The 57,129-nt window shown below is 57.8% G+C and carries 56 protein-coding genes, 1 pseudogene and 1 riboswitch (2 of these 58 running past the window's edge); of the genes and pseudogenes, 34 read left to right on the top strand and 23 right to left on the bottom strand.

The genetic code is table 11. The features are described 5' to 3' along the window. The 4 genes in view from mnmG to GOW48_RS17815 are tightly spaced (at most 19 nt apart) and all read left to right on the top strand, a layout consistent with a single transcriptional unit that may run on beyond the window. On the top strand, positions 1-841 hold the end of the coding sequence (mnmG, locus tag GOW48_RS17830) for a tRNA uridine-5-carboxymethylaminomethyl(34) synthesis enzyme MnmG (protein WP_170755513.1). It extends 1,028 nt beyond the left edge of the window; the window shows 841 of its 1,869 coding nt (coding positions 1,029-1,869); the start codon falls outside the window, past its left edge; its stop codon occupies positions 839-841. Further along, the gene (gene rsmG / locus GOW48_RS17825) at positions 838-1,452 is read left to right on the top strand and encodes a 16S rRNA (guanine(527)-N(7))-methyltransferase RsmG (RefSeq protein WP_170755512.1); all 615 of its coding nucleotides are present in this window, start codon (positions 838-840) and stop codon (positions 1,450-1,452) included. Before mnmG ends, rsmG begins: the two co-directional genes overlap by 4 nt. Then, positions 1,445-2,248, top strand: a complete 804-nt coding sequence (locus GOW48_RS17820) for a ParA family protein (protein ID WP_170355617.1) — start codon at positions 1,445-1,447, stop codon at positions 2,246-2,248. Before rsmG ends, GOW48_RS17820 begins: the two co-directional genes overlap by 8 nt. A gap of 19 nt (positions 2,249-2,267) precedes the next feature. Next, a complete protein-coding gene (locus tag GOW48_RS17815) occupies positions 2,268-3,164 on the top strand; it encodes a ParB/RepB/Spo0J family partition protein (protein ID WP_170355618.1) in 897 nt (298 codons plus the stop codon). Here GOW48_RS17815 and GOW48_RS17810 read toward each other — a convergent pair. From GOW48_RS17810 to rph, 4 genes are read right to left on the bottom strand one after another with little or no spacing between them, the layout of a single operon-like run. Beyond that, positions 3,154-3,507 (bottom strand): YbaN family protein, encoded by a 354-nt coding sequence (locus GOW48_RS17810; protein ID WP_170755511.1) that lies wholly within the window; start codon positions 3,505-3,507, stop codon positions 3,154-3,156. The two genes, GOW48_RS17815 and GOW48_RS17810, sit on opposite strands and share 11 nt — an antisense overlap. Before the next feature lies 1 nt (position 3,508). Continuing rightward, on the bottom strand, positions 3,509-4,663 hold the full coding sequence (gene hemW, locus GOW48_RS17805) for a radical SAM family heme chaperone HemW (protein WP_170755510.1): 1,155 nt from the start codon (positions 4,661-4,663) through the stop codon (positions 3,509-3,511). Next, a complete protein-coding gene (rdgB, locus tag GOW48_RS17800) occupies positions 4,653-5,267 on the bottom strand; it encodes an RdgB/HAM1 family non-canonical purine NTP pyrophosphatase (protein WP_170755509.1) in 615 nt (204 codons plus the stop codon). Before rdgB ends, hemW begins: the two co-directional genes overlap by 11 nt. Next, positions 5,264-5,977 carry a ribonuclease PH gene (rph, locus tag GOW48_RS17795; RefSeq protein WP_170755508.1) on the bottom strand — a complete coding sequence of 238 codons (714 nt, stop codon included), beginning with the start codon at positions 5,975-5,977 and terminating at the stop codon, positions 5,264-5,266. The genes rdgB and rph overlap by 4 nt, the downstream gene beginning before the upstream one ends. 112 nt (positions 5,978-6,089) lie before the next feature. Here rph and hrcA point away from each other — a divergent pair, with 112 nt between their 5' ends. Both hrcA and GOW48_RS17785 read left to right on the top strand, forming a co-directional pair. Then, positions 6,090-7,154 (top strand): heat-inducible transcriptional repressor HrcA, encoded by a 1,065-nt coding sequence (hrcA, locus tag GOW48_RS17790; RefSeq protein ID WP_170755507.1) that lies wholly within the window; start codon positions 6,090-6,092, stop codon positions 7,152-7,154. A 10-nt stretch (positions 7,155-7,164) separates the two neighbouring features. Continuing rightward, the gene (locus tag GOW48_RS17785) at positions 7,165-7,728 is read left to right on the top strand and encodes a nucleotide exchange factor GrpE (RefSeq protein ID WP_170355624.1); all 564 of its coding nucleotides are present in this window, start codon (positions 7,165-7,167) and stop codon (positions 7,726-7,728) included. Between the two features lie 28 nt (positions 7,729-7,756). On the opposite strand, the gene mutS is transcribed toward GOW48_RS17785, so the two are convergent. Further along, positions 7,757-10,372: a DNA mismatch repair protein MutS gene (mutS, locus tag GOW48_RS17780; RefSeq protein ID WP_170755570.1), complete on the bottom strand. Its 2,616-nt coding sequence runs from the start codon at positions 10,370-10,372 to the stop codon at positions 7,757-7,759. Between the two features lie 161 nt (positions 10,373-10,533). Between mutS and GOW48_RS17775 the strand changes: the two genes are divergently transcribed. Both GOW48_RS17775 and GOW48_RS17770 read left to right on the top strand, forming a co-directional pair. Beyond that, positions 10,534-12,798 carry an NADP-dependent malic enzyme gene (locus GOW48_RS17775; protein ID WP_170755569.1) on the top strand — a complete coding sequence of 755 codons (2,265 nt, stop codon included), beginning with the start codon at positions 10,534-10,536 and terminating at the stop codon, positions 12,796-12,798. Beyond that, entirely contained in the window at positions 12,795-13,664 is an 870-nt protein-coding gene (locus GOW48_RS17770) for a ribokinase (protein ID WP_170755506.1), read from the top strand. The genes GOW48_RS17775 and GOW48_RS17770 overlap by 4 nt, the downstream gene beginning before the upstream one ends. Here the strand turns inward: GOW48_RS17770 and msrA are convergent. From msrA to GOW48_RS17740, 5 genes and pseudogenes are all read right to left on the bottom strand, one after another. Next, positions 13,661-14,332: a peptide-methionine (S)-S-oxide reductase MsrA gene (msrA, locus tag GOW48_RS17765; protein ID WP_170755505.1), complete on the bottom strand. Its 672-nt coding sequence runs from the start codon at positions 14,330-14,332 to the stop codon at positions 13,661-13,663. The two genes, GOW48_RS17770 and msrA, sit on opposite strands and share 4 nt — an antisense overlap. Positions 14,333-14,420: 88 nt before the next feature. Further along, on the bottom strand, positions 14,421-14,702 hold the full coding sequence (locus GOW48_RS17760; protein ID WP_170355627.1) for an SCP2 sterol-binding domain-containing protein: 282 nt from the start codon (positions 14,700-14,702) through the stop codon (positions 14,421-14,423). 114 nt (positions 14,703-14,816) lie between these two features. Continuing rightward, positions 14,817-15,851, bottom strand: a complete 1,035-nt coding sequence (locus GOW48_RS22740; protein ID WP_170755504.1) for a M48 family metallopeptidase — start codon at positions 15,849-15,851, stop codon at positions 14,817-14,819. A gap of 12 nt (positions 15,852-15,863) precedes the next feature. Then, a pseudogene (locus GOW48_RS22480) lies at positions 15,864-16,931 on the bottom strand (YjgN family protein). A 141-nt stretch (positions 16,932-17,072) separates the two neighbouring features. Continuing rightward, positions 17,073-18,296, bottom strand: a complete 1,224-nt coding sequence (locus GOW48_RS17740) for an argininosuccinate synthase (RefSeq protein ID WP_170755501.1) — start codon at positions 18,294-18,296, stop codon at positions 17,073-17,075. A 141-nt stretch (positions 18,297-18,437) separates the two neighbouring features. Here GOW48_RS17740 and GOW48_RS17735 point away from each other — a divergent pair, with 141 nt between their 5' ends. The 3 genes from GOW48_RS17735 to GOW48_RS17725 all read left to right on the top strand — a co-directional run bounded on the left by GOW48_RS17735 (position 18,438) and on the right by GOW48_RS17725 (position 21,444). After that, positions 18,438-19,199 (top strand): hypothetical protein, encoded by a 762-nt coding sequence (locus tag GOW48_RS17735; RefSeq protein WP_170755500.1) that lies wholly within the window; start codon positions 18,438-18,440, stop codon positions 19,197-19,199. A 58-nt stretch (positions 19,200-19,257) separates the two neighbouring features. Continuing rightward, positions 19,258-20,484: a threonine ammonia-lyase IlvA gene (gene ilvA, locus GOW48_RS17730; RefSeq protein WP_170755499.1), complete on the top strand. Its 1,227-nt coding sequence runs from the start codon at positions 19,258-19,260 to the stop codon at positions 20,482-20,484. Positions 20,485-20,565: 81 nt separating this feature from the next. Then, positions 20,566-21,444: a hypothetical protein gene (locus GOW48_RS17725; RefSeq protein ID WP_170755498.1), complete on the top strand. Its 879-nt coding sequence runs from the start codon at positions 20,566-20,568 to the stop codon at positions 21,442-21,444. A 2-nt stretch (positions 21,445-21,446) separates the two neighbouring features. Here GOW48_RS17725 and GOW48_RS17720 read toward each other — a convergent pair whose 3' ends face one another. Further along, a complete protein-coding gene (locus tag GOW48_RS17720; protein WP_170755497.1) occupies positions 21,447-21,773 on the bottom strand; it encodes an Hpt domain-containing protein in 327 nt (108 codons plus the stop codon). Positions 21,774-21,927: 154 nt separating this feature from the next. Between GOW48_RS17720 and GOW48_RS17715 the strand changes: the two genes are divergently transcribed. Beyond that, entirely contained in the window at positions 21,928-23,199 is a 1,272-nt protein-coding gene (locus GOW48_RS17715; RefSeq protein WP_170755496.1) for a PP2C family protein-serine/threonine phosphatase, read from the top strand. Here GOW48_RS17715 and GOW48_RS17710 read toward each other — a convergent pair. Next, positions 23,196-23,639 carry an NUDIX hydrolase gene (locus GOW48_RS17710; RefSeq protein WP_170755495.1) on the bottom strand — a complete coding sequence of 148 codons (444 nt, stop codon included), beginning with the start codon at positions 23,637-23,639 and terminating at the stop codon, positions 23,196-23,198. The two genes, GOW48_RS17715 and GOW48_RS17710, sit on opposite strands and share 4 nt — an antisense overlap. 76 nt (positions 23,640-23,715) lie before the next feature. Between GOW48_RS17710 and hslO the strand changes: the two genes are divergently transcribed. The 8 genes from hslO to GOW48_RS17670 all read left to right on the top strand — a co-directional run bounded on the left by hslO (position 23,716) and on the right by GOW48_RS17670 (position 32,950). Then, a complete protein-coding gene (hslO, locus tag GOW48_RS17705) occupies positions 23,716-24,693 on the top strand; it encodes an Hsp33 family molecular chaperone HslO (RefSeq protein ID WP_170355637.1) in 978 nt (325 codons plus the stop codon). Next, positions 24,683-25,282: a CoA pyrophosphatase gene (locus GOW48_RS17700; RefSeq protein ID WP_170755494.1), complete on the top strand. Its 600-nt coding sequence runs from the start codon at positions 24,683-24,685 to the stop codon at positions 25,280-25,282. The genes hslO and GOW48_RS17700 overlap by 11 nt, the downstream gene beginning before the upstream one ends. After that, entirely contained in the window at positions 25,279-26,433 is a 1,155-nt protein-coding gene (locus GOW48_RS17695; protein ID WP_170755493.1) for a CCA tRNA nucleotidyltransferase, read from the top strand. Before GOW48_RS17700 ends, GOW48_RS17695 begins: the two co-directional genes overlap by 4 nt. Before the next feature lie 191 nt (positions 26,434-26,624). Beyond that, positions 26,625-28,463, top strand: coding sequence for an ABC transporter ATP-binding protein (locus GOW48_RS17690; protein ID WP_170755492.1), 1,839 nt, complete (start codon positions 26,625-26,627; stop codon positions 28,461-28,463). Next, on the top strand, positions 28,460-30,292 hold the full coding sequence (locus GOW48_RS17685; protein WP_170755491.1) for an ABC transporter ATP-binding protein: 1,833 nt from the start codon (positions 28,460-28,462) through the stop codon (positions 30,290-30,292). The genes GOW48_RS17690 and GOW48_RS17685 overlap by 4 nt, the downstream gene beginning before the upstream one ends. A 48-nt stretch (positions 30,293-30,340) precedes the next feature. Continuing rightward, positions 30,341-31,564 (top strand): class I SAM-dependent RNA methyltransferase, encoded by a 1,224-nt coding sequence (locus GOW48_RS17680; RefSeq protein ID WP_170755490.1) that lies wholly within the window; start codon positions 30,341-30,343, stop codon positions 31,562-31,564. A gap of 20 nt (positions 31,565-31,584) precedes the next feature. Continuing rightward, positions 31,585-32,370 carry an ion transporter gene (locus tag GOW48_RS17675; RefSeq protein WP_170355643.1) on the top strand — a complete coding sequence of 262 codons (786 nt, stop codon included), beginning with the start codon at positions 31,585-31,587 and terminating at the stop codon, positions 32,368-32,370. 61 nt (positions 32,371-32,431) lie between these two features. Further along, positions 32,432-32,950: a L,D-transpeptidase family protein gene (locus GOW48_RS17670; RefSeq protein ID WP_170755489.1), complete on the top strand. Its 519-nt coding sequence runs from the start codon at positions 32,432-32,434 to the stop codon at positions 32,948-32,950. On the opposite strand, the gene GOW48_RS17665 is transcribed toward GOW48_RS17670, so the two are convergent. The 7 genes from GOW48_RS17665 to cysQ form a co-directional block, all read right to left on the bottom strand. Then, the gene (locus GOW48_RS17665; protein WP_170755488.1) at positions 32,934-34,379 is read right to left on the bottom strand and encodes a nodulation protein NodH; all 1,446 of its coding nucleotides are present in this window, start codon (positions 34,377-34,379) and stop codon (positions 32,934-32,936) included. The two genes, GOW48_RS17670 and GOW48_RS17665, sit on opposite strands and share 17 nt — an antisense overlap. A gap of 6 nt (positions 34,380-34,385) precedes the next feature. Beyond that, entirely contained in the window at positions 34,386-36,086 is a 1,701-nt protein-coding gene (locus GOW48_RS17660) for a DUF5927 domain-containing protein (RefSeq protein WP_170755487.1), read from the bottom strand. Then, entirely contained in the window at positions 36,083-37,069 is a 987-nt protein-coding gene (locus GOW48_RS17655) for a glycosyltransferase family 2 protein (protein ID WP_170755486.1), read from the bottom strand. The genes GOW48_RS17660 and GOW48_RS17655 overlap by 4 nt, the downstream gene beginning before the upstream one ends. Positions 37,070-37,205: 136 nt before the next feature. Further along, positions 37,206-38,273 (bottom strand): glycosyltransferase family 2 protein, encoded by a 1,068-nt coding sequence (locus GOW48_RS17650; RefSeq protein ID WP_170755485.1) that lies wholly within the window; start codon positions 38,271-38,273, stop codon positions 37,206-37,208. A 7-nt stretch (positions 38,274-38,280) separates the two neighbouring features. Then, the gene (gene galE, locus GOW48_RS17645; RefSeq protein ID WP_170755484.1) at positions 38,281-39,264 is read right to left on the bottom strand and encodes a UDP-glucose 4-epimerase GalE; all 984 of its coding nucleotides are present in this window, start codon (positions 39,262-39,264) and stop codon (positions 38,281-38,283) included. 70 nt (positions 39,265-39,334) lie between these two features. Continuing rightward, entirely contained in the window at positions 39,335-40,135 is an 801-nt protein-coding gene (locus GOW48_RS17640) for a 3-deoxy-manno-octulosonate cytidylyltransferase (protein ID WP_170755483.1), read from the bottom strand. Further along, complete coding sequence (gene cysQ, locus GOW48_RS17635) at positions 40,135-40,932, bottom strand: 3'(2'),5'-bisphosphate nucleotidase CysQ (protein ID WP_170755482.1); 798 nt, start codon at positions 40,930-40,932, stop codon at positions 40,135-40,137. Before cysQ ends, GOW48_RS17640 begins: the two co-directional genes overlap by 1 nt. Before the next feature lie 122 nt (positions 40,933-41,054). Between cysQ and GOW48_RS17630 the strand changes: the two genes are divergently transcribed. Then, on the top strand, positions 41,055-41,882 hold the full coding sequence (locus tag GOW48_RS17630) for an ABC transporter permease (RefSeq protein ID WP_170755481.1): 828 nt from the start codon (positions 41,055-41,057) through the stop codon (positions 41,880-41,882). Here the strand turns inward: GOW48_RS17630 and GOW48_RS17625 are convergent. Then, positions 41,879-42,481: an alpha-ketoglutarate-dependent dioxygenase AlkB family protein gene (locus GOW48_RS17625; RefSeq protein WP_170755480.1), complete on the bottom strand. Its 603-nt coding sequence runs from the start codon at positions 42,479-42,481 to the stop codon at positions 41,879-41,881. The genes GOW48_RS17630 and GOW48_RS17625 overlap by 4 nt on opposite strands. Before the next feature lie 213 nt (positions 42,482-42,694). Here GOW48_RS17625 and dnaK point away from each other — a divergent pair, with 213 nt between their 5' ends. From dnaK to radC, 13 genes are all read left to right on the top strand, one after another. Then, a complete protein-coding gene (dnaK, locus tag GOW48_RS17620; RefSeq protein ID WP_170755479.1) occupies positions 42,695-44,602 on the top strand; it encodes a molecular chaperone DnaK in 1,908 nt (635 codons plus the stop codon). Positions 44,603-44,676: 74 nt separating this feature from the next. Continuing rightward, complete coding sequence (gene dnaJ, locus GOW48_RS17615; RefSeq protein ID WP_170355653.1) at positions 44,677-45,822, top strand: molecular chaperone DnaJ; 1,146 nt, start codon at positions 44,677-44,679, stop codon at positions 45,820-45,822. A 173-nt stretch (positions 45,823-45,995) separates the two neighbouring features. After that, positions 45,996-46,102, top strand: a riboswitch (TPP riboswitch). 46 nt (positions 46,103-46,148) lie between these two features. Continuing rightward, positions 46,149-46,952, top strand: coding sequence for a bifunctional hydroxymethylpyrimidine kinase/phosphomethylpyrimidine kinase (gene thiD, locus GOW48_RS17610; RefSeq protein WP_170755478.1), 804 nt, complete (start codon positions 46,149-46,151; stop codon positions 46,950-46,952). Beyond that, a complete protein-coding gene (locus GOW48_RS17605; RefSeq protein WP_170755477.1) occupies positions 46,949-47,926 on the top strand; it encodes an FAD-dependent oxidoreductase in 978 nt (325 codons plus the stop codon). Before thiD ends, GOW48_RS17605 begins: the two co-directional genes overlap by 4 nt. Beyond that, positions 47,910-48,104, top strand: coding sequence for a sulfur carrier protein ThiS (gene thiS / locus GOW48_RS17600; RefSeq protein WP_170755476.1), 195 nt, complete (start codon positions 47,910-47,912; stop codon positions 48,102-48,104). Before GOW48_RS17605 ends, thiS begins: the two co-directional genes overlap by 17 nt. 2 nt (positions 48,105-48,106) lie before the next feature. Then, positions 48,107-48,871: a thiazole synthase gene (locus GOW48_RS17595; protein WP_170755475.1), complete on the top strand. Its 765-nt coding sequence runs from the start codon at positions 48,107-48,109 to the stop codon at positions 48,869-48,871. Then, on the top strand, positions 48,868-49,464 hold the full coding sequence (locus GOW48_RS17590; protein ID WP_170755474.1) for a thiamine phosphate synthase: 597 nt from the start codon (positions 48,868-48,870) through the stop codon (positions 49,462-49,464). Before GOW48_RS17595 ends, GOW48_RS17590 begins: the two co-directional genes overlap by 4 nt. Next, a complete protein-coding gene (locus tag GOW48_RS17585) occupies positions 49,461-50,426 on the top strand; it encodes a HesA/MoeB/ThiF family protein (RefSeq protein WP_170755473.1) in 966 nt (321 codons plus the stop codon). The genes GOW48_RS17590 and GOW48_RS17585 overlap by 4 nt, the downstream gene beginning before the upstream one ends. 20 nt (positions 50,427-50,446) lie before the next feature. Continuing rightward, entirely contained in the window at positions 50,447-51,382 is a 936-nt protein-coding gene (locus GOW48_RS17580) for an ABC transporter substrate-binding protein (protein WP_170724647.1), read from the top strand. Next, positions 51,379-52,053, top strand: a complete 675-nt coding sequence (gene tenA, locus GOW48_RS17575) for a thiaminase II (RefSeq protein WP_170755472.1) — start codon at positions 51,379-51,381, stop codon at positions 52,051-52,053. Before GOW48_RS17580 ends, tenA begins: the two co-directional genes overlap by 4 nt. After that, the gene (locus GOW48_RS17570) at positions 52,050-52,775 is read left to right on the top strand and encodes an ABC transporter ATP-binding protein (protein WP_170755471.1); all 726 of its coding nucleotides are present in this window, start codon (positions 52,050-52,052) and stop codon (positions 52,773-52,775) included. Before tenA ends, GOW48_RS17570 begins: the two co-directional genes overlap by 4 nt. Further along, complete coding sequence (locus GOW48_RS17565; RefSeq protein WP_170755470.1) at positions 52,772-53,506, top strand: ABC transporter permease; 735 nt, start codon at positions 52,772-52,774, stop codon at positions 53,504-53,506. The genes GOW48_RS17570 and GOW48_RS17565 overlap by 4 nt, the downstream gene beginning before the upstream one ends. A gap of 35 nt (positions 53,507-53,541) precedes the next feature. After that, positions 53,542-54,297: a RadC family protein gene (radC, locus tag GOW48_RS17560; protein ID WP_170755469.1), complete on the top strand. Its 756-nt coding sequence runs from the start codon at positions 53,542-53,544 to the stop codon at positions 54,295-54,297. Positions 54,298-54,300: 3 nt separating this feature from the next. Here the strand turns inward: radC and GOW48_RS17555 are convergent, their stop codons facing one another. From GOW48_RS17555 to secA, 3 genes are all read right to left on the bottom strand, one after another. Continuing rightward, complete coding sequence (locus GOW48_RS17555) at positions 54,301-55,857, bottom strand: substrate-binding domain-containing protein (RefSeq protein ID WP_170755468.1); 1,557 nt, start codon at positions 55,855-55,857, stop codon at positions 54,301-54,303. 24 nt (positions 55,858-55,881) lie between these two features. Continuing rightward, a complete protein-coding gene (locus GOW48_RS17550) occupies positions 55,882-56,802 on the bottom strand; it encodes a hypothetical protein (protein ID WP_174821936.1) in 921 nt (306 codons plus the stop codon). A gap of 99 nt (positions 56,803-56,901) precedes the next feature. Continuing rightward, positions 56,902-57,129, bottom strand: the final stretch of a protein-coding gene (secA, locus tag GOW48_RS17545; RefSeq protein WP_170755467.1) for a preprotein translocase subunit SecA. 2,490 nt of this gene lie beyond the right edge of the window; 228 of the gene's 2,718 nt are visible here — the last part of the coding sequence; the start codon falls outside the window, past its right edge; it ends in the stop codon at positions 56,902-56,904.

The raw sequence follows: 57,129 nt of genomic DNA, 5'->3' as shown, positions 1-57,129 counted from the left end.
TGACTACGTCGATCCGCGTGTACTGACGTCATCATTGGCACTTCCAAAGGTGCCTGGACTTTTCCTTGCCGGGCAAATCAATGGAACAACAGGTTACGAAGAAGCCGCGGCCCAAGGATTGGTTGCAGGTTTAAATGCTGCTTTGTCGGCATTTGATAAAGGACCCGTCCATTTCACACGTTCAGACAGTTATATCGGCGTTATGATAGATGACCTGACAACTCGTGGCGTTGCTGAACCGTATCGAATGTTTACTTCTCGGGCCGAATTCCGCTTGTCTTTGCGTGCTGACAATGCCGATCAACGTTTGACACCGATTGGTTTGGATTTAGGCTGTGTGAAATCTGTTCGCAGAACCTCATTTAATGAAAAGATGGAAAAGCTTAGCGCTGCAAAGGCTAAGTTGATTGAACGCAGTTTTACGCCAAAGGAAATCCGATCTGCTGGTATCAATGTAAACCAAGACGGTAACCGCAGGGATGGTATGGCCGTTCTGGCATTCCCAGATGTGTCGTTCGAAGACTTACTTCCCTTAATTCCTGCTTTGAAGGCCGTCGATCAAGACATACGCCTTCAGGTAGAGCGCGACGCCTTGTATGCGAATTATATCGAACGTCAGAAAAAAGATGTTGAGGCGATGAAGCGGGATGAGTCTTACGAAATTCCGCAGGATTTTGACTTTTTTGCTTTGGAAGGGTTGTCTTCTGAGATGAAGCAGAAACTGTCCATTGCCAGACCTGAAAATATCGCTCAGGCCGGACGCGTAGAAGGCGTAACACCAGCAGCTTTGACTTTGGTCTTAGCGAAACTTCGGCGGGACCAAAAGGTGCGAAAAGCATGATCGGGGCGATTTTCGAAGGTCTGGATGTTTCACGTGAAACATTGGAACGGCTGACGACATACGTTGACTTGGTAAATCGCTGGAATCCCAAAATAAATCTTGTCTCTCGCAACAGTCTTAATGAAATTTGGGTTCGGCACATCAAGGACTCGGTTCAGGTTTATCGGTGTGCAGATACATTCGACAACTGGGCTGACTTGGGTAGCGGAGGAGGTTTTCCAGGTATGGTCTGCGCTTTGATGGCGGCAGAAGAGAACCCAAATGCAGAGTTTACTTTTGTCGAAAGCGATCAAAGGAAATCGGCGTTTCTAAGGAATGTTGCGCGCGAATGTGGTGCCAATTGTAAGATCATATCTAAGCGAATTGAAACAGTTGGCCCATTGAATGCGCAAGTCTTGTCAGCCCGTGCACTAGCGGATCTGAAGACGCTTTTATCCTATTGTGACAGGCATTTAAGCGAGTCCGGTGTGGCGTTGTTGCCGAAAGGCGCAAACTGGAAAAAAGAATTGGACGACGCTCGGGAAGAATGGAATTTCCAAGCCGACCCGATTACAAGTTTAACAGAACCCCAAGCCGTTATCCTTAAGTTCAAAGGAGTTTCACGTGGTTGACCTGTCTCGCCCCACCGGCCCCAGAATTATTGCGGTTGCCAATCAAAAAGGTGGGGTAGGGAAGACAACAACTGCGATCAACCTCGCAGCGGGACTAGCCGAAGCTGGGTGTAATGTCCTGGTTGTCGATCTGGATCCCCAAGGCAACGCCTCAACCGGGCTTGGTGTTGAAGACCGGGATTGGACAACTTACGACCTTATTCTGGACGACGCTCCGCTAGAGGCAGTTATCCAAGAGACAGAAATTGGCGGACTCTACGTCATTCCGGCCACAGTGGATCTGAGTTCGGCGGATATTGAGCTTATTTCAAACGAGAAGCGCAGCTATCTGTTGCACGACGCGTTGCGACAAACGGCGATCGACAAGTTTGAATTTGATTTTGTGCTGATCGACTGCCCACCGTCACTGAACTTGCTGACTGTGAATGCTATGGTGGCTTCGCATTCTGTCCTTGTTCCTTTGCAAAGCGAGTTCTTTGCCTTGGAAGGTTTATCACAACTGATGTTGACGATCCGAGAGGTACGACAAACGGCGAATCCCGACCTCAGAATCGAAGGTGTTGTGTTGACCATGTATGACAACCGCAACAACTTGTCCCGGCAGGTCGAAAAGGACGCGCGTGACAATCTGGGTGAGATGGTATTTAAAACCAAGATACCTAGAAATGTTCGGGTGAGTGAGGCTCCGTCTTATGCGTTGCCTGTATTGCAATATGACTCCGGCTCTTTAGGGGCGATGGCATACCGTCATTTGGCACGGGAAGTCATTCATAAAAACAAAAAAGCCGCTGCATAAGCGGTAAAAGGAGGGTCACGTGGCCGCAAAGAAAGCAAAACCCCGAGGTTTGGGCCGCGGATTGTCCGCTTTGATGGCTGATGTGACGCAAGAACCCGAAGGTCGCTCTGTATCCGAACCGCGTCGTCCGGACATGACGGTACCAATCGAAAAACTGCACGCGAATCCTAATCAGCCACGCAGAACATTCTCGCGCGAGCAACTGGATGAACTTGCGGCTTCTGTCAAAGAAAAGGGCATCATTCAGCCGCTGATCGTACGCGAGATCTCTGAAGGGGACTATGAAATCGTCGCGGGCGAACGGCGATGGCGCGCTGCTCAGATGGCGCAATTGCACAATATACCGGTGATCGTCCGGGATTTCGACGACACTGAGGTCCTGGAAGTCGCTATTATCGAAAACATCCAGCGCGCCGACTTAAACGCAGTAGAAGAGGCGGCGGGCTACAAACAGCTTATGGATCGCTTTGGTCATACACAGGAGAAACTCGCCGAAGCACTGGGTAAAAGCCGCAGTCATATAGCGAATCTTTTGAGACTTTTGTCTTTGCCAATGGACGTTCAGCATTTCGTCGTTGAGGGGAAGCTTTCTGGCGGACATGCGCGGGCTTTGGTGACGGCTGAAAACCCGACCGATCTGGCCAAAACCGTCATTCGAGATGGTCTTTCGGTGCGTGCGACTGAGGCTTTGGTGAAAAAGCAGCACCAACCCGAGGCTGAAAAATCTGCACCTCGATCACGGAATTTGGACGCGGGCAAAGACGCCGATACGCGCGCGCTTGAAAAAGACCTGTCTGCAATTCTCGCAATGAAGGTTGTCATCAATCATAAAGCCGGAACCGAGACGGGACAGGTTGTCTTGACATATGAGAATCTGGATCAGTTGGACGATCTGTGTGCCAAACTTAGCCGTTAGGCCGGGTCCAGATAAAAGTTAGCACACCGCCAAGAACGACGGCTTGAATTGCCAAGACGTAGATAGGCACCGCGATCAGAACAGAAATTCCAAATACGGCAGCGATCGACACGGTGGCCGCTTTTTTTGCTGCGGGTCGAATGGAACCAGAGCTCTGCCAATCCTGGATCAATGGCCCAAACGTACGATGCGCGATTAGCCAGTGGTGCAGGCGTGAAGAAGAACGCGCGAAGAAGAACGCCGCCAATAATAGGAACGGCACCGTGGGCAGAAGGGGCAGCACAATGCCGATCACGGCAAGCGCAACGCAAATCAAACCCAAAGCTGCCCAGAGATACTGCATGTTACCCCAACAATTCTCGAATGACGGCGTCTAGAACTGCGCGTCCATCTTTGGTTGCGCGAAGCCGGTTATCATGCAGTTCGATCATCCCAAGTTCGCAGAGATGTTGCAGTTTTTCTTGTGGCAGAGGTTGCTTGGACAGGGCACCAAATCGATCAATATCTAGCCCTTCGTAAATCCTAATACCCATCATAAGGTATTCACTTGCCTGATCTTGTAAAGTTAAGGCAGCTCGTTCCTTCTCACCCGATCCCGCAGATGCAGCTTTCAGCCAAGCATTCGGGGATAGGTATGTTTCGGTGGCCCATTTTGTTCCGTTTGCGGTTACTCGTCCGTGTGCTCCGGGGCCGATGCCGACATAATCGCCATAACGCCAGTAAATCAGATTGTGTTGCGACTCTGACCCCGGTCGGGCATGGTTCGAGACCTCATAGGCGGGCAGGCTGTGGGCCTCACAAATCTCCTGCGTGGCGAGGTACATGTCAGCGGCGTGGTCATCCTCGGGCAGGCCGCGCAGTTTGCCCACCGCGTAACGGTCGCCAAAAGCGGTGCCTTCCTCGATCGTCAGTTGGTACAGTGACAGATGATCAACGGCCATCGACAGGGCTTCGGTTAGTTCCGCGCGCCAATCGTCCAACGTTTGATGCTGGCGGGCATAGATCAGGTCGAAACTGACGCGGTCAAAGCAATTCCGGGCGATATCAAAGGCGGCGCGTGCTTCGGCCACTGTGTGGATACGGCCCAGACGACGCAGATCTTCATCGTTCAGCGCTTGTACCCCCATCGAGATCCGGTTCACGCCGGCATCACGATAGGCAGCGAAGCGCCCAGCCTCGACCGAGCCGGGATTGGCCTCAAGCGTGATTTCCATGTCATTGGCGGGGCGCCACAGGGAGCGGGCCTCGTCAATCACGGCGGCGACAGTATCGGGGTCCATCAGGGACGGGGTACCACCGCCGAAGAAGATCGTGTTCAACACGCGATCAGGCGTTTCGATGGCCGAGCGGCGCAGTTCAGCTAAATATGCCTCAAGCCATTGTTTTTGATCAATATTACGGGAAACATGGCTGTTGAAATCACAATAGGGGCATTTGGCCTCGCAAAAGGGCCAATGCACATACAGGCCAAAGCCCCCGTTGCGCCAATCATCCGCCAAAGCAGCCCTTCACGAACATCTCCACCGCGTGGCCGCGATGGCTGATCTTGTTCTTTTCCCAGCGATCCATTTCGGCAAAAGTAATGTCATAGCCGTCGGGGACAAACATCGGGTCATATCCGAACCCGCCTTCGCCACGAATGGGCCAGACCAGATGGCCGGGGGCGATGCCCTCGAACACTTCGTCATGACCGTCGGGCCAGGCCAGAACCAGCGTGCTGCGGAACTGCGCGGTACGCGGGTGGGGGGCGTTTTTGGCTTCCAACTCATTATGCGCGCGGGTCATCGCCATCAGGAAATCCCGGCCATTGCCGGTTTCGGCCCAATCGGCAGTGTAGACGCCGGGTGCGCCGTTCAGCGCGTCGATGGTGATCCCAGAATCGTCCGACAGGGCAGGCAGGCCGGTTGCTTGCGCGGCGGCATGCGCCTTGATCCGGGCGTTTCCGACGAAGGTATCCTCGGTCTCTTCCGGTTCGGGCAGGTTCATGTCGCCCGCACCGATCACGGTCACACCAAAGGGCTCAAGCAGATGCGCCATCTCCTCAAGCTTGCCTTTGTTATGCGTGGCAAACAGCAGCCTGTCGCTGTCGAACTTGCGGGTCATGCGGTGGCGGCTTTCTGTGCGGCTGCCAATTCGCCGACGCCTTTTTCGGCCAGATCCATCAGCTGGTCCATCTGCGCGCGGCTGAAGACCGAGCCTTCGGCGCTCATCTGCACTTCGATCAGTTTGCCCGAACCGGTCATGATAAAGTTGCCGTCAACACCAGCCTCGCTGTCTTCGGGGTAGTCCAGATCCAGAACCGGCTGACCGGCATAGATGCCACAAGACACAGCAGCCACCGGATCGACCAGCGGATCGCTGATCACATCGCCCGCCTTCATCAGCTTGTTCACCGCCAGACGCAGCGCCACCCAACCGCCGGTGATTGAGGAACAGCGGGTGCCGCCATCGGCTTGGATCACATCGCAGTCGACTGTGATCTGACGTTCTCCCAAGGCAACCCGGTCCACACCGGCGCGCAGGGCGCGGCCGATCAGGCGCTGGATTTCCACGGTGCGACCGCCTTGCTTGCCTGAGGCCGCCTCACGCCGCATCCGCGTGTTGGTCGCGCGGGGCAGCATCCCGTATTCCGCCGTTACCCAACCCAGGCCCGAGCCTTTGATGAAAGGCGGCACGCGATCCTCGATTGTGGCGGTACACAGCACATGGGTGTCGCCCATCTTGATCAGGCAAGACCCTTCGGCATGTTTGGTGAAACCTGTCTCGATGGAAACAGCGCGCATTTCGTCTAGATTACGTCCTGAGGGTCGCATGGAATTTCCTTTGTTTGCTGGCTTTGGGATACCGCCCCGTGGCGTTACGATGCAACCCCGATTGACCTTTCATTTACCTGCGATTTAATGACGATCCAGCAGGGGGCCGCCGATGAGCGAAGCAAGTAAAATTCTGAATGAGATGAACGACCGCTCGCGCGAGGTGTTTCGGTTGATCGTCGAAAGCTATTTGGAAAGTGGCGAGCCGGTGGGCAGCCGCACCCTGACCCGCACCCTGTCGGAAAAGGTCAGCGCCGCGACGGTGCGCAATGTGATGCAGGATCTGGAGTTTCTGGGCCTGTTGGACAGCCCTCATGTGTCTGCGGGGCGGATTCCAACGCAGCAGGGGCTGCGGATGTTTGTCGATGGGCTGCTTGAGGTCGGCGATCTGGGCGCTGATGACCGGCAGAAGCTGGACGAGACATTAGGCTCTAACGCAGGTGATGTAGGCGGAATGCTGGACCGGGTGGGATCGGCCCTGTCACACGTGACACAAGGCGCATCACTGGTGCTGACGCCCAAGCATGAGGCCGAGATCAAGCATATCGAGTTCGTCTCGCTGGGCCATGACCGGGCTTTGGTGGTGCTGGTGTTTTCGGACGGGCACGTGGAAAACCGTCTGTTCACCCCGCCTCCGGGGCAGACGCCCAGTTCCATGCGTGAGGCGGCGAATTTCCTTAATGCGTTGATCGAGGGGCGCACGATCAGCGAAGTACGCAAGCAGATGTTGTCTCAGATCGACGCGCGTAAACAGGAAATTGATGTGCTGGCGCGCGACATGGTCGAAAGTGGAATCGCGGCCTGGGACAATGATGGCAGCGACTCAGCCCGTTTGATTGTGCGCGGGCGGGCGAATCTGCTGCATGATCCGGCGCAGGAAGAGGAATTGGATCGCATTCGCACCCTGTTTGACGATCTGGAGCGTAAGCGTGACATCGCCGAATTTCTTGAATTGACTGAAGATGGCGAGGGTGTGCGCATTTTTATCGGCTCTGAGAACAAACTTTTCTCACTTTCGGGTTCCTCTTTGGTGGTGTCTCCATATATGAACGCTGATCGAAAGATAATCGGTGCGGTCGGGGTTATTGGACCTACGCGACTGAACTATGGACGGATCGTGCCGATCGTGGATTATACGGCGCAACTGGTCGGCAAGCTGATTTCCGACCGGAGCTAGAGGGTAAGAGATGGCAGAGCCCAAGAACGAAGATTTTCTGGACGATATAGCAGCCGCCGAGGCCGAAGAGCTGGCGGAAGAAATCGCAGAGTTCAGTGACGAGGCATTGGAACTGGACGAACTGCGCGCCGAGCGTGACGAGTACAAAGACCGGTTCATGCGCGCGCTGGCCGATGCCGAAAACGCGCGCAAGCGGGGCGACAAGGCGCGTCGCGATGCGGAACAATATGGTGGGTCCAAACTGGCCCGTGACATGCTGCCGGTTTACGACAACATGAAACGCGCGCTTGAGGCCGCGACCGATGAGCAGAAAGAGGTTGCTGCCGGTCTGATCGAAGGTGTTGAGCTGACCATGCGTGCGCTGACGAACGTGTTCCAGAAACACGGGATCGAGGTGATCACCCCCGAGGTTGGTGATCGATTTGATCCGAATGTGCATGAGGCGATGTTCGAAGCTCCGGTGCCGGGAACGCGCGCGGGCGACATCATTCAGGTCTCAGCCGAAGGGTTCATGCTGCATGACCGCCTGCTGCGCCCGGCGCAGGTTGGGGTGTCGTCGACACCTGCGAGCTAAGCGATCACATAGACTTGGAAAGGGGCGGTCAGGATTTGGCCGCCTCTTTCAGTTTGTAGATAAGGTCCAGCGCCTCGCGCGGGGTCAACTCGTCCGGCAGGATGTCGTCCAGCATATCCGTGACGGGCGATGCTTTGGGCGCGGGCGGCGGAGGTGGCGGCGCGGCTGAGAACAGAGGCAGGTCGTCGATCAACGCCTTTTGCTTGCCGCCTTCGCGTTCGGTTTTTTCCAGCTGGTCCAGAACAACGCGGGCACGGTCGACCACGGATGCGGGCAGCCCGGCCAGCTGCGCGACCTGTACCCCGTAGGATCGGTCGGCGGCGCCTTTGTGAACCTCGTGCAGGAAGATGACCTCGCCTTCCCATTCCTTTACGGCGACGGTGGCATTGTCGACGCCTTCGAGCTTCCCGGCCAGCGCGGTCAGTTCGTGGTAATGGGTGGCAAACAGCGCGCGGCATTGGTTGGCGGCGTGCAGATGTTCCAGCGTGGCCCATGCGATGGAGAGGCCATCATAGGTGGCGGTGCCGCGCCCGATTTCATCCAGAATAACCAGCGCCCGGTCATCGGCCTGGTTCAGGATGGCGGCGGTTTCGACCATCTCGACCATAAAGGTCGAACGCCCACGGGCTAGATCGTCTGAGGCTCCGACCCGGCTGAATAGCTGGCTGACCACGCCGACATGGGCCTGTTCGGCCGGGACATAGCTGCCCATTTGCGCCAGTAGGGCGATCAGGGCGTTCTGGCGCAGGAAGGTCGATTTACCGGCCATGTTGGGGCCCGTCAGCAGCCAGATCGCGGCCCCCTGATCGGCGCTCAGATCGCAGTCATTGGCGATGAACGCATCGCCCGATTGCTGGCGCAGCGCGTGTTCGACGACCGGATGGCGACCGCCTTGCACGTTGAACGCGCGCGAGCTGTCGACCTGTGGACGGCACCAGTTTTCACCCCGCGCCAGATCGGCCAGCGCGGTGGTCAGGTCCAGCTCGGCCAGCCCGCGGGCCGCTTGGTTGAGGCGGGCAGCAAGGGCCAAGATATCGCCAGAAAGCCTTTGATAGAGCCGCTTTTCGATCTCAAGCGCCAGATTTCCGGCGTTCAGGATGCGGGTTTCGATCTCGGACAGTTCCACCGTGGTAAACCGCACCTGATTGGCGGTGGTTTGGCGATGGATATAGGTTTCACTGAAAGGCGGGTTCAGCATTTTCTCGGCGTGCGTAGCCGTGGTTTCGATGAAATAGCCCAGCACGTTGTTGTGCTTGATTTTCAGCGACGTGATGCCGGTGTGCTCTGCGTATTTCTGTTGGAATCCTGCGATGACGGATCGGCCTTCGTCGCGCAGGGTGCGGGCCTCATCGAGTTCGGGGTCGAAGCCGGGGGCGATGAAGCCTCCGTCGCGGGCCAGAAGGGGCGGTTCGGCGACCAAAGCCTCGTCTAGAAGGTTCAGCAGATCGTCGAACCCCACGAGGTTCTGCAACGCGGTCGAGAGCAGAACGGGCAGATCCTGCGCCTCGCAGATTTCGGCAATCGCGGCGGCCTGGGTCAGGCCGTTGCGGATGGCAGCCAGATCGCGCGGCCCGCCACGGTCCAGCGACAGGCGCGACAGGGCGCGGTCCAGATCGGGGGTTTTGCGCAGTGCCTCGCGCAGGTCCGAGGCGATCAGGTTGTCCTCAGCAGCGAAACTCACCGCATCAAGCCGGGCATGGATTATGTCCAGATTACGAGACGGACTGGACAGGCGCTGTTCCAGCAGACGTGCGCCGCCCGGCGTCACGGTGCGGTCAACCACCGACAGCAGTGACCCGGCGCGCCCGCCTGAGAGCGACCGGGTCAGTTCCAGATTGCGGCGCGTGGCGGCGTCGATCTGGACCACGCGGTCCTCGGATTCCTTCAGCGGCGTTTGCAGCAGGGGCAATTTGCCCTTTTGCGTGATCTCCAGATAGTCGATCAGCGCGCCCATGGCGGACACTTCGGCGCGGCCAAAAGACCCGAACGCATCCAAAGCGCCCACGTGAAACAACCCGCAGATACGCTTTTCTGCCGCCGTGCTGTCGAAGCTGGCGCGCCCGATGGGGGTCAATGAAATCCCAAGATCGCGCACCGTCTCGTTCAACGCCTGTTCCATGCCGTCGCCCACGATTAACTCGGACGGGGCCAGCCGCGCCAGTTCGGGGCTGAGCCGCACGGATGTCAAAGGCATCACGTGAAACGCCCCGGTGGAAATGTCAGCCCATGCCAACGCGGCCTCATCCCGAACCTCGGCATATGCAGCCAGAAAGTTGTGGCGGCGGGCCTCAAGCAGCGCGTCCTCGGTCAGCGTTCCGGGTGTTACCAGACGCACAACATCGCGCCGAACCACCGATTTAGAGCCTCTTTTTTTCGCCTCAGCCGGGCTTTCCATCTGCTCGCACACGGCCACGCGAAAGCCTTTGCGGATCAGCGTCAGCAGATAACCCTCGGCCGAATGCACCGGCACGCCGCACATAGGGATGTCCTCACCATTATGCTTGCCGCGTTTGGTCAGGGCGATGTCGAGCGCTTCGGCGGCATTGACGGCGTCCTGAAAGAACATCTCGTAGAAATCGCCCATGCGGTAGAACAGCAGGGCGTCTGAATGGGCCTCTTTGATCTCAAGATATTGCGCCATCATCGGCGTGACTGTGGACAAAAGCGGCCCCCTTTTGGCGTCTTCCGGGCGCGACCTTACAAATCCCCCAACCGTGACGAAAGGTGAAAACGTATTGTCGTTGAGACGCAGCCCCGCCTGCGTTATGACGCATAAGCCCCGAAGTCATGGAAACGACCGATAAGATGCCCAAAACGAAGATCACAAAAGAAGAGGCGCTGGCCTTTCACCTGGACCCCACCCCCGGCAAGTGGGAGGTGCAGGCCACCGTTCCCATGACCACGCAGCGCGATCTGTCGCTGGCCTACAGCCCCGGCGTCGCTGTTCCATGTGAAGCCATCGCCGAAGCGCCCGAAACGGCCTATGACTATACAAACAAGGGCAATCTGGTGGCTGTGATCTCGAACGGGACGGCTGTTCTGGGTCTTGGCAATCTGGGCGCTCTGGGGTCGAAACCGGTGATGGAGGGCAAATCCGTCCTGTTCAAACGGTTCGCCGATGTGAACTCGATCGATATTGAGCTGGACACCGAAGACCCGGATGAATTCTGTCGCGCTGTGCGCCTGATGGGGCCTACTTTCGGCGGCATCAACCTTGAGGACATCAAGGCGCCCGAGTGTTTCATCATCGAACAGCGCCTGAAGGAAGAGATGGATATCCCCGTCTTCCACGACGATCAGCACGGCACGGCAGTGATCTGCGCGGCGGGCCTGCTGAATGCACTGCATATTTCAGGAAAGAAGATCGAAGATGTTAAGATCGTGCTGAACGGTGCGGGCGCGGCAGGCATCGCTTGTATCGAACTGCTCAAATCCATGGGTGCGCGGCACGAAAACTGCATCGTCTGCGACACCAAGGGTGTGATCTATCAGGGCCGGACCGAGGGGATGAACCAATGGAAATCGGCCCACGCGATCACCAGTGACCTGCGCACGCTGGAAGAGGCGATGAACGGTGCCGACGTGTTCCTGGGCGTGTCGGTCAAAGGGGCGGTTACTCAGGATATGGTCGCCAGCATGGCCGATAATCCGGTCATCTTTGCCATGGCGAACCCTGACCCTGAGATCACGCCGGAAGAGGCGCACGAGGTCCGCGTGGATGCCATCGTCGCAACGGGCCGTAGCGATTACCCCAACCAGGTGAACAACGTTCTGGGCTTTCCCTACCTGTTTCGCGGCGCGCTGGATATCCACGCCCGCGCCATCAATGATGAGATGAAGATTGCCTGTGCCCACGCGCTGGCCAATCTTGCGCGCGAGGATGTGCCGGATGAGGTCGCCATGGCCTATGGCAAGTCGCTGACCTTCGGGCGTGACTATATCATCCCTACGCCGTTCGATCCGCGCCTGATCCACCGCATTCCTCCGGCGGTTGCAAAGGCCGGGATGGATACCGGGGCCGCGCGGCGTCCGATCATCGACATGGACGCTTACGAGCTCAGCCTGAAATCCCGCATGGATCCGACGGCCAGCATTCTGCGCGGTTTGAACGCACGGGCGCGTCAGGCGCAAAGCCGGATGATCTTTGCCGAGGGCGACGATCCGCGCGTGTTGCGCGCTGCGGTGACTTATCAGCGGTCAGGCTTTGGCAAGGCGCTGGTTGTGGGTCGCCAGGATGACGTCAAGCAAAAGCTGGAAGAGGCTGGGTTGGGCGATGCTGTGCGCGAGCTTGAGGTGGTGAATGCCGCCAATACCATGCACCTCGATACCTATACCGATTTTCTGTATAAACGCCTGCAGCGTAAAGGTTTCGACAACAAAGATGTCTACCGTCTGGCGGCGCGTGACCGCCACGTGTTTTCCTCGCTGATGCTGGCCCACGGCCATGCGGATGGTCTGGTGACTGGCGCCACGCGTAAATCAGCGCATGTACTGGACCGTATCAACCATGTGTTCGATGCTGACGCTGCCCATGGCGCGGCGGGGGTAACAGCGCTTTTGTATAAGGGGCGGATCGTGCTGATCGGCGATACTTTGGTGCATGAGTGGCCGGATGAGAATGATCTGGCCAATATTGCCGAACGCTCGGCCGCTGTGGCGCGTCATATGGGGCTTGAGCCGCGTGTGGCCTTCGTCAGCTTCTCGACCTTTGGGTATCCGGTGTCGGAACGTGCTGAAAAGATGCATCGCGCCCCGGCCGTTCTGGACCAGCGCGGCGTGGATTTCGAGTATGAGGGCGAGATGACCGTCGATGTGGCGTTGAACGTGGATCAGCAAGCGGCTTATCCGTTCCAGCGTCTGACGGGTCCGGCCAATATCCTGATTGTGCCTGCGCGGCACTCGGCCTCGATCTCGACCAAGCTGATGCAAGAGATGGGCGGCGCGACCGTGATTGGCCCGATCCTGTCGGGTGTCGACAAGCCGATCCAGATCTGCTCAACCGTCTCGACCGCGAATGACATTCTGAACATGGCCATTCTGGCCTCTTGCGACATTTCGGGTAAACCATGACGATCTGGAACCTCGGTTCGATCAATGCGGATATGATCTATGACGTGCCGCATCTGCCCGGGCCGGGGGAAACGCTCTCGGCCAGCCGTCTGGACCGGTTTCTGGGAGGCAAGGGGGCGAATACGTCTGTGGCCTCGGCCCGGGCTGGTGCACGGATTGCGCATATCGGCGCCGTTGGTTTTGATGGGCGCTGGGCGCGGGATCGACTGACCGAGTATGGTGTTGATACGCGCTACATAGCTCAGGTCGATGTGCCAACGGGCCACGCAATCATTGCTGTCGATGCGCAGGGTGAGAACAATATCATCCTGTTTCAGGGCTCGAACCATGCGATTTCACAGGATCAACTGGGGCAAGCGCTGTCATCCGCGTCGCAAGGCGATCTGTTGGTGATGCAGAACGAAACCAATCTGCAGGTTGAGGCGGCGAAGATGGGCCGTGAAATGGGTCTGACGGTCTGTTATGCTGCTGCTCCGTTTCAGGCAGAGTCCGTTCAGGCCGTGCTGCCATATCTGGATTTCCTGATCCTCAACGCGGTCGAGGCCGAGCAGTTGCACGAGGCCACCGGTCAACCTGTTACGGACCTCCAGATTGAGCATGTGATTGTCACACTGGGGGCCGAAGGCGCGCGGTATTATCATCGCGGAGAAGCCTTGGACTTCCCGGCCCATAAGGTGCAGGCCGTGGATACGACCGGAGCAGGCGACACCTTTACCGGCTATGTTCTGGCGGGGATGGATCGCGGAATGCCGATGGCGCAGGCGATTTCACAAGCAAATCGTGCCGCGGCCCTGATGGTCACGCGGCACGGTACGGCAGATGTGATCCCCGACCTCAAAGAAGTCAGGGAAGCGCGGTTCGATTAAGACCCGGCAAAAGGTGCGTCGCCACCCCAAAGCTGTTTTACGCGGGCGTCTCGGCCACAGGCGTTGCGATAAGCCTTATAGGCATTCTTCTGGCGCTTGGGTCCGAAGCGGGTGAAGACCAGCTTGTCGCCTTTGTAGTAATCCTGATGGTATTCCTCCGCCGGATAGAATGCGCTTTCTTGCAGGATGGGGGTTACAACAGTCTGTCCCAAAGCGCGCTGGGCGTCGGCCTTTGCAGCCTCAGCCACGGCCTTTTCGCCGGCGCCGGAGACGAAAATCGCCGTGCGATAGCTGTTTCCACGATCACAGAACTGACCGCCAGCATCCGTGGGGTCGACCGATCGGAAGAACATGTTCAGCAGGGTTTCACGGGAAACGCGAGCCGGGTCGAACGTAATCTGGACGGCCTCGTAGTGGCCGGTGCCGCCCTTGGACACCTGATCATATGTTGGGTTGGCAGCTTTGCCGCCGGTAAAGCCCGAAACCGCTTCGATCACACCGGGGACGGATTCGAAATCGGATTCGACGCACCAGAAACACCCTCCGGCAACGGTCAGGGTCTCGGTTCCTGCTGCGGGCGCGGGGGCGGCACGCAGCAAGGCCGCGATCGTAATCAAAGCAAAAAGAAGCGTCGGTTTGACGTAGTCGAGATAAGCGATGCGTGTCATGGCAGGTCTCCTTCTGATAGAAACTTGCCTTCTCTTTTTGATCCGTGCAATCGCCTGACATCGTTTGTCACGCGCTGGTGAGACGAGTTTATCCCAGCAATTGTCCCAGCTTCATCGCAACGCCCATGTTTCCCGAAATCTTGAGCTTACCCAGAGCAACACCCGTCATGGGGTTCAATTTGCCCGTTAGCAGTTTGGTCAGGTTGCTTTGCGAGATTTTGATGGTGCAGTCCGTATCCTGATCCTGTGTCGTGGCCTGATTGTCGGCCAGAACAATCACGCCATCGGAACCGCAATCGAATTTGAGAGAGCCCTCAAAGCTCTTGCCTGCGAGGTTCTTTTGAATTCCGTCCGCGATCTCTTGCAACATGATATCCTCTTTCCCTGTTCGCGGGACCGTAAAGAGCCAATGGGTTTATCCGCAAGCTTGACCAAAGGACAACTTACGTAACGGTGAAGAAGGCTCTGACCCTAGGCACAACAGCTAGTGGCGGTGGTTCAACTCTCTGAGGTTTTCCTGCCGTTCCTGGAACCCCGGATGGGTGCTGAACCAATCGGTACCGTGATCTCCGAACTCGGTCTCGAGAATATCGAAAAACTCGGACAACCCATTTGGGTCAAAGCCTGATCGGACGGCCAGATCGACTCCGTATCGGTCAGCAGACAATTCATGCTGGCGCGAGTAGGACAGGGACAGGATCAGATTACCCTCTAGCAGAACCTCTTCAAGGATGGGGCCAGTATCCCCGGCCATCATTCCGATCAGGACAAATGTCCCAAGCGACCGATACAGCTGGGTCAAACCGTGCTGTTCAGCGACATGCCCGATTTCATGACCCAGCACACCTGCCATCGCGTCCACCGAGATCAGCTTTACCAGCTCATCGGTGACGACGATGGTTCCGTTGGGCAAGGCAAACGCGTTTGGGCCAATTCCAGGCAGGCGCCTGAATTGCAGATTGTAGGCAAAGTCTTGCGCCTCGGATCCCATGTTGGTCAAAAGACGGCCGAAACTGTTCTGAACCTGTTCCTGTTGGTCCGGACTCAGGGCGCTGGGTTTCGCCAGCACTTTGTCTATTGCTTGCAAGGTGCCGGCATCGATGGCCGATACAAGCGGCGGTGGCGTCATCCAGACGGCCAGTGCGACCAGCACGGTCAGGCCATATTTCCATATACCCCAAGCGGCAAACAGACAGGCGATCGAGACCAGAATAAGCCGAGGGTGAAAGCGTTCGGTATGGTGCAGCCAGGATCCACTGCTATCGGAAATCAAGTGTTCCAGCGCGGCATGCCTGGTGGTCAGAAACAGCGTGCCATCTGGAAAATTCACCCTGCGTTCGGTCGACCCGACGCGGGGCTCGATATCCAGCTCATTCGGGGCGCAGCGTGTTTGTATCTGCCCGTCTCCGTCGATCAACCAGACGGTATTGGATCCAACAGCCAGACGCGCACGGATTTCGCGTGAGCTGAGTGGTGGATAGGCGCGCCCTTCAACGGGCGCGCTGATATTATCGGGCACATCTTGCAACGGTCAGACCGCCATACCGATGTCAAAGCCTTCGATGTCACCATAGGCATCGCCAATGGCACTGACATTGGCCGTGACACCTCCGACGAATTCGTCCAGCGAACCCCAGGGGATAAAGGTGGTGTGATCGGCCAGATACCGCGCCCGGCGAACATGCGCCCATGGCAACATCAGACCAAGGGTCACAGAAATGACGATCGCATTTGAAACAGAAATCCACAGCAAGCGCAGCGCGTTCACATCCGAATGGAACCTGTGACCGTCGCCCAGAATGGCGTAGTTGTAAACCGTATTGCGCACCATGGCGCGATAGATGATCGATGCCGGAACAAAGACCGCAAAAAGAAGCAACAAGATCAGGAAAACGTCGATCGCGGCGGCGACGTCCTCGGGGTTTTCGTTGATCGAGGCCAGAGCTTCTACGAAATTCATGTTTACACCAACCACTGCAATCGCAACGACGATGGTTCCCAAACCCCAAGCCATCGCCGCCAGAGCGGCCTTTTAAAACGGCCCGATCGGGCTGTCGAAGGACATTGCAGTTGCACCAAATTTGTGACCGTTCACGTGAAACCTCTGGACGGATCGCGTGACAAATGGCCATGTCGTATAAAGCGTCAGTGCGGCGATGATCGGGTACAGGAAGTAATTGGCCGCCGCCGATCCCCATGTGCCTTGAAAGTCGAACCGAACGTTCGACCAGCTAGAGACACGTGCCTGAAACCGCAGTGAGCGGACCAGCAGATATGGGATCACGAAGATCAGCCCTAATATCATCACAAGGTTCACAATCGGGATTGCGCCGAGAACGGAGTAAATCACGATACCCGCAACGACGATAATCCGTCCGAACAGAATCTGAAGGCCGGTTGCGTGATAGTCAAAGCTGCGTCCCGCCACATAGGTGTTTTGATAAAAGTATTTCTTGGTCCGAACCTTTGCCCACGCGCTGTAAATTCCGAACGTGATAAGCGACAACAGCAAGTTGACGATCCAGATCCCGAAATACTCGCTGGCCGAGCCTCGGAGCTCGAATTCGTTTGGGGTGCCTTGTGGGCGATTTGCCTGCATTTCAGCATCAAAAGAATGGATAGAAAAAAGGGCCGATCCCACAAGGGAACCGACCCGCTTTGTCTGAACATTCAAAAAGGCGATTGTACGGCAGAGTTGCGACCGCGAAACCCTATTCAACCTTTTGGTGCAGCGTTGCCGCTATTTCAGGCGCTTGTCGCGTGCGGCCAGCAGTTTCAATCGCAGCGCGTTCAGCTGGATAAAGCCCGCCGCGTCTGTCTGATCATAGGCACCGGCATCTTCCTCAAACGTCACATGCGCTTCGGAATACAGCGAGTGATCCGACCAGCGGCCAACGGTCGAGGCCAGACCCTTGTACAGTTTCACGCGGACGGTGCCGGTGACATGTTCTTGCGATTTGTCGATGGCCGCTTGCAGCATCTCACGCTCGGGCGAGTACCAGAAGCCGTTATAGATCAGCTCGGCATATTGCGGCATCAGCTGGTCCTTCAGGTGCATCGCGCCGCGGTCCATGGTGATGGACTCAATGCCACGGTGGGCCTCCAGCAGGATGGTGCCGCCGGGAGTTTCGTAGATACCGCGCGACTTCATACCAACGAAGCGGCCTTCGACCAGGTCCAGACGGCCAATGCCGTGCTTGCCGCCATATTCGTTCAGCTTGGTCAGGATGGTTGCGGGGCTCATCACCTCGCCATTGATGCTGAACGCATCGCCTTTTTCAAAGCCAATTTCGATGAATTCGGGCTGATCAGGCGCATCCTCGGGGTGGACGGTGCGCTGGTACACATAGTCCGGCGCCATGTCGGCGGGGTCTTCCAGAACCTTGCCCTCGGACGAGGTGTGCAGCAGGTTCGCATCGACCGAGAACGGAGCCTCGCCGCGTTTGTCCTTGGCGATCGGAATCTGATGCGCTTCGGCCCATTCGATCAGACGGGTACGGCTGGTCAGATCCCATTCGCGCCAGGGCGCAATGACCTTGATATCGGGGTTCAGCGCATAGGCGGCCAGTTCGAACCTCACCTGATCGTTGCCCTTGCCGGTCGCGCCATGCGCCACGGCATCGGCTCCGGTCGCTGCCGCAATCTCAACCAGGCGCTTCGAGATCAGAGGCCGCGCAATCGACGTGCCCAGTAGATACAGCCCTTCGTATTGCGCATTGGCGCGGAACATGGGGAAGACGAAGTCGCGAACGAACTCTTCACGGATGTCTTCGATATAGATGTTCTCGGGCTTGATCCCCAGCAGCTCGGCCTTTTGGCGGGCGGGTTCCAGTTCCTCACCCTGACCCAGATCGGCGGTGAAGGTCACGACCTCACAGCCATACTCGGTCTGCAACCATTTCAGAATGATCGAGGTATCAAGGCCACCGGAATAGGCCAGAACAACTTTCTTGGGCGCGGACATCTGACTTCCCTTTATGCGTAGAACGACTGGCCCCTAGCGGGTTTTGAAAGCGGGGGCAAGTTATCTGCGTTGACGGGCTGCCTGATTTCGGGTGAAACATTCGCATATAAAACACGAAATGGTTGAAAGGGCAGTTTTCGGATGTTGGGTTGGAAGATTTTTGTGCACTCGGTGCGGATGGTTTTTGGAAATTTTAAGCAAGCGCTTCAGATAACGCTGGGTCCGTCATTGATTGCAACGGCGCTGACGATTGCCCTGTTTTTTCTAATCGACATCCCGTGGGACCAGTTGGACGCCAGTACCGGGGCGTTTCCTTCGACCGCAGCCAATGGTTCGTTTGCGATTTTGGTGGTCTGTGTTGCAATCTTCTTTGTGCTGACGATGTTCTGGATCGCCGTGTCCTGGCACCGTTTTATCCTGCTGACCGAATATCCCAGCGGGATATTCCCGGCATTCCGGTTCGATAGAATCCTCGCCTACCTTGGGCGCATTCTTTTGCTTGGACTTCTGATGGGGGTCGCGTTTCTGCCGATGAGTGTCCTTCTGTTGGCAACCGGCGGTGGCGCGTTTTCAGCCGCTGTAATGGTCGTATATGCCATCTTTCTGATAGTCGCTTTCTACCGCCTGTCTGTTATCCTGCCAGCCGCAGCGCTTGGTGAGCCGTTAAGCCTTTCGAACGCATGGGGCAGTACCTCAAGTGCAGGCGGAGCGATTATTGTGCTGTTGGTCGTGAACGCCCTGTTCCAATTTTTGGTACAGATGGTCTTTTCGCTGCTGGCCATTATTCCGATCTTGGGGATTCTGCTAACGCTGCTATTCTCAATGCTGGTATTGCCGCTGATTAACGTCAGTATTCTTACAACCATGTATGGTGTCTTCATCGAAAAACGCGAACTCGATTGACGCCCGTACACATATGTATTCCTTGCTCTTTTAGTCAGGATCGGCCACTGAACGGGTCATGAGTGATTTCATGACCCGCGCCCGCGCCGCCGAACAGGCGATGCGCTCTGTTTTTCCGGCAACGCCGCTACAGCGCAATGCCCATCTGTCTGACCGATATGGCGCGGATATCTGGCTGAAACGCGAAGACCTCAGCCCGGTACGCTCATATAAAATTCGCGGCGCGTTCAATGCCATGCGCAAGCAGCAGGGACAAGACCTGTTCGTCTGCGCCAGCGCGGGCAATCACGCACAGGGCGTGGCGTTCATGTGTAAACACTTGAACGTGCGCGGCGTGATCTTCATGCCAGTGACGACGCCGCAGCAAAAAATCCAGAAAACCCGCATTTTCGGTGGCGACAATATCGAAATCCACCTGACCGGCGACTATTTTGACGACACACTGGCCGCTGCGCAGGCCTGGTGCGCAGATCAGGGTGGCCATTTTTTGTCGCCGTTCGACGATGAGGACGTGATTGAGGGACAGGCCTCACTGGCCGTTGAGATCGAGGAGCAGTTGGGCCATCTGCCTGATCATGTGATCCTGCCGGTTGGCGGGGGCGGTATGTCCTCGGGCGTGGCGACGTGGTTCGGGGATCGCACTCATTGCCTGTTTGTTGAACCTAAAGGCGGGGCCTGCCTGCATGCGGCGATGGCGGCGGGGCATCCGGTGGCGCTGGATCATGTGGACAATTTCGTCGATGGGGCGGCGGTTGGCAAGATCGGCGCGAAACCCTTTGCGCTGCTCAAGGATCGCCACCTGTCCGACGTGCATGTCCTGTCCGAGGACCGCATCTGCACCACCATGATCGAGATGTTGAATGTCGAGGGCATCGTGCTGGAACCCGCCGGTGCGCTGGCGATCGAGGCGCTGGGCGATATCCAAAGTTTTATCCGCAACAAGACTGTGGTCTGTGTGACATCCGGTGGGAACTTCGATTTCGAACGCCTGCCCGAGGTTAAGGAACGGGCGCAGCGCTATTCGGGTGTGAAAAAGTATTTCATCCTGCGCTTGCCGCAACGCCCCGGAGCTTTGAAAGAATTTCTGAGTATCCTCGGCCCCGAGGATGACATCGCCCGGTTTGAATACATGAAAAAATCGGCGCGCAATTTCGGTTCGGTCCTGATCGGGATCGAAACCCGCAAGCCCGAGAATTTCGCCCGCTTGTTTGCGCATCTGGACGAAGCCGGATTCACCTATACCGACATCACCGAAGACGAAACGCTTGCACAGTTCGTGATCTGACGGCGCATTTGTCGATCGACTTGTTTGCACTTGGAAATTCGCCTAGGCACGAGCGAGCGAACAAGACTGGAAAGTGCACAGATGAAGCCGCTTGCAGCAGTGACCATGGTATGGCGCGACTATTGGTATCTTGAGAAATGGGTCGCCTACTACTCGGCCCAGCTTGGGCCCGAGAACGTCTATATTCTGTCGCACGGAGCTGATCCTGAAATCGATCGGATCGGCGAGGGCTGCAATGTGATTGCGATTTTGCGCGATGGTTTGCACCAAACGTTTGAATATGCCCGCTGGCGAATGCTGTCGGATTTTTCAGCCATGCTGACTCAGTTCTACAGCCGAGTGATTGTTTCGGATTGTGATGAAGTGCTGCTGACCGCCGATGGATCGGGTTTGCTAGACTACGAATTCGCATTTGATGAAAACACCGCTGGCGCTGTCGGATTCAATTTGGTCACTTTGCAGGACGATGATGAAGATTTGTTGTTCAAAGGCGAAAAGTTCAGCCTTTTCGAGGTTCCCTATTCGAAACCGTGTATCGTCCAGCGCCGGGCCGCTTTTGGAACGGGCGGGCATGGTGTGACAAACGACACGTTCCGTCTGCTGCCGGGTCTGCTCAACCTGCACTTTCACTATGGAAATCTACAAGAGTTGCATCGACGCCAAGAGGAAAGATCGCCGCTTGTGGACCAATCCATGGCGGATGGCGTCAAGATCGCCAGCACACCAGGGCAATCGGTCGGTATCGTGGGCTGGCGTCGGCGCTCACGCCGTTTCCGTCGTCTGGTAAAAGAGCTTGCACGCACACAGGAATTGCCGATGGAAGAATGTGTCGAACTGAGCCGACTGGAGGCAACCCGAACGCTAAAGACAATGGCCGACGGATATTTCACCCACGACCGGGCGCTTGAGGTAACTTTGCGGAAATTCCGTTTTCCCGAGGACTTTCCGATCAAACTGTAAGGCTACGAGATCTTCCCCAGATCGGACTTGAATTCCGCAGCTGATTCCTCAAACACCTGAACGATACTATCGAGGTCTACAGACTTGCTGTTCCCCTGTGCGGAATGCCTTTCACCGTCTTGGCACAGCTTTGCCAATGATTGGAATCCCAGGCTGAGTGCGCTGCCTTTCAGAAAATGCAGGTTTTGGTCAAAACTTACCCGATGGGTGTCGGTGCGAAGGCGGCCAATTACCTCTTGTACTTCATCAAGAAAAATATTCACCACTTCGTCAAACTCGCTTGCGCCGACCTCATCCCTAAGCTGTTTGATTCTGGCCCAGTCGATCATGCCGCAAGCTCCGCAATAACTGTTGTCTGATTGCTTAGCCCGCCCAAGGTAAAGGTTGGGTTAAGCGGGTTCAGTATTGCCTTTCACCGGTTGTTAAACCGCTGCGCTATAGGTTGAGCAGAATTAGGTAGGCGCCCCATCGCAGAGGACTCACGTGGCAGAGGTCAGTCGCAAAGACATCAGGTCAGAGCTGGATTTTGGAGCGATCCAAAAGGTGCTTGTCGTTGATGACAGCCGCCTGCAACGACGCATTCTTGTGGCGTCTCTGAAGAAATGGGGGTTCGAAGTTTTCGAGGCCGACAATGGTGAAGCGGCCATCGAGATCTGCGCAAACACACCGCCTGATCTGGTGCTCAGCGACTGGGTCATGCCGGGGATGAGTGGGTTGGAATTTTGTCGGGCCTTCCGCGCGTTGGACTGCGACCAGTACAGCTATTTCATTCTGCTGACATCAAAAAGCGAAAAGCAGGAAGTGGCGCGCGGTCTGGATGCGGGGGCCGACGACTTCCTGATCAAACCGCTTGAGGCGGATGAACTGCGCGCCCGCATTTCGGCGGGCGCCCGCATTCTGGATATGCAGCGTGAATTGTCCGAGAAAAACCGTATGATCGAAACCGCGCTGGAAGAGTTGCGTGTGGCGCATGACGCCATCGACAAGGATCTGATGCAGGCGCGCAAGATTCAGGAATCTCTGGTGCCCGAACTGATTAGGGAATTCGGCAAGTCGCGGGTCAGTTTGTTATTGAAACCTTGCGGGCATATCGGCGGCGACCTGGTCGGTATGTTTTCGCCTGGCGTGAACCGGCTGGGATTTTACAGCATTGATGTCTCGGGCCACGGTATAACCTCGGCCATGATGACGGCGCGGTTGGGGGGGTATCTGTCCAGCAACCACTTTGATCAGAACGTGGCGATGGAAAAGCGTTTTGACAAATTCTATGCGTTGCTGCCGCCGGAACAGGTGGCCGAGATGTTGAATTCTCGACTAATGGCGGATGCGGGTGTCGAAGAATATTTCACGATGGTTTACGCGATTGTCGATTTGCGCAACGGGCATCTTAAGATGGTTCAGGCCGGTCATCCCCATCCGCTAATGCTGCGGGCCGACGGAACCACCGAATTTCTGGGCGAAGGCGGTTTGCCAATCGGCCTGCTGCCGGATGTCAAATTCCAGCGTACTGAGACCTATATGCAGCCGGGCGACAAACTGCTGCTGTATTCTGATGGCTTCACCGAATGCAGTATTGCTGATGGTGGCTTGCTTGAAGAAGAGGGGTTACGAGACCTGGCGCTAAACTGCGTGCCCGAGCGTTGTGGGACAGAGTTTCTGGATGATATGTTCTGGCGGCTGACACAGAAGATGGTGCCCAACACCGGAATGGACGACGATGTGTCCGCAGTTTTTTTTGAATACAGCGGATCCTAAAGGCCCTGTAAATGTAGCTTGGCGAAGTGGCGGTCGCCCGCATTGCCCAACATCTGCGCAGCGTCCGCGCAGTCCATCCATAGCGCCTCGTGAAACGGCTCGGTCGGGGGGCCGATGCGGCGCACGGGTCGGGCGCGGTAGATCAGGCAGATTTTCTCGGCCCACAGGTCGTATTCGGGCATGAAGGTAAAGCGCCGAAACGCGCCCATGCGACGCGGCGCGGCGATCAGCCAACCGGTTTCCTCGTACACTTCGCGATGCAGGGCGGTGATCGGTGATTCGCCCGGATCAATACCGCCTCCGGGCAGTTGCAGATCGGGGCCGGGCTGCAACTGGCAGGTCAGCAACAGGCTGCCGCCGCGCGGTAACAGAGCATAAACTCCGACACGTCTGATGTATTTCTGCCCCGATTGCGGGGTTTCACCGAACCGTCTGATCATGTATGGCCCCTTACAACCCGAAAACTTCGACCTATATGCTGGCGGTATGCCAATCTGTGGCGTGTAAGGAAACCCCATGTCTCTTGGAACCAAAATCGCGTGGGACGATACCGTCCTGCCCTTTCAACTTGATCTGTCGGATATGCGCGGCCGCGTCGCGCGGCTGGACGGAGTGCTGGACGGCATCCTGAAACAGCATGATTACCCCGAAAAGGTCGAGGCTCTGGTGGCCGAGATGGCCCTGCTGACCGCGCTGATCGGCCAGACCGTTGCTCTGCGCTGGAAACTGTCGCTTCAGGTGCAGTCCAAGGGCGCGGTGCGCATGATAGCCACTGATTACTATGCCCCCACGCAAGAGGGCGAACCGGCCCGCATCCGTGCCTATGCCAGTTTCGACCGAGATAAGCTGACCGATGCCGCCCCCTTTGATCAGGTGGGTGAGGGGTATTTTGCCATCCTCATCGACCAGGGTGAGGGCACGCAGCCGTATCAGGGCATCACCCCGCTGGCGGGCGGTTCGCTTAGTGCTTGTGCCGAGGCGTACTTCGCGCAATCCGAACAGTTGCCGACGCGGTTCTCGCTCAGCTTTGGCAAATCGACTGAGCCGGGCGTCGGTGAACACTGGCGCGCGGGTGGGATCATGTTGCAGCACATGCCCAAAGCCTCGCCCTTTGCCGCATCGGGTGAAGGCAGCGGTGAGATCCTGACGGCCAATGATCTGGTCGACGGCGACGAAGGTGAAAACTGGGGCCGCGTGAACATCCTGCTGGATACGGTTGAAGATCTCGAGCTGATCGGCCCCTCGATCGCGCCCACCGACCTGCTGATCCGCCTGTTTCACGAGGAACAGCCGCGTGTCTATGACGCGCAGCCAGTGCAATTCGGCTGCACCTGTTCCGAGGATCGCGTGCGTCAAAGCCTGTCGATCTACTCGGCGCGCGACATTGAAAAGATGACCACGCCCGAAGGTGACGTGACCGCAGATTGCCAATTCTGTGGTGCGCATTACGTGCTGGATCCGGCCTCTGTCGGTTTTGATGCGGATGAGGCCTGATCCCACCGAACAGCTGCGGGCGGCGCTGCGCCGCCCCGGCCCGGGGTCCAGCGATTTCGACCTGAACCCCGACACGGTGCTGCCCGAGGGGCGCAAACTGCGTCCGGCCGGTGTGCTGGTTCCGATCTCAATCGCAAGCGATGAGCCTTGCCTGATCCTGACGAAACGGTCCTCGGCGCTGAAACATCATCCGGGCCAGATCGCCTTTCCCGGCGGCAAACAAGACGAAGGCGACGCGGATGTGACCGCCGCCGCCCTGCGTGAGGCGCAGGAGGAAATCGGCCTGCCCAGCGATGTGCCGCAGGTTTTGGGCCATCTGCCGCCGCACGAAACCGTCACCGCGTTCACTGTGACGCCGGTTGTGGCAATCCTGCGGGACCCGTTCCCGATCACCCCCGAGCCGGGCGAGGTTGACGAGGTATTCTCGGTTCCTCTAACACATGTGCTTGATCCGGCGAATTATGTTGTTGAATCGCGCCGCTGGGGTGGCCACAAACGGTATTATTATGCAGTGCCGTTCGGTCCTTATTATATCTGGGGCGCGACGGCCCGGATGTTGCGGGGATTGGCCGCGCGGATGAACGAATGACACAAATCTCGGACAGTTGGGTCGCGGACCCAGCAACCCAAAAATTGTGCGCAGCCCTGACGGATGCCGGGGCGCAGGCGCTTTTTGTAGGTGGTTGCGTGCGCAATGCGCTGTTGAAGGCACCGGTTTCGGATATCGACATCGCAACGGATGCGCGCCCCGAACGGGTGATGGAGCTTACACAGGCCGCGGGCCTCAAGGCCATTCCCACCGGGATCGAACATGGCACTGTCACCGTGGTCAGCCACGGCGTCCCGCATGAGATCACCACCTTTCGCCGTGATGTAGAGACAGACGGTCGCCGCGCCGTTGTAGCCTTTGCCGACACAATCGAAGAAGACGCCGCGCGGCGTGACTTCACCATGAACGCGCTATACGCCCGGCCCGATGGCACCGTTTTGGACCCGCTTAACGGCTTGCCGGACCTGCATGCGCGGCGGGTGCGCTTCATCGGCACCGCTGAAAACCGCATTCGCGAGGACTACCTGCGCTCGCTGCGCTTTTTCCGGTTTCATGCATGGTACGGCGATATGGAAGCGGGTTTCGACGCGGATGCTCTGGCCGCGATTGCTGCCAATCTGGACGGGTTGTCCGGCTTGTCCCGCGAACGAGTCGGGGCCGAGATGTTGAAGTTGCTTGGCGCGCTTGACCCTGCGCCCTCGGTCGCGGCGATGCGGCAGGCGGGGGTGTTGGCGCAGGTGCTGCCGGGGGCCGAGGATCGCGCGCTTGCCCCGTTGGTCGCGTTGGAAGAACAGGCCGGGGCCGCGCCTGACCCGATCCGCCGCCTGGCTTCCATAGCAACGCCCGAGATCGCCAAAACCCTGCGTCTAAGCAAGGCGCAGCTGCAACGCCTAACCCGGATGCGTGATGAGGCAATGGCCACCACCAGCATTGCCGAGCTGGGCTTTCGCTATGGCGAAGAGGGCGGGATGCACGAAACCCTGCTGCGTTGCGCCTTGCTGGAACAGCCTTGGTCCGAGGCGATGCGCCAAGATCTGCGCGCCGGGGCGGCCGCCGATTTCCCCGTTCAGGCTACCGATCTGATCCCCGATTTCACCGGTCCCGCGCTGGGCAAGAAGCTGGCCGAGCTTGAGGCCCGCTGGATCGCATCCGGCTTTGCCCTGACCCGAAGTGATCTGCTGGGCGGGTAGGCGAGGTCTCAAAAAGGGATGACAAGTCGAAAGGTTTGTGATTACGTGCGGCTGTCACATGAATGGAGGGATGCGAATGTATTACGGGATCTGGTTCGGCTAAAGCCGGAACACTTTGACCCGTAGGGGTGGTGTTCTGGCGCCATCTGTCTTCGCATGACCTGTTATCTGCTCAATCTGGAGCATCCTCCATGTTTCGCTATTTCGAAAACCTTGTTGACCCTTTTGTCGCCTATCAGGAAACCAACACACCACCCACGCGGCTGTGGCCGTTCATGTTGGAATACACGCGACCGTTTTATCGGCTGTTCTTTTGGGCTGCGCTGATCTCGATTATCGTAGCCGGTGTCGAAGTCGGGCTGATCTACTATATGGGCCGCGTTGTTGACCTGCTGTCCGGGTCTCCGGCCGAGGTTTGGCAGGCCCACGGCACCGAGTTGATCCTGATGGCCGTCTTCGTGTTGCTGCTGCGTCCGCTGCTGCACGTGGTGGACGTACTTTTGCTAAACAATGCGATTTTGCCCAATATAGGCACTATTTTTCGTTGGCGCGCGCATAAGCATGTGCTGCGTCAGTCCGTGGGCTGGTTCGAGAATGATTTCGCGGGCCGGATCGCCAACCGCATAATGCAGACCCCCCCTGCGGCGGGTGAGGCGGTGTTTCAGGTCTTTGACGCAATCTCGTTCTCGCTGGCCTATCTGGTGGGTGCTGCGATCCTGTTGATGGCAGCTGATCCGCGTTTGCTTTTGCCGTTGCTGATTTGGTTTGCATTGTACGGTTTTCTGGTACGCTGGACAGTGGCGCGTGTTGGCCCTGCGTCGCAGGCGGCCTCTGATGCGCGCTCGGCTGTCACAGGGCGAGTTGTGGACAGCTATACCAATATCCATTCGGTCAAGATGTTTGCCCATGACGCGCAGGAACTCGACTATGCCCGCGAAGCCATCGAGGAAACCCGCCGTACCTTCCAGATCGAGATGCGGATTTTCACCATCATGGATGCGGTTTTGGTCACGTTGAACGGGCTGCTGATCGTGGGCGTTGTCGGTTGGGCGATTGCGCTGTGGATGCAGGGCAGTGCCTCGGTTGGGGTGGTAGCGGCGGCCACCGCTTTGACCCTGCGGTTGAATGCGATGACCGGCTGGATCATGTGGGCGCTGACCAGTTTCTTTCGCCAGCTTGGCGTTGTGGCCGAGGGGATGGAGACCATTGCTCAACCCATCGATCTGCTGGATGCGCCGGGTGCCGAACCCTTGCAGCTGGGCAAGGGCCAGATCGACATTCGCGATCTGTCGCACCACTACGGGCGCAAAACCGGGGGGCTGGACCACATCAACCTGACGATCCAGCCGGGCGAAAAGATCGGCCTCATCGGGCGATCCGGCGCTGGAAAATCGACCCTAGTAAAACTACTTTTGCGGTTTTACGACGTCGAACAAGGGGCGATCCTGATCGACGCTCAAAACATCGCGCAGGTCACGCAGGACAGTTTGCGCAGCCATATCGGCATGGTGCAACAGGACAGCGCGCTGCTGCATCGCTCGGTCCGGGACAATATCCTTTATGGCCGTCCCGACGCGACCGAAGAGCAGATGATCGCCGCCGCCAAACAGGCCGAAGCGCATGAGTTCATCCTGGATCTGCAAGACCCTCAGGGGCGCATCGGCTATGACGCGCATGTGGGTGAACGCGGTGTAAAGCTGTCGGGTGGGCAACGGCAGCGGGTGACGCTGGCACGGGTCATTCTGAAAAACGCGCCGATTTTGTTGTTGGATGAGGCGACCTCTGCCCTAGATTCCGAGGTCGAAGCCTCAATCCAGGAAACGCTTTACGGCATGATGCAAGGAAAAACCGTGATCGCCATCGCCCACCGTCTGAGCACCATTGCTCAGATGGACCGCATTCTGGTCATGGATGGCGGCAGGATCGTCGAACAGGGTGGTCATGCTGAACTGCTGGCCAATGGCGGGCTGTACGCGCAGTTCTGGGCGCGGCAATCTGGTGGCTTTCTGAACCCCGAGGCTGCGGAATGAAACTTGCCGACCTGATCAACCCGTTCAAAAACACCGAAACGCCCCCGCCGCAAACGCTGGGGGCGTTCATTCGCTGGTGCCTGTCGGGCGCCTGGCCGATGATCTTTGTAGCCGCGGCCTTCTCAGCCACCGCCGGCGCGATGGAAGCGGGCACGGCGTGGATGCTGGGTCTTGTGATCGACCTGACTGCGGAAACCGGGCCCGAGGGCATTCTGAGCGGCCCCGCGCTGTGGACGATCTTAGGGGTGGCGGCGTTTTTCATGCTGCTGCGTCCGGTGTTTTTCGGGCTGTCGGCCTTTTCGAACAACTACATCGTCATGCCCAACATTCCGCCGCTGGTTCTGGCCAAGCTGAACCGCTGGACTCTGGGTCAGTCTGTGACCTATTTCGACGACGATTTCGCAGGCCGGATCGCGCAGAAGCAGATGCAGACCTCGAACGCGTTGGCCTCTGTCGTGTCGGAAACGATTAGTGCGATTGTGTTTGCACTGGCCTCGCTTGTGGGCTCTTTGCTTTTGTTAGGGTCTATTCATCCGCTGGTGATCCTTCCTTTTGCCGCTTGGCTGGTGGTCTATTTCCTGCTGATCCGCTGGTATCTGCCGCGCATCCGCGTGCGGTCGGCGGCACGGGCCGGGGCGCGGGCGATGGTGTCGGGGCAGGTGGTCGACACGATAACCAATATCAAAACTGTGAAGCTCTTCGCCCATTCCGCTTTCGAGGATCAGGCCGCACGAAACGCGATGGTCGATCTGCGGGAAAAGATGCTGACCTTCGGCAAGCTGTCGGCCAGTTTCCGGCTGATCCTTATGGTACTGGCCGGGGTTCTGCCGGTTCTGCTCTTGGGCGTCACGCTGATGCTGTGGCGCAATGGGATCGCGACAGCAGGGGATATTGTGGCGGCGGGTGCGGTCTCGATCCGCATTTCGCAGATGACCGGCTGGGTCAGTTTCACGCTGATGGGCCTTTATGCCAATGTGGGTGAGGTCGAGAACGGCATGAACACTCTGGCCAAGCGCGACCGGGTCGAGGATGCGCCAGACGCGACCGTCCTTCGCGTGCCCGAGGGCTGGATCGCCTTTGACCATGTCAGCTTTGCCTATGGCCGCGATGTGGGCGGTGTGTCCGATGTGAATATGACCGTTCACGCGGGCGAGAAACTGGGCATTGTCGGCGCATCCGGCGCGGGTAAATCAACCTTGGTTTCGCTGCTACTCAGGCTCTATGATTGGGAAAGAGGCGCGATTTCGATTGATGGGCAGGATATCAGTCAGGTCACTCAGGACAGCCTGCGCAGTCAAATCGGCATGGTCACGCAGGAAACTGCGATGTTCAACCGATCCGCGCGCGAGAATATTCTGTACGGCCGCCCGGACGCGTTCGAGGAGGATATGATCGCAGCCGCTCAAAAAGCCGAAGCGCATGAGTTCATCCTGTCGCTACAGGACGCCCATGGCCGCACAGGATATGACGCGCATCTGGGTGAGCGGGGGGTGAAATTGTCGGGCGGGCAACGGCAGAGGATCGCTCTGGCCCGCGCCATTCTGAAGGACGCGCCGATTCTGGTGTTGGATGAGGCGACGTCGGCATTGGATTCCGAGGTTGAGGCGTCGATTCAAACCGCGTTGCACCGGGTGATGCAGGGCAAGACCGTGCTGGCAATCGCGCACCGCCTGTCAACGCTCAGCGAGATGGACCGGATCGTGGTTCTGGATCAGGGCCGGATCGTGGAAACCGGCACCCATGAGGCCCTGTTAGAGCAAGGCGGTCTGTATGCCCGGTTCTGGCATCGCCAGTCCGGTGGGTTCATTCAGGCAGAGGCGGCAGAATAAGGGCCCAAAGGGCTTTTGTTGCGCGCAAACCCCCGGTATCAGGCCCCCATGACGCAGCAATTCACCATAATCCGCCTTGGTCATCAGGGCGATGGCATCGCCGAAGGCCCTGTCTATGCCCCGCGTACCCTTCCGGGTGAGGTGGTTAGCGGCACGGTGGACGGTCAGTTTTTGCAAGATATCCGGGTCAAAACGCCATCGGACCAGCGCATCAAGGCACCCTGTCGGCACTACAAGGCGTGTGGTGGGTGTCAGCTGCAACATGCCTCAGACGATTTTGTTGCAGGGTGGAAAGTGGATGTGGTGCGCAACGCGCTGGCCGCGCAGGGGCTCGATGCGCCGATGCGGCCCATTCACACCTCGCCCGAACACTCGCGCCGCCGGGCGACGATTGCCGTGCGGCGGACGAAAAAGGGCACTCTGGCCGGGTTTCATGGCCGTGCCTCGGATACGATCACCGAAATCCCTGACTGTCACCTGCTGGATCCTGTCCTGATCGCTGCGATTCCAGTGGCTGAGGCGCTGGCCCTGTTGGGCGGCAGCCGCAAGGGTGTGCTAGCTGTCACTCTGACCCTGTCCGAGGGAGGGCTGGACGTGGCCGTCAAAGGCGGCAAGCAATTGGACGGCCCACTGGAACTGGCCTTGGCGCAAGCGACCGAGAAACACGGCCTCGCCCGCCTCAGCTGGGACGGTGAAGTCATCGCCATGCGCCAGCCTCCGGTTCAACACTTCGGCAAGGCGGCTGTCGTACCGCCCCCGGGCGCGTTCCTGCAGGCAACGAAAGACGGCGAACAGGCTCTGTTACAGGCGGTTTCGCAGGCCACACAGGGGGCAAAGCGGATCGTTGATTTATTTGCGGGCAGCGGAACCTTCTCTCTGCCGCTGGCGGAAGCCGCCGAAGTGCATGCCGTCGAGGGCGAGGCCGCGATGACCGAGGCGCTGGATCAGGGCTGGCGGCGGGCGCAGGGCCTCAAGAAAGTCACGACCGAGGCGCGCGACCTATTCCGCCGCCCTTTGATGCCCGATGAGCTGAAATCCTATGACGCCGTGGTCATCGACCCGCCCCGCGCCGGGGCCGAGGCGCAAACGGCTGAGCTGGCGCAGGCCAAACGTCCGGTGATTGCCTATGTTTCGTGCAACCCGGTGACTTTTGCCCGCGACGCAAAGACGCTGGTTAACGCGGGATACACCCTTGAATGGGTACAGGTGGTTGACCAATTTCGATGGTCGTCCCACACCGAACTTGCCGCCCGGTTCACCCTGAACCCCTAACCGCACAGGAGACCATCCCAATGGGGATCACTCAGCGCCTGCTGACCATCATCGAAGCCCCATGGTTTGGGAAATTCATCACCGGGGTCATCTTGTTCAATGCGGTGCTTTTGGGGATGGAGACCTCACCCACGCTGATGGAGGCTGCGGGCCCCCTGATCGTAACTCTGGATAAGTTGTGTCTTGCGATCTTTGTGGCTGAGATCGCGATGAAGCTGGTCGCAACGGGCCGCAGGTTTTTTACAAGCGGCTGGAATATCTTCGATTTCATCATCGTGGGCATCGCTCTTGTCCCGAGTGCGGGTGCCTTGTCGGTGCTGCGGGCACTGCGAATTCTGCGGGTGTTGCGGGTAATATCCGTTGCGCCGCGCCTGCGCCGAGTGGTGGAAGGCTTCATCTCGGCGCTGCCGGGCATGGCCAGTGTGTTCCTACTGATGGCGATCCTGTTCTATATCGGGGCCGTGATCTCGACCAAACTGTTTTCCTACAGCTTTCCCGAGTGGTTCGGTGATCTGGGTCTGTCGGCCTACACGTTGTTCCAGATCATGACGCTGGAAAGCTGGTCGATGGGTATCGTCCGCCCGGTGATGGAGGTGTACCCCTATGCCTGGTTGTTCTTTGTGCCCTTCATCATGGTCACGACATTCGCCGTGGTGAACCTGCTGGTCGGTCTGATCGTGAATTCGATGCAGGATGCCCACCATGCCGAGGATGAGGTTAAAACCGACGCCTACCGCGATGAAGTTCTGGAGCGGCTGGAAAGCATCGAGCGCCGTTTAATTGAGCACTCGGACATCAAAAAGTGATTTCAGTTTTTGCCGATTCTGGCATAATCCTTGAAAAAAACAGAGCAGCAGGCAGTGAAACATGGATCGTCGAGCATTTGGAATGGGTGCTGTAGCAACGCTGGGCCTTTCGGCCTGCGCGTCGGCCAGCCCAAGGTTTCTGACCTATGACGGGCCCGAGGTCACCTCATTAGTGATCAACAAGGGTGCACGTAAACTTTATCTTCTTCATAACGAACATGTCCTGAAGGAATACAAGGTCGACCTTGGCTTTGCTCCGCGGGGCACCAAGACCCAGCGCGGTGACGGACGCACGCCGGAAGGCACGTATCTGATTGATCGCCGCAATCCCAACAGCCGTTATCACCTGTCGTTGGGTATTTCCTATCCCAACTCGCAGGATGTGGCTAAGGCCAAGGCGGCCGGTGTTGATCCGGGCGGAGACATCTTTATCCACGGCCAACCCAACAAGCGGGCCGAGCGTAAACGGGCAAAGAAAACAGAAGACTGGACGGCGGGTTGCATCGCGGTCACTAACGATGAGATCGAAGAGATCTATGCGATGGTGAACCGCGGCACGACTATCACGTTGCGCCCGTAGCCGGTTTCCATCCTCCGAACCCGAATTGCATATAGTCGCGCTGGTAGGCGTCCTCTGCCAGCGTTTCGAGTGTTTCGTCGTAAATCTCGGCCAATGTGAATGGCGCGTCATCGGGGGCTGTATCCGGCATGGGTGGGGCATCATGACCCATCTCTCGCACCAGATCAGGAAGCGCTTTGGTCATTTCATCTTCGCGTAAGATCAGATCGGGCAGAGCGAACGACGCCATCCCCTCAAGGACTTGTGCCTGACTGCACCAGACGCCATCCACTCGAACAGGGGTCTGCCCGGCGAGGTTTTGGCGCAGAAACACCAGAAACGCGCTGAACGCTTCATGGTGTTGATCCAGTGAATAGGTTTCAGCGCGCACCTGTCCCGGGATCGGGATTTTGAACCGGTTGCGCAGTATGTTGCGTATCTTCAGATAGGCGCCAGGTTCGGTACTGAGGATGTACCTGCAAAACACCGAATGTGCGCGGGCCAAAGGATGGCGCACAACGGTGAACTTACGATGCCCTTTGTTGGACTGAAGCCAGTGCCGGGTTTGCTTGCGGTTCTGGTTCGTCAACAGATTCTCGGGCGACACCCCGTCGAGTTTGGCCAACCACGCCTTAACCCGATCCTCGACACCTCCGCGAACTGGCAAATACATCACTCGCGTGTTCGGTGCTGCAACGTAATTGGCGACCGCCGGACCTCTTCGAGGTTCAAAATTGGGTGTGCGATGCAGATTGAAATAGTCCAGCCTGTGCAGGGATTGCTCGGTCTCGTCAGGGTTGGTGACTTTGGCCAGAGGCGGCTCGGGGTTTTGCGGCTTGAGCGTGTCGTCGATCCGGGACAAGCGACATTCCAAGCCTAACCACTTGGCCAGACCGTTCAGTGTTTCAAGACGATGCAGGTCATCATACGAGATGTAGAAGGCCGTTTGGCCGCTTGCCTGCAAATGGTGCAGCAAGAACAGCTGAAAATCCTGCTGCTGGTCCAGATAGTCCCTAAAGCTGTGAGGATCGAATTCAACCTGAGCTTCGCGCCGGCGTTTTACGTTCTTTAACTGCCATTGCTTGGTTTCCCGCGCTATCTGCAGGGAAATGAAACTGTCCAACGGATTACGCGTCAGGATGATCTTGGCGCAACGGGGATCGCTCAAAACAGGCTCTAACACGCGGGAATCATGCCCTTGGAAAAAACGAAACCCATTCATTTCGCCGGGTGCAATCCTGATTGCTTCCAGCAGGCGCGACGGGTCGGCATCCCGTTCGTCCAACGAAATGTCCAAAAGCGTGTCCGATTTAACGCGTCCGATGAAATGGGGATTGAACGCCTCGCCATGGCTTGTGACACCATCCAGCGCGTTCAGGTTCGCCTCGAGCAGGTTGGAGCCAGTGCGCATGGCGGCAAGGATGACAAAATAGTCGAAACGGGGCTGCATAAGTGGTCACTGCACCAGATAGGGTTTGTGATAGGGTTTTGTCCGTTTGCCGAACACATCATCAGCAGGAAAATCGCCCATCAGGTAAGGGTGCATTCCTTGGTTTTTTAGGTTCTGCAGAAACTGTCCAAAGCCGCTCAGGTCAACCATCGTCGGCGCGGTGGTCAGATGGGTTTGGGTCTGCATTCCAATTTCGTCTGCCACAGTTTGCAGGGGTTCCATGGGGGATTCGACGAATTCAGCCAGTGACCACGTTCGTACCCGCGCTTTGGTCCAGACCGAGTTCAGAACCTCGAGCTGCTTGGTTTCGATCTGCTGAAGGCGCGCGGCCTCAGCCCGGATATCCGAAAAACTCATATTTGACCGAAACAGAGATATGGCCCACGCCCCGGTCACGACCGAAATCTGAGCATTTTTGTCGCGCGCCAGAAACCAATTAAGCGACTGCGTGTCGCGAGGCCCGTATTGAAAACACTGCCGCTCGCCGCGCGTGTTCCAGATCAGATTAGACAGGAAGGCGGTTGGGTTATAATCCCGCAAAGTCGCGCAGTCGCTGAGTGCGCCATTCGAGATCGTCTCACCCCCCGAAAACTGGGCACGTTCCGGGGCAAAGAGATGGCCATGGACGCGTGCACCAGTCGTATCCGTCAGCCAGCTTTCAAAATCGTCGAACAGTTCCGTAAAGCCCTGAAACACTGAGTAGGGAAAACACGTCAGACCGTTCTCGCTGCCATGCCGGGGAAAGCGGCTTTGCATGTACAAGCCATCCCGCCCGCGCGTGCGACGCTCGACCGCTTTGGAAAACACTCGGTCGATCTTGCCGGGGTTCGGCTCAGCCGGAGTGACCGCGCTGCTCTGCTTGGTCAGAAAGGTCTGATACAAGCGGTCGGCATTGCACCAAATCTTGCGGGCAACAAAACAATCGGACCGCCGTAAAAGCTGTAAATGGTCGTCGTAGAATATATGCGGACGACCTTGGAAATCGAACTTGGACAAGGTCAGTGACCGGCTTTCGATATGTGTGGAATACAACCGGGCAAGTGTTTGGAAATAGCTTTCGTCCGGAATCCACACCCGCCGGAAATAGCGATCATACACCTTGCGTTTGGGGTCTTGCAGAATTGCGGACAGGGTCTGGCGTGTCAGACACCACCATTGGCTACCCATATGCGGAACCAGCCCCTCGGGTATGCTGCGACGCATTCCCAGTGCACGTTGCAATTTAACATAGGCATCAAACAGTTTGCGATGCCTGCGCCATGAAAACGGAAATCGCAGCGTAAAGCGTTCCTGATCCAGGCCACCAATTGTCCAGCTTACGTCTGCCGTGGTTGCGCTTTCGATGAAATCCACTCTGGGGCGTTGCGCCAGGTACTCGATCAGTTCAGGTACTGGTCGCAAAGGTAGGCAAGCGCCCGAGGACAGGTAAACATGGTGAACGTCTGGGAACGCGTCCAGCATCAGTTCGGCCCCTGCCTGCGACGCCTCAACAAGGCCCCAACTGCCCCACGGGCATTTGTGACGTCTGGAGAACCGGATAAGTGGATTGTCATCGCAAGAGGCCACAAAATCCGAAAAGACCTGATCTGACACGTTCTGATCCACGTGGATCACGACGGGACAGCCTGACGCCGTCCAATGCCGCGCAACCTGCTCGGCCCGGTGCAGAGCCGTGTGTACCAGCATGACGACGCCCAGATTGCTCATGCCCAGTTTCCTTTGGACATAAGGCCCAGAATCTCAAGCTGTCGCCAATTGATGTACTTCTCGGACCACGTGCACCAAAAGACGGGCTGCTCGTCCAGGCCTTGCGCATAAGCCTGATATTCCCCGGATTTGCGATAATGCTGGCGACGGCCCATTTCTTCGCGGGCTTTTTCGCCCAGCGTATTGATCAGTTTGGCGTGCAGCAGCGCGCCGCTGGTCTTTTCGCCGCCCCATTCGTCATAGACCTGGTTCAACCCTCGTGGCAGCAACGAATGAGTCGAGCTGACATAAGCATAGCGACGATCCCATTTAACCAGCGGGATTTTGTTAAGCGCTGGTGCCTTTGACGGGGTGTCGCGAAAGAATACCCGTGCCCGCGGCCCACCTTGTATCCACAGATTTCCGTATTCCGGGTTCCGGGTGATCATGTAATTGCCGGAATCGAACCAACGAGCGATTTCAAACGGATCCTGCCCTTCGGTGTAAACCTGTGCATCGACCGGGCCACGCGGGTACATATCCAGCAGCATCGTGCCAAAGCTGCGAACGGCGCATCCGTCCAGCCAATCTGTCAGTGCCCGCAGCGGCCGCGTGTCGCAAAACGGGTAGATAAAAAACTCATCCGGGTCCACGGTCAGAACCCAGTGCCCATGGGCATATTTGCGCAGAAGGTAGTTCGACCAATCTATCCCGAAGGTCGCGCGCCGATAGCTGGCGTTTGTATGCCAGACCGAAACATCCGGCTGCGCGGCCAGGAACTCGGCCGTACCATCGTCACTGTCATTGTCCACGAAAAGAAAATGGTTAACACCCAGCTTACGATAATATTCCAGAAAATAAGGAAGGCGGATTTTTTCATTCCGCACCACGCTCATCAGCAGGCTGTCGCGGCGTTTGATCTTACCTGTGTTGTTCGAGACGGTCGAAAGATCGCGTCGTTTTCGAACGCAGCGCAAAATACGGCGCTTGCGCCGCAGTCTCATTCGGTAAGAATCCAACAGGCTCACGTGACCGCCCAACCTTTTGATTTACGCGAGCATCCCCGGGGCCTGGATGTGCCAGAGTGGTGCCGGGTGATTGTCGAGTTATGCCATTTTTTCATGTATCAAAGCAATGCATTTACAAGTCGTTAGCCCCAGTGGCGGTTTCCCACTCAATTAGACCCATCAGTTTGGCTTGTTGCAACGTTTTCCAACCCGTGTAGCGTGCGGATTGAGAGGTCCAGAGAGTCGGCCGATCGGCTATCCCGTCATAGTAGTCACCAAATTGATCTGGATCGTGGAAATGCTGTCGGCGGGTTTTTTCGGACTGCGATTTTTCGACGATCTCGGGCAGGAATTTCGTATGCAGCAATACCCCTGATGGGGATTGGTTATTCGGCCCGGTGTAGGTGGCATTCAGGTCTCGGGGTAATGCGGAATGGCAAGAGTTTACAAAGGCATACCGCCGCGACCAACGTATTAGTGGAATCTTGTTCAGGGTTGGAGATCGGTCCGGCCTATCTGAAAAGAACATGCGCTCCCGCACACCGCCCTGCACCCAGAGATTACCTAAAGGCGATTGCCTTCGTGATCTGTAAGGCGCCGGATCGAACCAGCTCAGCAGGTCGGTTGGGTCGGTTTCAGAATTATAAGGTTCGGCACCCAGCGGACCTTTGGGGTACAGGTCCAGCATCAAAGCACCAAAAGCGCGTTGTCCCCTTGCGTCCAGCCATGCGGTCAGGTCGTGCAAGATCCGGGTGTCGTAGTCAGGATAGACAAGCAGTTCATCGGCATCCACCATCAAGGTCCAGTGCCCGTGACCATAGCGCATTTGCAACCATGTCAGCCAATCCAAGCCGAAGCGCGACGCACGATAGCTGGCCTGCGTTTGCCATAGCGAAACATCCGGTTGGTCGCGCAGCAGCTCGACCGAGCCATCATCGCTGCCATTGTCCACGATCAGAAAGTGGTCAACACCCAGCGCGCGATAATGGCGCAGGAACCAGGGCAGACGGGTGATCTCGTTGCGCAGAGTGGTAAAGGCCAAAATTGCGTCTTGTCCGATCCCAGCGGTCCGGTTTGCCAGGGCCGTTAGGTCGTGGCGACTGCGAAAGGATCGCCACAACAGCCGCCTCCGTTTCAGCCGCAACCGATACTTCTGCGTCCAACTGATGGGCGGAAGGTTATCGGGTGCGGGATCGGTCACCAAAAGCTCATTTCTCGTAATTGCCGTTTTGGTGCCACCGCCAGGCGTCGCCAATCATAGTCTCTAACGTGGATCTTTCCGGCGACCAGCCCAGTTCCTCCCCGGCCCGGACGGACCCTGAAACCAGTTTGGTGCAGTCTCCAGCCCGGCGTGGGCCGATTGAATAGGGCACCTCGCGGTTGGTGACGGCTTTGGAATGTCCGATCACCTCCATCACCGAAAAGCCCGAGCCGGTGCCCAGATTGAACACCCGGCTGCCCTTGCCCTGTTCCAGCCAATTCAGCCCCAGCACATGGGCATCCACCAGATCGCAAACATGCACGTAGTCGCGGATACATGTCCCGTCGGGCGTATCATAATCGGTGCCGAACACAGTCAGCCCGTCGCGCTTGCCGTCAATGGCATCCAGCATCAAAGGGATCAGGTGGGTCTCAGGGCGGTGGAATTCGCCCACTTGGCCCTCGGGGTCCGCACCCGCCACGTTGAAATAGCGGAAAATCACGTGGTTCAGTCCATGCGCGGCCTCGAAATCCCTCAGGATATCCTCGATCGCCCGTTTTGAGGCCCCATAGGCGTTCAGCGGCAATTGCGCGGTGTCTTCATCCAGCACCACATTGTCGTGCTCGCCGTAGGTCGCACAGGTCGATGAGAACACAAAGCTCCGGCAACCCGCGGCGACCGTGGCTTCGATCAGGGATAGCGAGCCGGTGACGTTGTTGGTCCAGTATTTACCAGGCTCGGACATCGCCTCACCCACCTGGCTGAGGGCGGCGAAATGCATCACGGCGGCGGGTTGGTACTTGGCAAAAACCTCATCCAGCCGGGCGCGGTCCAGCAGGTCGCCCTGTTCGAACGGGCCGAATTTCACCGCGTCCTGCCAGCCGGTGATCAGGTTGTCATAGGTCACAGGTGTATAGCCTGCCTGCGCCAGCGCCTTGCAGGCATGCGATCCAATATATCCGGCCCCGCCGGTGACAAGAATATGCGTCAATTCAGTATCCAGTTTTCGAAACCGGGCGTGTTTAGTTCCTGTTGGATAAACACGCCAGCGTCAGTTTTATTCAATCCAGGCCCATCTCGGCCATCATCTGTTCCAGCTTGGGCACGTCCTGTGGATTGTTCAGCTCCCAGAACTGGCGGCCTTTGGCCTCAACCTCGACGCACAGAACTTTGCGGCCGTTTTCCATGAAGCGCAGCTGTTCCAGCCCTTCCAACTGTTCCAGAGGGCCCGTGGGCCATGTGGGATAAGCCGCCAGCGCATCTGGGCGATAGGCATAGACGCCCACATGGTGAAACACCGGGGTGTCGTCAGTGGCCGCATAGGACTGTGCGGTATAGGGCACCACCTCTTTAGAGAAATAGAGCGCGCTATGATCTGCCGCGAAAACGGCAGTGGTGCCACCAACCCGGCCATGTTTACGGTCGTTCAGCAGGCTGTTGAGCGCACCGCCATCGCAGCGCAGCACTGGCGTGGCAACCCCGGCGTCGGGTGCGGCGCGCAGGCCCGCGATCAGGTCCTCGACAAACCAATGCGGCGTCAGGGGTGCGTCGCCCTGCAGATTGACCACAATGTCATAGCCCGCGCCCAGATTGGCATGGGTCTCGGCGCAACGTTCGGTGCCGTTCTGGCAAGTTTCCGAGGTCATCACGACCTCGGCCCCAAACGCCTCGGACGCGGCGCGGATACGGTCGTCATCGGTGGCAACAACCACCTTGTCGACGCCCGACACCGAACAGGCCGCGCGCCAGGACCGTTCGATCAGGGTCATGGCTTTGCCGCTAGCCCCGGTCAGCGGCACCAGCGGTTTGCCCGGATAGCGGGTCGAGGCGTAGCGGGCGGGAATAGCGATGAGAACAGACATCAGGCCTCCTTCAGCTCAACACCCGGAGCGTAGGCGATGAAGAACGGGTTTGCATAGCCGTCCTTGCCATAGGTCAGGGGGGAATGATCGTCGAACCGCACCACGTGTCCGCCCGCACCGGCCAGAACAGCGTGGCCTGCGGCGGTGTCCCATTCCATCGTACGGCCCACGCGGGGATAGAGGTCCGCTTCGCCTGTGGCGACCAGACAGAATTTCAGCGACGAGCCCGCGCTTTTACTGTCCTTGACCTGATATTTGTTGATGTAATCCTCGGTCGCCTGATCCCGGTGCGACTTCGACGCCACGATCATCAGCGCCGAATTGTCTGGTTTAGAGACTGATATCGATGTCACATCCCCCGCTTGTGCCTTGTCCAACGTGCCGGTTTCCTCGACCGATTGGCCATTCGGTTGGGTATAGAACATGCGCCCTTTAGCGGGTGCATAGACAACGCCGCGCGTCGGCACGCCATTCTCGACCAAAGCGATATTTACCGTAAAATCGCCGCGCCGGTTGATGAATTCCTTGGTCCCGTCCAGCGGGTCAACGATCAGGAACGTTTCGCCTTTCTCCGAATGCGAGGCGGCCTGTTCCTCGGTCACCAGCAGAATATCGGGAAACGCAGCGCGCAACCCGACCGAAATCAGAGCGTCTGCAGCCTCATCCGCTTCGGTCACGGGGCTGGCATCGGATTTGACTTTGACGTCGAAATCATCTGCCTCGTAAATCTCCATGATCTTGTCGCCAGCTTCCAAGGCGAGGCGTCGAATGACAGGGATGAGGGCGTCGTAGGTCACAACAATGCTCCGTTCCAGTGATTTGTTGATCGAAAATTCTGACGGCCTTATGATGCGCCGGTTACGGAACGGCAAGAAATTCGTGGCAAATTGCAGGCGATTCAGCGGGAAAGAGTGCGTACGTGTTTTATTTTGAGCGAAATAAATCGCTGGTGGGCGGTGCATTTACCACACTTGAGCTGATCTATCATGCGGTCGTGCGCAGCATCCGTTCGCAGCGGTCGAATGCTGTGCTGGCCGTAATTATGAACATTGTGCAAATTCTTGCGCTGGTCACGGTGTTCTATCTGATCATGACCTTGGTCGGTAAAATTACGGGTGTTGCAAAGATTCGCGGTAACCCGATCCTGTTTTTGTTGTCCGGGGTATTTCTGTTTCTGACCCATGTGAAGTCTGTCAGTGGTGTGTCTGGGGTTTCAACGGGCAACAATCCGATGATGTTGCATTCTCCGATGAACATGATGGTATCGCTTTTGGCAGCGGCCTTTGGGACATTATACACTCAGCTCGTTTCGATCCTGGTGATCCTGTTTGTATACCACGTCGCGATCGAACCGCTTGAGGTGCAAGATCCTGGTGGTGCGTTCTACATGCTGGTTTTGGCATGGTTCACGGGATGCGCTGTAGGCGTTGTGTTCATGGCGCTGAAGCCTTGGCTGCCAACTTTTGTGTCCATTTCCTCGACCGTGTACCGGCGTATGAACATGATTTTCTCGGGCAAGATGTTTGTAGCAAACAGTTTGGGAGGGTTTACTTTATTGATGTTCATCTGGAACCCGCTGTTTCACATTATTGATCAGTGCCGCGGGTTTGTGTTTCGCAACTACTTTCCGCGCAACACAAGTTGGGAGTACCCGCTGTGGGTCGGTCTTGTCTTGCTGTTGATCGGGCTGCTGGGCATTTTCTTTACACGCCAGCATATCTCGCAAAGCTGGGGTGCCCGCAGTTAACGTGCGACACGCAAGGTCAGATTGATCCGCCCCCCTTTGGGCAGCAACCGGGATGAACTGAACCTAATTCGGTCTATGCCATGATAGGCCAGACGCGCAGGTCCGCCCATGATTACGACATCACCCGAGTTCAGCCAGATCGACTCGGTCTTGCCGCCGCGGGTGGTATTGCCGATGCGAAACAGCGCGTCATCACCCAGTGAGACAGACAGAACGGGCCATGAAAAATCCGCCTCGTCCTTGTCCTGATGAAGCCCCATGCGCGTTCCTTCTCCGTAGTAGTTGATCAGGCAGCAATCGGGATCGCGTTCGGATGATGCGAGGTCCCGCCAGATATCAAGGATGGGGTCGGGGATAGCAGGCCATGACATGCCTTTAGGGTGCAAATCCTGATACCGATATCCCGCTTTATCTGATACCCATCCCAAAGATCCGGCGGATGTCATGCGGACTGACATTTCCTTGCCCGAAGCCGTAGTTGGTCGAAACAATGGTGCAGATTTCAGAATCGGCCGCAGCATATCGACCAGTTGCGCCTGAGCGTGCCCGTCCAGATAAGCTTTTCGTATATCGAAATCGCGCAAAAGCAGCCGTGCCATCCAAGATTCCCCAATCCTTGCCAAAACCTTGCAAAAAAGGCCACAGATTCCCGAAAACCTGCGATTTACACCGCTTGCAGGCTTTTGGTCTCGCCCTTATATACGCCGGGACGCGTGATGGTGTAGGGCCATTGCGCAATTGAGATCGAGGCAGGGATGCCATAACGGGTCCCGGCCTCGGGACATCGCCTTAAATAGAAAGGGATCGAACATATGAGTAAAGTAATCGGGATTGACCTGGGAACCACCAACTCGTGCGTGGCCATCATGGACGGCTCGCAGCCGAAGGTCATCGAAAACGCCGAAGGGGCGCGGACCACGCCCTCAATCGTCGCCTTCACCGAAGATGAGCGACTGGTCGGTCAGCCTGCAAAACGTCAGGCGGTCACCAACCCCGACAACACGATCTTTGGCGTCAAGCGTCTGATCGGTCGTCGTGTGGATGATGCCGAAGTCGAAAAAGATAAGAAAATGGTGCCGTATGCCATCGTGAATGGCGGTAACGGCGACGCGTGGGTCGAAGCCCGCGGTGAAAAGTACTCCCCAAGCCAGATCTCGGCCTTCACTCTGGGCAAGATGAAGGAAACCGCAGAAAGCTATCTGGGTGAGGAAGTTACGCAAGCGGTCATCACTGTTCCCGCCTATTTCAACGACGCTCAGCGTCAGGCCACCAAAGACGCCGGTAAAATCGCCGGTCTGGAAGTGTTGCGGATCATCAACGAACCGACAGCTGCTGCTCTGGCCTATGGTCTGGACAAAGAAGAAACCCAAACCATCGCGGTTTATGACCTTGGTGGCGGTACCTTCGACGTGACCATCCTGGAAATCGATGATGGTCTGTTCGAGGTCAAATCGACCAACGGCGACACCTTCCTGGGTGGTGAAGACTTTGACATGCGCATCGTCAACTACCTGGCTGATGAGTTCAAAAAGGAACACGGTGTCGACCTGTCGCAAGACAAGATGGCCCTGCAGCGTCTGAAAGAAGCCGCTGAGAAAGCCAAGATCGAGCTGTCCTCGACCTCGCAAACCGAAATCAACCAGCCATTCATCTCGATGGGCGCAAATGGCCAGCCGCTGCACATGGTTATGAAGCTGACCCGTGCCAAGCTGGAATCGCTGGTTGGCGACCTGATCAAGAAGTCGATGAAGCCCTGCGCGGCCGCTCTGAAAGACGCCGGTCTGTCGGCTGCTGACGTGGACGAAGTTGTTCTGGTCGGCGGTATGACCCGGATGCCGAAAGTGATCGAAGAGGTCACCAAGTTCTTCGGTAAAGAGCCTCACAAAGGCGTCAACCCGGACGAAGTCGTTGCCATGGGCGCCGCCATTCAGGCCGGTGTTCTGCAGGGTGACGTCAAAGATGTGGTTCTGTTGGACGTGACCCCGTTGTCGCTGGGCATCGAGACGCTGGGCGGCGTGTTCACCCGACTGATCGACCGCAACACGACCATCCCGACCAAAAAGTCTCAGGTCTTCTCGACGGCCGAAGACAACCAGAACGCCGTAACCATCCGCGTGTTCCAGGGTGAGCGTGAAATGGCTGCGGACAACAAGATCCTGGGTCAGTTCAACCTCGAAGATATCCCACCCGCACCGCGCGGCATGCCTCAGATCGAGGTGACCTTCGACATCGACGCCAACGGCATTGTCTCGGTTTCGGCCAAGGACAAAGGCACCGGCAAAGAACAGAAGATCACCATTCAAGCCTCGGGCGGTCTGTCCGACGACGATATCGAAAAGATGGTCAAGGACGCCGAAGAGAACGCGGAAGCCGACAAGGAACGCCGCGAGCTGGTCGATGCCAAGAACCAGGCGGAAAGCCTCATCCACTCGACTGAGAAGTCGATGGAAGAGCATGCCGACAAGGTCGACCCGACCACCATCGAAGCCATCGAACTGGCGATTGCCGCGTTGAAGGACGAGCTGGAAACTGAAAACGCCGACAAGATCAAGTCTGGCATTCAGAACGTCACCGAAGCCGCGATGAAGCTAGGCGAAGCCATCTACAAGGCGCAAGCTGAAGATGGCGAAGATGAACCGGCCGCAGCCGATGCCGCACCGGGCGATGATGACATTGTTGACGCCGAGTTCGAAGATCTGGACGACGACAAACGTAACTAACGGCTCACCGGGCCAATTCGGGCCGGTCCGTTCTCCGGGCCGGCCCATTTACGTTGAGGCAGAAGGACATACTGATGTCAAAACGCGACTACTACGATGTGCTCGGCGTAGCCAAGGGCGCATCGGCGGATGAGATCAAGAAGGGTTTTCGCAAGAAGGCCAAGGAATTGCATCCCGACCGCAACAAGGACAACCCGGACGCTGAGGCCCAGTTCAAAGAAGCGAACGAGGCTTATGACATCCTGAAGGACGCCGAGCGCAAGGCAGCCTATGACCGTTTCGGCCACGCGGCCTTTGAAAACGGCACCGGTGGCGGCCGTCCTGGCGGCGGCTTTGGTCAGGGCGATTTCTCGAGCGCGTTTTCCGACGTGTTCGACGATCTGTTCGGCGATTTCATGGGCGGCCAACGTGGCGGAGGCGGTGGACGTCGCGCGGCGCGCGGCTCGGACTTGCGCTATAACTTGCGCGTGACGCTGGAAGAGGCGTTCTCGGGTCTGCAAAAAACCATCAACGTGCCTGCCGCTGTGGCCTGCTCGGCCTGTGATGGCTCGGGTGCGGAAGGTGGTGTAGAACCCACGACCTGCCCCACTTGTTCGGGCATGGGTAAGGTCCGTGCGCAGCAGGGCTTTTTCACGGTGGAACGCACCTGTCCGACCTGTTCGGGTCTGGGTCAGATCATCAAGAACCCCTGTAAATCCTGTGGCGGTGCGGGTCGCGTGGAAAAAGAACGCGCCCTGTCGGTCAATATTCCGGCCGGTGTCGAAACCGGTACGCGCATTCGCCTAGCGGGCGAGGGTGAGGCTGGAATGCGGGGTGGCCCTCCGGGTGATCTGTACATTTTTGTCGAGGTTTCGGACCATAAACTGTTCGAACGCGACAGCGTGAATTTGTATTGCCGTGTGCCTGTCAGCATGGCCAAGGCAGCCCTGGGTGGGTCGATCGAAGTCCCCACCATCGATGGCGGGCGTGGTCGCGTTCAGATTCCAGCTGGCAGCCAGTCTGGCCGTCAGATGCGCCTGCGTGGTAAAGGTATGCCCGCGTTGCGCGGTGGTGGTGTAGGGGACATGTTCATTGAACTTGCGGTGGAAACGCCGGTGAACCTGACAAGCCGCCAGAAAGAGCTGTTGAAAGAGTTCGACGACTTAGGTGAAGACAACCACCCAGAGTCCAAAAGCTTTTTCTCATCCGTCAAATCTTTCTGGGATGGAATGAAGGGCTGAAAAGCAGGGTAGGGGGCTCTGCCCCCGCCGCCCGTTCCGGGCGACTCCCCCGAGATATTTATAGCCAGATGAAGCAGGGGATCCGAACTTTATCTGGCCACAAGTAGCTCGGAACGTGAGGCAGAGCCTCGCAGAATCCTCTTGATTATTTCTCGCGTGCCTGAAATGTTCCGCACCAACCGTTGGGGTGCCTCTTGTGAGGGGCTGAGAGGTGCTATTGCATCAACCCATCGAACCTGATCCGGGCAATACCGGCGGAGGGAACGGTCGCCAAATTATGGACGTTTTCTACGCCACGATTGCCCAAGATAATCTGGAGCAACGATATGGCGTCTATTGCCTTGACGATAGCAGGTTCGGACAGTGGAGGGGGGGCCGGCATTCAAGCCGACCTCAAGGCCATGTCTGCTCTTGGAGTGTATGGCGCCAGCGTGATCACGGCGATCACGGCGCAGAACACGCGGGCGGTGACGGCTGTTCACAGTATTCCGTTGGATGTGATTGCAGCACAAATTGAGGCCGTGCTTAGCGATCTGGATGTCGGGGCGATCAAGATCGGGATGCTAGCAACTCCAGAAATTATCCGAACCGTGGCTGACAGTATCACCGGGTTCGGCGGTCCGATTGTGCTCGACCCGGTCATGATCGCCAAATCGGGTGACTCCTTGCTGGCTGAGGACGCGGTGCAGACATTGCGTGATGTGTTGGTGCCGTGTGCTTCTGTACTGACGCCGAATTTGCCCGAGGCGTCATGTTTACTGGGCTTGTCGGACGCGGAGACTACAGAACAGATGATCGAACAGGGGCTTGGGCTATGCGACCTTGGGGCTCAGACCGTATTGATGAAGGGGGGACATGGAAAGGGTGACGTCTGCCACGATCTTTTGATGGATCGGACGGGCTTGATCGCTGAATTCTCGGCCCCCCGCCGTCAAACCAAAAATACGCATGGCACCGGGTGCACATTGTCTTCTACGGTTGCGGCGGGATTGGCGAAGGGGTTGTCAGTTCCCAACGCAGTCGCGCAGGCGCACGAATACCTGCAGGGTGCGATTGCACAAGCAGATCGTTTGTACATTGGGCATGGTCATGGGCCGGTGCATCATTTCCATCAGGTTTGGCCTGCGTGACGATCTGGTCGGTCATAGGTTCGGGCGTTGCTGGTTTGGCTGTGGCCAGTGAATTGGTCTCGCGCGGGGCACAAGTGCAGGTTTTTGACCCCGGTGGGCCACCCGGAGCGCATGGTTGTTCTTGGTGGGCCGGTGGGATGCTAGCCCCATGGTGCGAGTATGAAAATGCTGAAGAGCCAGTGATGCGTTTGGGGCAGACCGCGTTGGATTGGTGGACCGCGCGGACTCAGGTGCAACGGTGTGGGACGTTGGTTGTGGCCAATCCGCGCGACTTGCCTGATTTACGACGATTTGCGCGTAGGACTGAAGCATTCGTCGAAGTCGATCAATCTGAAATCTCTGAGTTAGAGCCTGATTTACATGATTTCCCCAAGGGTCTGCACTTTGCGCAAGAGGCACATCTTGATCCGCGTCAAGCGCTGCATGACCTGTATCGACAGTTGCAGGATCAGGGCGTTGTGTTCCATCGCAAGCTTGCGCCTTCGCGGTTGGAAAACGCGATTGACTGCCGGGGGCGGCACGCGCGCGAGGTCTTGCATGATCTGCGAGGTGTGAAGGGTGAGATGTTGGTGATCCGCTGCCCCGAGGTCACTTTGACCCGGCCGGTGCGGTTGCTGCATCCCCGGATGCCACTTTACATCGTTCCGCGTGGTGATGGCGTCTACATGCTGGGTGCGACGATGATCGAGAGCGAGGACAGCAGCCGCATCACCGCGCGGTCTATGCTGGAACTGCTCAGCGCGGCTTATGCGTTGAATCCGGCCTTCGGCGAGGCCGAGGTGCTGGAGATTGGCGTCGATCTACGTCCTGCCTTCCCCGACAACCTGCCGCGTATTCGGCGGTTGGGGCACATGATTTACGCCAACGGTCTTTATCGCCACGGCTATCTACTGGCCCCGGCGCTGGCGCAGGGTGTGGCCGATCTGGCGCTTGAAAATAAACATTCGGAGATGGTCGATGAAGATCGTGCTTAATGGCGAGACCCGAGAAATAAAGGCTCTGACGCTGGCGGAAATGTTGGTTGAATGCGGATTCTCGGGCCGGGTCGCAACGGCGGTGAACGAGGAATTCGTTCCTTCGAGCCTGCGCATTGCGCACGAACTGGTAGATGGCGACCGGGTCGAGGTCGTCGCACCGATGCAGGGGGGCTGAGGATGAAAACGTTTTACGGCACAGATTTGCCCAACCCCTTAATGCTGGGCACGGCGCAATATCCAAGCCCGGCCATTCTGGAGCAGGCGTTTCGGGAAAGCGAGGCCGGGGTGGCCACCGTGTCGCTGCGACGGGAATCTGGCGCGGGGCAAACATTTTGGCAGATGATCCGCGATCTGGGAGTGTTGGTCCTGCCGAACACCGCCGGGTGTCACACGGTCAAAGAGGCCGTGACCACCGCCCATATGGCGCGTGAGGTGTTTGATACCAAATGGATTAAGCTGGAACTGATCGGCCACACGGACAGCCTGCAACCGGATGTGTTCCAACTGGTCGAGGCTGCTCGCATTCTGACCGAGGATGGGTTTCAGGTTTTTCCCTACACAACTGACGATCTGATTGTGGGCGAACGCTTGCTGGCTGCAGGGTGTGAGGTGCTGATGCCTTGGGGCGCGCCGATTGGCTCGGGGCGCGGATTGAACAACGAATACGCGTTGCGGGCAATGCGCGCGGAATTCCCGGGTGTACCGCTGGTGATTGATGCGGGCATTGGCCTGCCCAGTCACGCCGCGCGCGCGATGGAGCTGGGTTATGACGCTGTTCTGCTGAACACGGCCGTCGCGCGTGCCGGTGATCCGCCGGCGATGGCACGGGCCATGATGCAGGCGACCCTTGCCGGGCAACTGGCCCATCAGGCCGACCCGATTGAGGCGCGCGATATGGCCGAAGCCTCGACCCCCGTGATCGGAAAGGCGTTTCTGTCATGAGCCTCGACCGGTTTTACCCGATCTTCGATCATTCTGACTGGCTGCGGCGGATGCTGCCCTTGGGCGTGAAACTGGTTCAATTGCGCGTCAAAGATCAGCCCGATGCGGTGGTGCGCGAACAGATTGCCCTATCGCGCGATCTGTGCCGTCAGCACGGGGCAGTGTTGGTGGTGAACGACTATTGGCAGGCCGCGATTGATCTGGGTTGTGACTGGATTCATCTGGGGCAGGAGGATCTGGACGATGCCGATCTGAAAGCTATCCGCAAGGCCGGTCTGAACCTGGGCGTGTCGACCCATGACGATGACGAGTTGGAACGCGTTCTGGCCATGGACCCGGATTATGTGGCGCTGGGGCCGGTTTATCCGACCATCCTGAAAAAGATGAAATGGCATCAGCAGGGCCTGCCACGTGTCACCGAATGGAAGGCGCGGGTGCGCGATATCCCTCTGGTCGGGATCGGCGGGATGAGTGTCGAACGCGCGCCGGGTGTTCTGCAGGCGGGGGCGGATATCGTCTCGGTCGTGACAGATATCACCCTGAACACTGACCCCGAAGCGCGCGTGCGCCAATGGATCGAGGTCACCCGATGAGCCGTTATGCCCGTCAAACCATCCTGCCTGAGGTAGGGGCAGAAGGGCAGGCGAGGTTGTCTGCGGCGCATGTGCTGGTTGTGGGGGCCGGAGGGTTAGCTGCGCCGGTTCTACCCTTGCTGGCTGGGGCTGGCGTCGGGCGGATCACGGTGATGGACGGGGATACAGTCGATCTGTCCAACCTGCACCGCCAGACTTTGTTTACGCAGGCGGATTGTGGTCGACCCAAGGCTGATGTGGCGGCTGAGCGCTGCCGGAGCTTGAATGAAGAGATTTACGTTGAGGCGCTGAAACAGGCTTTAACAAACGAAAATGCGCCCAATATGGTCGCGCAGGCTGATGTGATCCTGGATTGTGCGGATAGCTATGCGGCCAGCTATATTCTGTCGGACACGTGTCTTGCGCAGGGGAAACCGTTGATCAGCGCCTCGGTGCTGGGGTTATCGGGCTATGTTGGTGGGTTCTGCGGAGGGGCACCTTCGCTGCGCGCGGTGTTCCCTGACGCGCCCGATAGCGGAGCGAGCTGCGCAACCGCCGGTGTACTGGGTCCGGTCGTTGGGACAATAGGCGCGATGCAGGCGCAGATGGCGCTGAACCTGATCCTTGGGATCGCGCCCTCGCCCTTGGGGCAGATGGTTCAATACGACGCCCGTACCCTGCGTACCAGCACCTTCCGGTTCCACAACGCGCCCGAACCCAATAGCTGTTTTCGGTTCGTCTCGGCCAGCCAACTCAGCACGAATGACCAGATCGTCGAGCTGCGAAACAAGGTCGAGGCCGTAACCCCAGCGCACCCCAATGCGCGGCGGGTTTCGCCTGAAAACTTGCAGGAAATAGACCCTAAACAGGGTAAAAGACTGGCCTTGTGCTGCGCCACGGGTCTGCGTGCATGGCGCGCTGCTGAACAGATTCAACCGGATTGGCCGGGCGAGATTGTCCTCGTCGCGGCCTCGAGCTCGTAAGCGAAAAGGAAACGCGAGATATGAAAAAGCTGATTACCGCTATTGCATTGCTGGCTGCCACGCCAGCCTGGGCCGAGGACAAGATGACCGTCCTGCTGGACTGGTTCATCAACCCCGATCACGGCCCGATCATTGTGGCACAGGAAAATGGCTATTTCGCCGAGCAGGGGCTTGAGGTTGAAATCGTCCCGCCCGCCGATCCTTCCGCCCCGCCGCGTCTGGTGGCAGCAGGTCAAGCTGAACTGGCGGTGTCCTACCAGCCGCAGCTGCACCTGCAAATCCACGAAGGCCTGCCGCTGAAACGCGTGGGCACGCTGGTTGCGACCCCGCTGAACTGCCTGTTGGTGTTGGAAGACGGTCCGATCAAATCTTTGGCCGACCTCAAGGGTAAAAAGATCGGCTTCTCGGTCGCGGGCGTGGAAGAGGCCATTCTGACCGCGATGCTGAACGCCCATGGGGTGGCGCTGGACGATATCGAATTGATCAACGTGAACTTCTCGCTGTCGCCGTCGCTGATGACCGGGCAGGTGGATGCGGTGATCGGTGCGTTCCGCAATTTCGAACTGAACCAAATGGATATCGAAGGTGTCGCGGGCCGCTGCTTTTACATCGAGGAAGAAGGCGTACCGCCCTATGATGAGCTGATCTACGTGGCCAACCCCGAAACCATGGATGCTGACATGATCGCGCGTTTTCTGGCCGCGACCGAGAAAGCTACGCAATATATCGTCAACAACCCGGAAAAAAGCTGGGAGATTTTCGCGGCCACCTCGCCCGAGCTGCAGGATGAGCTGAATGCGCGCGCATGGGTCGACACGCTGCCCCGTTTTGCCTTGCGTCCGGCTGGTTTTGACGCTGGTCGGTACGCACGGTTCGAGGCGTTCCTGAAAGACAGCGGCATGATCGACAGCATCAATCCGGTCAGTGACATCACCATTGATGTGACCGCGCAATGAGCGACTATGGCAAAGCCTTCGCGCTGATGCGTGATGCGGCGCAAGGGCCGTGGCGGGATTATACCCGCCACGCCTTCGTCGAAGGCATGAAGGACGGCACGCTGCCGCGTGAGGCGTTCCTGCACTATCTGCGGCAGGATTACGTGTTCCTGATCCATTTTAGCCGCGCCTGGGCTTTGGCGGTGGTGAAATCGGAAACGCATTCTGAGATGTTGACCGCTGTGGGCACAGTGAACGCTCTGGTCGCCGAAGAAATGCAGCTGCATATCGGCATCTGCGAAGCGGCCGGGATTTCGCAGGAGGAGCTGTTCGCGACCCCCGAGCGGGCCGAGAATCTGGCCTATACGCGGTTCGTGCTAGAGGCCGGGTATAGTGGAGACTTGCTCGACTTGCTGGCGGCCCTTGCGCCTTGCGTGATGGGTTATGGTGAGATCGGCACGCGGCTGGCTGCTGAGGCGACATCCGAGACCTATCGCGATTGGATCAACACCTATGCCGGTGAGGACTACCAAGGCGCATGTCAAGCGGTCGGAGAATTGCTGAATCAGTCTCTAACGCGGCGTATTGGGGCAGATTTCGAAGCCTCACCGCGTTGGGATCGACTGTGTCAGACCTTCCGCACTGCGACCGAGCTTGAGGTCAACTTCTGGCAAATGGGCCTGACCCCGTGACCCAAGCGCCTGATCTGACCATCAGTGGCTCGGCCACAATCGACGGCGCGCCCTTGTTCGCGCCGTTGACCCTGACCCTTGGGGCGGGGCAGTGGACTTGTCTGCTGGGCGGATCGGGTGTGGGGAAAACTACCGTTCTGCGCCTGATCGCGGGGTTGGAAACAGGTGCCGCGTTCAATGGTCAGATCACTGCCGGTGACGCGCAGCCAGTGACAAGCCGCGTCGCCTATATGGCGCAAGACGATCTACTGCTGCCTTGGGCGACGGTGGCGCAGAATGTTTCTCTGGGTGCGCGGCTGCGCGGGGAAAAACCCGACCTGGCCCGCCGGGACCGTTTGATCGAGCGGATGCGATTGCAGGATCATCTGAACAAAAAACCCGGAGAATTGTCTGGCGGTCAGCGTCAGCGCGTGGCCTTGGCGCGCACGTTGATGGAGGATCGTCCCATCGTTTTGTTGGATGAGCCGTTCTCGGCGCTCGACGCCCGCACCCGGGCAGACATGCAGGATCTGGCCGCCGAGGCGCTGGCAGGGCGCACCGTGTTGCTGGTGACGCATGATCCGGCCGAGGCCGCGCGTTTGGGTCAATCTATTGTGGTGATGACCGCGCAGGGGCTGACGCCCTGCGAGCCGCCTTCGGCCCCGGCTCCGCGCCATGTGGATGACCTGGAAACGCTGGAGACGCAGGGCGCGTTGTTGCGGTTGTTGAGAGAGGCTGCATGAAGATCCTGTCCGCCCTTGCCGCAACTGTATTCGCGCTGGCCGTTTGGCAGGCGGTTGTCAGCTTAACGGGCCTGCCGAAATTCATCCTGCCCGGTCCTGCGCTGGTGGCTGAGACATGGTGGCAGAACCGCTGGGTGATTGCCGAACATACATGGATCACGGCGGTTGAGGTGGTGATCGGATTGGCTTTCGGCACAGCTCTCGGCGTGATCACCGCGCTTCAATTGGCCAATTCGCGGGCAGCGCGTGTGTTGGTGCAGCCGATGCTGGTCTTTACACAGGCGCTGCCGGTGTTTGCTCTGGCCCCGTTGCTGACCTTGTGGCTGGGTTATGGGCTGTGGTCCAAGGTCGCGATGGCGGTGCTGATCATCTATTTCCCGATCACCTCATCCTTTTTCGACGGGCTGATGCGCACGCCCCCCGGCTATCTGGACCTTGCACGCACCATGCAGGCCAGCCCGCGTGCAGTGTTGTGGCATATCCGCATTCCGGCGGCGCTGCCCTCGCTGGCGTCGGGGATGCGGCTGGCGGCGGTTTATGCGCCGATCGGGGCCGTTATTGGAGAATGGGTGGGCTCATCCAAGGGCTTGGGCTATCTGATGCTGCTGGCCAATGGGCGCGCCAAGACCGATCTGATGTTTGCCGCGATGCTGACCTTGGGCGTGTTTTCGATTCTGCTGCATCTGATCATCCGCCGCGCCACCGCGCGCATGGCAGGTGAAGCGCGTTAACGGTTTGGAAACCGATTCGGCGTCAGGGTTGGAATATGACCAAGGACGCCTTTGCCGAAGCCCCGATGCTGTTTGAAACGGACGAAGCGCCCGCGCAGCCGCTGCCAAGTGGTCGATTGCCCTCCTATATAAAAGACCATCGCAAGCGGCTGCGCGAAAGGTTCATGTCGGGCGGGTCCGCCGCAATGCCGGATTATGAGCTGTTGGAACTGGTGCTGTTCCGGTCTATCCCCAGGCAGGACGTGAAACCTCTGGCGCGGGCGCTGATGGATACGTTTGGGGATTTCAACCGCGTGCTGACCGCGCCCGAAGAACGGCTGCGTCAGATCAAGGGTGTAGGTGATACAGTCATCACTGATCTGAAAATCCTTGAGGCTTGCGCCCATCGCATGGCCCGCGCGCGGGTGATTCAACGGCACGTGATCTCGGGCTGGGATGCGTTGCTGGACTATTGTCACACCACAATGGCCCACCGTGAGACCGAGCAGTTCCGGGTGTTCTATCTGGATCGTAAAAACGTCCTGATTGCGGATGAGGAACAAGCCAAGGGCACAGTTGATCATGTGCCTGTTTATCCGCGCGAGGTAGCGAAACGGGCGTTGGAACTGAATGCCTCGGCGCTGATTCTTGTGCATAACCATCCGTCGGGCGATCCGACGCCCTCGCAGTCGGATATCGACATGACCAACCGGATTCAGGATGCATGTCTGGCGCTTGGCCTGACTCTGCATGACCATCTGATCATCGGAAAATCAAACGAACTGAGTTTTCGTTCGGAAGGTTACTTGTAAAGGTTACTCGACCCACACTTCGACCCGGCGATTGATTTTGCGACCCCATTCAGTGTCGTCACAGGCCATGGGCATCGCCTCGCCAAAGCCATCAACTTCAAGCGTCACGCTGTCTGCGATTTTTGTTTCAACCGCATCAAGCACCGCGTTTCGGACGGTTTTCGCCCTCAGTTCGGCGATCCGGGCGTTTGCGGCGGCGGCGCCGTCTCCGTCACTGAATCCGACAAAGGTCAGTGTTCGCCCATCAAACGTGCCGGATTCCAAAAGCTGGGCCAGATGGAGCAGGTTCGATCTGGATTGTGCGTCCGGTCGGGAGGAGCCTGCCTCGAACCGAAACGACAAGGACAAACGGGATCGCGGCCGTAATGTTTCGACCATCCGTTGCAATTCGTCCAGACCGACTTCTGAGGCGCCAGATGCCACGGCGTTTGCCAACCGATCACCCTGCGCGCTAAGAGGCAGCAACTCGGGCGATTGATCTACGAAACCGGCATTCCGGATCACATCCTGAGCTTCGGCGCCTTGGATATAGGCCAGAAACTGTCGTCCAATTCGCGGCAACCGACGATTGGGCAGATACAGAAACATCGGCGCGGTCAGAGGGTAATCCTCGGTTTTGATAGATTGGCGCGTGGCTGCCAGCGGATGACCACAGCCACCGGTCAGGGCCAACGCGCGGGCCGCACCGGCCTCGGCCTGGCTGGCGATCCCGATTGCAAACGGATCTTTGGCAACAGCCCGCGCCATTGCAGTGCTGCGTTTGTGTCGGATAACCGTGTCGGCAAGCGTAACGTCTGCGGGTTGCAAAAGCTGTTTTTCAACACCTTGAGTCAAACCTGAGCCAACCTCGGGCATATGAACGGAAATTGGCGCATCGGGACCACCGAGTGCGACCCAGTTGTCGATCTGGCCGGACAGAACCTGAACCAGCTGCCCCAAGGATATCTGTCCCACAGGATTGTCGGTGGCCACGATCGGCACCAGTGCGTCTAATGCAATGACCCGCGCACGCCGACTATGCTGAAGGTCCCCCAGTCCGGCGTCCTGCACGGCCTCTTGTTCCTGGGAAGTGATCTCACGCAGGGCCATCACGATGTCGGTTTCATTTTCAATGAAATCCGAAAACCCGCGGGCTGTAGTACCAGGGTCAAAGTAAAACCGACCAAGCGGTACCTCACGATCAGTTGTTTTCAACTCATAGTAAAATCGGCCAGAGGATTCCCGAATAGGCGCAGCCGACAACCCTTCTTGTCGAGCAAAGCCGATGATCAATTCGGGCAAGATTTTTTCCGCCATGACCGATGCACCGGAAAAGCTCAGCTCGGCGACGAAATCCGTGAGGCTGGGGCAAGCAGGCCCGGCACATGTGACGCCTGAGCCGTCTACGGTCAGCTCTCCGAACTGCGTATCCACGCGATAGAATTCACCATCAAATCCCAACAGGTTACCCACGACCTCGACCTTGCCGTCATGGGAGGTAAGAGAGATATCCTGCGCCGATGCATTCAGGGTATATATCGCCGAAAACAGTGCGGCCACCGCCACACGATAGAAAGTCATCAAAAGCCCGAGCCTGCCTGCGTTTTATTTGGCCGCGATTGTCAGGTCTTCGAGCAGATTATTCAACACCAGAAACTCGCCAGACTGGCCGCAATCAGGCAGAGTCAGCGACAAATCGCGTGACTGCAGACGACGGTTGCCGCGTAACTCCAGCGATTGCAGGGCCAGTTCCTGACCGCAATTCTCGGCAGTCACTTCGGCCTCGACGGACAGGGCAATCGAACCGGATTGGGCGGATTGGCCAGCCGGGTAGGAATACACCTGAATGTTTTTGGCATCGCCTATCCCGGTGTGCCCCAGATGTACGACTTTGCCGATTCCCTGGGTTTCAGGATCGGCTGAGACATGCCCCTTGCCGCCATAGCTGGCACCGAATTCCAGAGCATGAATCTGAAGATCGGTCTGCCCGGTCCATTGTAGGGCGACCCGGTTGTAATGCGCGATTTCTGGAATATGAGTCGTGGCAACCGTTCCTTGTTGATCCTCTGTCGAGATCAGAAAGATCGCGTATTCCGATAAGGCTGGAACAGTTAGGTCTGTCTTGCCGTTCTTGTCAGTCTTTTGGGTGACAGTCAGACCCCTGTGGTGGATATCGATGCGCGAATTGCTGTGGCAGGGGGCAATGACGCTTAGATGTGCGGCGGCACCGGGAACGGCAACTGCGCGTGCGCTGATGGCACAATCGCTGTTGTCCGCGATCGATTGCGCGGTCGTGACAACGTGTCGTTGAGAGTGCGGTTCGCTTGCGTCATTACCGGAAGGAGCCGAGGAGGTCAGAACGATATGCTCAAGCCAGGTTATCCCGACACTCTGATACGAGGCCGAGTTTGCTGCGACCTGCGTGCCTTGCGGCTGCGCAGGTGTTCCATTCTGCATTAAGTAACCAATGGCGAGGGCGCATGCGACTGTTCCCCCGGTGGTCACGTAGTTCTTGATTACAAACAAAACACCCTCCCCAGTTGAAGGAGCGAGTCGGATGTTTAAGCCGAAACACGGCCAATATGTGGCCGTGGCGCGGACTCATTGTGACTGAACCCGGTTAAATCAGGTCAGTCTGCCGTGGCAGTGTTTGAACTTTTTACCCGATCCGCAGGGGCAGCGGTCATTGCGTGACGGGTTACCCCATGTGTTGGGATCGTTTTCATCAAATCCGGGGAGCGGATCGCCTGAGGCTTCGGCCTCGGCCACTGCTTCGGCCTGTTCGGTTGCTTGGTCGACAGCTTGCTGAGCCTGCGCCTGTTGCGCCTGCATCTGAGCCAGCATCTCGCGCTG

The organism is Ruegeria lacuscaerulensis (assembly GCF_013033355.1).
Taxonomy (GTDB): Bacteria; Pseudomonadota; Alphaproteobacteria; order Rhodobacterales; family Rhodobacteraceae; genus Ruegeria; species Ruegeria lacuscaerulensis_A.
Note: the sequence above shows the minus strand (reverse complement) of the source record. Positions and strands in the feature narration are given on the sequence as shown.

Bases quoted from the DNA above. Each gene is read 5' to 3' on its own strand.
- rsmG (WP_170755512.1), top strand. From the start codon at position 838: ATGATCGGGGCGATTTTCGAAGGTCTGGATGTTTCACGTGAAACATTG.
- GOW48_RS17810 (WP_170755511.1), bottom strand. From the start codon at position 3,507: ATGCAGTATCTCTGGGCAGCTTTGGGTTTGATTTGCGTTGCGCTTGCC.
- rdgB (WP_170755509.1), bottom strand. From the start codon at position 5,267: ATGACCCGCAAGTTCGACAGCGACAGGCTGCTGTTTGCCACGCATAAC.
- rph (WP_170755508.1), bottom strand. From the start codon at position 5,977: ATGCGACCCTCAGGACGTAATCTAGACGAAATGCGCGCTGTTTCCATC.
- hrcA (WP_170755507.1), top strand. From the start codon at position 6,090: ATGAGCGAAGCAAGTAAAATTCTGAATGAGATGAACGACCGCTCGCGC.
- GOW48_RS17785 (WP_170355624.1), top strand. From the start codon at position 7,165: ATGGCAGAGCCCAAGAACGAAGATTTTCTGGACGATATAGCAGCCGCC.
- mutS (WP_170755570.1), bottom strand. From the start codon at position 10,372: ATGATGGCGCAATATCTTGAGATCAAAGAGGCCCATTCAGACGCCCTG.
- GOW48_RS17775 (WP_170755569.1), top strand. From the start codon at position 10,534: ATGCCCAAAACGAAGATCACAAAAGAAGAGGCGCTGGCCTTTCACCTG.
- GOW48_RS17770 (WP_170755506.1), top strand. From the start codon at position 12,795: ATGACGATCTGGAACCTCGGTTCGATCAATGCGGATATGATCTATGAC.
- msrA (WP_170755505.1), bottom strand. From the start codon at position 14,332: ATGACACGCATCGCTTATCTCGACTACGTCAAACCGACGCTTCTTTTT.
- GOW48_RS17760 (WP_170355627.1), bottom strand. From the start codon at position 14,702: ATGTTGCAAGAGATCGCGGACGGAATTCAAAAGAACCTCGCAGGCAAG.
- GOW48_RS17740 (WP_170755501.1), bottom strand. From the start codon at position 18,296: ATGTCCGCGCCCAAGAAAGTTGTTCTGGCCTATTCCGGTGGCCTTGAT.
- GOW48_RS17735 (WP_170755500.1), top strand. From the start codon at position 18,438: ATGTTGGGTTGGAAGATTTTTGTGCACTCGGTGCGGATGGTTTTTGGA.
- ilvA (WP_170755499.1), top strand. From the start codon at position 19,258: ATGAGTGATTTCATGACCCGCGCCCGCGCCGCCGAACAGGCGATGCGC.
- GOW48_RS17725 (WP_170755498.1), top strand. From the start codon at position 20,566: ATGAAGCCGCTTGCAGCAGTGACCATGGTATGGCGCGACTATTGGTAT.
- GOW48_RS17720 (WP_170755497.1), bottom strand. From the start codon at position 21,773: ATGATCGACTGGGCCAGAATCAAACAGCTTAGGGATGAGGTCGGCGCA.
- GOW48_RS17710 (WP_170755495.1), bottom strand. From the start codon at position 23,639: ATGATCAGACGGTTCGGTGAAACCCCGCAATCGGGGCAGAAATACATC.
- hslO (WP_170355637.1), top strand. From the start codon at position 23,716: ATGTCTCTTGGAACCAAAATCGCGTGGGACGATACCGTCCTGCCCTTT.
- GOW48_RS17700 (WP_170755494.1), top strand. From the start codon at position 24,683: ATGAGGCCTGATCCCACCGAACAGCTGCGGGCGGCGCTGCGCCGCCCC.
- GOW48_RS17695 (WP_170755493.1), top strand. From the start codon at position 25,279: ATGACACAAATCTCGGACAGTTGGGTCGCGGACCCAGCAACCCAAAAA.
- GOW48_RS17690 (WP_170755492.1), top strand. From the start codon at position 26,625: ATGTTTCGCTATTTCGAAAACCTTGTTGACCCTTTTGTCGCCTATCAG.
- GOW48_RS17685 (WP_170755491.1), top strand. From the start codon at position 28,460: ATGAAACTTGCCGACCTGATCAACCCGTTCAAAAACACCGAAACGCCC.
- GOW48_RS17680 (WP_170755490.1), top strand. From the start codon at position 30,341: ATGACGCAGCAATTCACCATAATCCGCCTTGGTCATCAGGGCGATGGC.
- GOW48_RS17675 (WP_170355643.1), top strand. From the start codon at position 31,585: ATGGGGATCACTCAGCGCCTGCTGACCATCATCGAAGCCCCATGGTTT.
- GOW48_RS17670 (WP_170755489.1), top strand. From the start codon at position 32,432: ATGGATCGTCGAGCATTTGGAATGGGTGCTGTAGCAACGCTGGGCCTT.
- GOW48_RS17665 (WP_170755488.1), bottom strand. From the start codon at position 34,379: ATGCAGCCCCGTTTCGACTATTTTGTCATCCTTGCCGCCATGCGCACT.
- GOW48_RS17660 (WP_170755487.1), bottom strand. From the start codon at position 36,086: ATGAGCAATCTGGGCGTCGTCATGCTGGTACACACGGCTCTGCACCGG.
- GOW48_RS17655 (WP_170755486.1), bottom strand. From the start codon at position 37,069: ATGAGACTGCGGCGCAAGCGCCGTATTTTGCGCTGCGTTCGAAAACGA.
- GOW48_RS17640 (WP_170755483.1), bottom strand. From the start codon at position 40,135: ATGTCTGTTCTCATCGCTATTCCCGCCCGCTACGCCTCGACCCGCTAT.
- GOW48_RS17625 (WP_170755480.1), bottom strand. From the start codon at position 42,481: ATGGCACGGCTGCTTTTGCGCGATTTCGATATACGAAAAGCTTATCTG.
- dnaK (WP_170755479.1), top strand. From the start codon at position 42,695: ATGAGTAAAGTAATCGGGATTGACCTGGGAACCACCAACTCGTGCGTG.
- dnaJ (WP_170355653.1), top strand. From the start codon at position 44,677: ATGTCAAAACGCGACTACTACGATGTGCTCGGCGTAGCCAAGGGCGCA.
- thiD (WP_170755478.1), top strand. From the start codon at position 46,149: ATGGCGTCTATTGCCTTGACGATAGCAGGTTCGGACAGTGGAGGGGGG.
- thiS (WP_170755476.1), top strand. From the start codon at position 47,910: ATGAAGATCGTGCTTAATGGCGAGACCCGAGAAATAAAGGCTCTGACG.
- GOW48_RS17595 (WP_170755475.1), top strand. From the start codon at position 48,107: ATGAAAACGTTTTACGGCACAGATTTGCCCAACCCCTTAATGCTGGGC.
- GOW48_RS17590 (WP_170755474.1), top strand. From the start codon at position 48,868: ATGAGCCTCGACCGGTTTTACCCGATCTTCGATCATTCTGACTGGCTG.
- GOW48_RS17585 (WP_170755473.1), top strand. From the start codon at position 49,461: ATGAGCCGTTATGCCCGTCAAACCATCCTGCCTGAGGTAGGGGCAGAA.
- GOW48_RS17580 (WP_170724647.1), top strand. From the start codon at position 50,447: ATGAAAAAGCTGATTACCGCTATTGCATTGCTGGCTGCCACGCCAGCC.
- tenA (WP_170755472.1), top strand. From the start codon at position 51,379: ATGAGCGACTATGGCAAAGCCTTCGCGCTGATGCGTGATGCGGCGCAA.
- GOW48_RS17565 (WP_170755470.1), top strand. From the start codon at position 52,772: ATGAAGATCCTGTCCGCCCTTGCCGCAACTGTATTCGCGCTGGCCGTT.
- radC (WP_170755469.1), top strand. From the start codon at position 53,542: ATGACCAAGGACGCCTTTGCCGAAGCCCCGATGCTGTTTGAAACGGAC.
- GOW48_RS17555 (WP_170755468.1), bottom strand. From the start codon at position 55,857: ATGACTTTCTATCGTGTGGCGGTGGCCGCACTGTTTTCGGCGATATAT.